This window comes from Micromonospora sp. NPDC047074, from assembly GCF_040643815.1.
Taxonomy (GTDB): domain Bacteria; phylum Actinomycetota; class Actinomycetes; order Mycobacteriales; family Micromonosporaceae; genus Micromonospora.
In genome coordinates this window covers 1-56,227 of sequence record NZ_JBEYVB010000033.1, presented here as the reverse complement: position 1 = coordinate 56,227, position 56,227 = coordinate 1, and the positions used below count along the sequence as shown (strand labels likewise).

The 56,227-nt window shown below is 72.2% G+C and carries 52 protein-coding genes and 1 pseudogene (1 of these 53 cut by a window edge); 28 read left to right on the top strand and 25 right to left on the bottom strand.

The genetic code is table 11. The annotated features are described in order from the left end of the window. Nucleotides 1–532 carry the start of a TIM-barrel domain-containing protein gene (locus ABZ809_RS27095; RefSeq protein WP_357565424.1) on the bottom strand. The gene continues 1,808 nt to the left of window position 1, outside the view, so the window shows 532 of its 2,340 coding nt (coding positions 1–532); the start codon lies at nt 530–532; the stop codon falls past the left edge of the window. Between the two features lie 160 nt (nt 533–692). Here ABZ809_RS27095 and ABZ809_RS27090 point away from each other — a divergent pair, with 160 nt between their 5' ends. After that, a complete protein-coding gene (locus ABZ809_RS27090; protein ID WP_357565423.1) occupies nt 693–2,714 on the top strand; it encodes a beta-galactosidase in 2,022 nt (673 codons plus the stop codon). Nucleotides 2,715–2,770: 56 nt separating this feature from the next. Here the strand turns inward: ABZ809_RS27090 and ABZ809_RS27085 are convergent, their stop codons facing one another. After that, entirely contained in the window at nt 2,771–3,421 is a 651-nt protein-coding gene (locus ABZ809_RS27085; RefSeq protein ID WP_357565422.1) for a LysE family translocator, read from the bottom strand. Between the two features lie 167 nt (nt 3,422–3,588). On the opposite strand from ABZ809_RS27085, the gene ABZ809_RS27080 reads away from it, so the two are divergent. Beyond that, entirely contained in the window at nt 3,589–4,119 is a 531-nt protein-coding gene (locus tag ABZ809_RS27080; protein WP_357565421.1) for a GNAT family protein, read from the top strand. A 673-nt stretch (nt 4,120–4,792) separates the two neighbouring features. On the opposite strand, the gene ABZ809_RS27075 is transcribed toward ABZ809_RS27080, so the two are convergent. Further along, nucleotides 4,793–6,094: an MFS transporter gene (locus ABZ809_RS27075; protein WP_357565420.1), complete on the bottom strand. Its 1,302-nt coding sequence runs from the start codon at nt 6,092–6,094 to the stop codon at nt 4,793–4,795. A 59-nt stretch (nt 6,095–6,153) separates the two neighbouring features. On the opposite strand from ABZ809_RS27075, the gene ABZ809_RS27070 reads away from it, so the two are divergent. Further along, on the top strand, nt 6,154–7,221 hold the full coding sequence (locus ABZ809_RS27070) for a LacI family DNA-binding transcriptional regulator (RefSeq protein ID WP_357565419.1): 1,068 nt from the start codon (nt 6,154–6,156) through the stop codon (nt 7,219–7,221). A gap of 111 nt (nt 7,222–7,332) precedes the next feature. On the opposite strand, the pseudogene ABZ809_RS27065 reads toward ABZ809_RS27070, so the two are convergent. Then, a pseudogene (locus tag ABZ809_RS27065) lies at nt 7,333–8,022 on the bottom strand (DUF4158 domain-containing protein); the annotation flags it as partial. A 55-nt stretch (nt 8,023–8,077) separates the two neighbouring features. On the opposite strand from ABZ809_RS27065, the gene ABZ809_RS27060 reads away from it, so the two are divergent. Then, complete coding sequence (locus ABZ809_RS27060; RefSeq protein WP_357565418.1) at nt 8,078–8,548, top strand: DUF1992 domain-containing protein; 471 nt, start codon at nt 8,078–8,080, stop codon at nt 8,546–8,548. Between the two features lie 7 nt (nt 8,549–8,555). Here ABZ809_RS27060 and ABZ809_RS27055 read toward each other — a convergent pair whose 3' ends face one another. Next, nucleotides 8,556–9,131: a hypothetical protein gene (locus tag ABZ809_RS27055; RefSeq protein WP_357565417.1), complete on the bottom strand. Its 576-nt coding sequence runs from the start codon at nt 9,129–9,131 to the stop codon at nt 8,556–8,558. Nucleotides 9,132–9,467: 336 nt separating this feature from the next. On the opposite strand from ABZ809_RS27055, the gene ABZ809_RS27050 reads away from it, so the two are divergent. Beyond that, on the top strand, nt 9,468–10,304 hold the full coding sequence (locus ABZ809_RS27050; RefSeq protein WP_357565416.1) for a nitroreductase/quinone reductase family protein: 837 nt from the start codon (nt 9,468–9,470) through the stop codon (nt 10,302–10,304). 188 nt (nt 10,305–10,492) lie between these two features. Continuing rightward, nucleotides 10,493–10,951: a DUF6194 family protein gene (locus tag ABZ809_RS27045; RefSeq protein WP_357565415.1), complete on the top strand. Its 459-nt coding sequence runs from the start codon at nt 10,493–10,495 to the stop codon at nt 10,949–10,951. A gap of 53 nt (nt 10,952–11,004) precedes the next feature. Here the strand turns inward: ABZ809_RS27045 and ABZ809_RS27040 are convergent, their stop codons facing one another. Beyond that, nucleotides 11,005–11,463 carry a hypothetical protein gene (locus ABZ809_RS27040; protein WP_357565414.1) on the bottom strand — a complete coding sequence of 153 codons (459 nt, stop codon included), beginning with the start codon at nt 11,461–11,463 and terminating at the stop codon, nt 11,005–11,007. Nucleotides 11,464–11,551: 88 nt separating this feature from the next. Between ABZ809_RS27040 and ABZ809_RS27035 the strand changes: the two genes are divergently transcribed. After that, nucleotides 11,552–12,223 (top strand): TetR/AcrR family transcriptional regulator C-terminal domain-containing protein, encoded by a 672-nt coding sequence (locus tag ABZ809_RS27035; protein ID WP_357565413.1) that lies wholly within the window; start codon nt 11,552–11,554, stop codon nt 12,221–12,223. 100 nt (nt 12,224–12,323) lie between these two features. After that, nucleotides 12,324–12,689 (top strand): nuclear transport factor 2 family protein, encoded by a 366-nt coding sequence (locus ABZ809_RS27030; protein WP_357565412.1) that lies wholly within the window; start codon nt 12,324–12,326, stop codon nt 12,687–12,689. Between the two features lie 12 nt (nt 12,690–12,701). Here ABZ809_RS27030 and ABZ809_RS27025 read toward each other — a convergent pair whose 3' ends face one another. The 5 genes from ABZ809_RS27025 to ABZ809_RS27005 all read right to left on the bottom strand — a co-directional run bounded on the left by ABZ809_RS27025 (nt 12,702) and on the right by ABZ809_RS27005 (nt 17,661). Continuing rightward, nucleotides 12,702–13,541, bottom strand: a complete 840-nt coding sequence (locus tag ABZ809_RS27025; protein ID WP_357565411.1) for a M55 family metallopeptidase — start codon at nt 13,539–13,541, stop codon at nt 12,702–12,704. A gap of 92 nt (nt 13,542–13,633) precedes the next feature. Continuing rightward, entirely contained in the window at nt 13,634–14,584 is a 951-nt protein-coding gene (locus tag ABZ809_RS27020; protein ID WP_357565410.1) for a hypothetical protein, read from the bottom strand. A 126-nt stretch (nt 14,585–14,710) separates the two neighbouring features. Beyond that, nucleotides 14,711–15,040 carry a nucleoside triphosphate pyrophosphohydrolase family protein gene (locus ABZ809_RS27015; RefSeq protein WP_121398302.1) on the bottom strand — a complete coding sequence of 110 codons (330 nt, stop codon included), beginning with the start codon at nt 15,038–15,040 and terminating at the stop codon, nt 14,711–14,713. Between the two features lie 378 nt (nt 15,041–15,418). Then, nucleotides 15,419–17,104 carry a cellulose binding domain-containing protein gene (locus ABZ809_RS27010; protein WP_357565409.1) on the bottom strand — a complete coding sequence of 562 codons (1,686 nt, stop codon included), beginning with the start codon at nt 17,102–17,104 and terminating at the stop codon, nt 15,419–15,421. Nucleotides 17,105–17,415: 311 nt separating this feature from the next. Further along, nucleotides 17,416–17,661, bottom strand: a complete 246-nt coding sequence (locus tag ABZ809_RS27005; protein WP_357565408.1) for a hypothetical protein — start codon at nt 17,659–17,661, stop codon at nt 17,416–17,418. Between the two features lie 299 nt (nt 17,662–17,960). On the opposite strand from ABZ809_RS27005, the gene ABZ809_RS27000 reads away from it, so the two are divergent. Then, a complete protein-coding gene (locus ABZ809_RS27000) occupies nt 17,961–18,719 on the top strand; it encodes a TIGR03089 family protein (protein ID WP_357565407.1) in 759 nt (252 codons plus the stop codon). A gap of 17 nt (nt 18,720–18,736) precedes the next feature. Further along, a complete protein-coding gene (locus tag ABZ809_RS26995) occupies nt 18,737–19,462 on the top strand; it encodes a class I SAM-dependent methyltransferase (protein ID WP_357565406.1) in 726 nt (241 codons plus the stop codon). A 76-nt stretch (nt 19,463–19,538) separates the two neighbouring features. Here the strand turns inward: ABZ809_RS26995 and ABZ809_RS26990 are convergent, their stop codons facing one another. Continuing rightward, on the bottom strand, nt 19,539–22,745 hold the full coding sequence (locus ABZ809_RS26990) for a BTAD domain-containing putative transcriptional regulator (protein ID WP_357565405.1): 3,207 nt from the start codon (nt 22,743–22,745) through the stop codon (nt 19,539–19,541). A gap of 600 nt (nt 22,746–23,345) precedes the next feature. Here ABZ809_RS26990 and ABZ809_RS26985 point away from each other — a divergent pair. Next, nucleotides 23,346–24,935, top strand: coding sequence for an MFS transporter (locus ABZ809_RS26985; protein ID WP_357565404.1), 1,590 nt, complete (start codon nt 23,346–23,348; stop codon nt 24,933–24,935). A 92-nt stretch (nt 24,936–25,027) separates the two neighbouring features. On the opposite strand, the gene ABZ809_RS26980 is transcribed toward ABZ809_RS26985, so the two are convergent. Beyond that, entirely contained in the window at nt 25,028–26,284 is a 1,257-nt protein-coding gene (locus tag ABZ809_RS26980; RefSeq protein ID WP_357565403.1) for a class I SAM-dependent methyltransferase, read from the bottom strand. Nucleotides 26,285–26,492: 208 nt separating this feature from the next. On the opposite strand from ABZ809_RS26980, the gene ABZ809_RS26975 reads away from it, so the two are divergent. The 5 genes from ABZ809_RS26975 to ABZ809_RS26955 are packed head-to-tail and all read left to right on the top strand — an operon-like array spanning nt 26,493 to nt 32,231. Beyond that, nucleotides 26,493–28,559, top strand: coding sequence for a hypothetical protein (locus ABZ809_RS26975; protein WP_357565402.1), 2,067 nt, complete (start codon nt 26,493–26,495; stop codon nt 28,557–28,559). A 27-nt stretch (nt 28,560–28,586) separates the two neighbouring features. Next, a complete protein-coding gene (locus tag ABZ809_RS26970; protein WP_357565401.1) occupies nt 28,587–28,952 on the top strand; it encodes a hypothetical protein in 366 nt (121 codons plus the stop codon). A gap of 23 nt (nt 28,953–28,975) precedes the next feature. Next, the gene (locus tag ABZ809_RS26965; protein ID WP_357565400.1) at nt 28,976–30,316 is read left to right on the top strand and encodes a nucleotide disphospho-sugar-binding domain-containing protein; all 1,341 of its coding nucleotides are present in this window, start codon (nt 28,976–28,978) and stop codon (nt 30,314–30,316) included. Nucleotides 30,317–30,322: 6 nt separating this feature from the next. Beyond that, complete coding sequence (locus ABZ809_RS26960; protein ID WP_357565399.1) at nt 30,323–31,474, top strand: DegT/DnrJ/EryC1/StrS family aminotransferase; 1,152 nt, start codon at nt 30,323–30,325, stop codon at nt 31,472–31,474. A gap of 46 nt (nt 31,475–31,520) precedes the next feature. Next, nucleotides 31,521–32,231 carry a class I SAM-dependent methyltransferase gene (locus ABZ809_RS26955; RefSeq protein WP_357565398.1) on the top strand — a complete coding sequence of 237 codons (711 nt, stop codon included), beginning with the start codon at nt 31,521–31,523 and terminating at the stop codon, nt 32,229–32,231. Between the two features lie 45 nt (nt 32,232–32,276). Here the strand turns inward: ABZ809_RS26955 and ABZ809_RS26950 are convergent, their stop codons facing one another. Next, entirely contained in the window at nt 32,277–33,431 is a 1,155-nt protein-coding gene (locus tag ABZ809_RS26950; protein ID WP_357565397.1) for an epoxide hydrolase family protein, read from the bottom strand. A gap of 188 nt (nt 33,432–33,619) precedes the next feature. On the opposite strand from ABZ809_RS26950, the gene ABZ809_RS26945 reads away from it, so the two are divergent. Further along, the gene (locus ABZ809_RS26945; protein WP_357565396.1) at nt 33,620–34,069 is read left to right on the top strand and encodes a hypothetical protein; all 450 of its coding nucleotides are present in this window, start codon (nt 33,620–33,622) and stop codon (nt 34,067–34,069) included. Between the two features lie 45 nt (nt 34,070–34,114). Here the strand turns inward: ABZ809_RS26945 and ABZ809_RS26940 are convergent, their stop codons facing one another. After that, nucleotides 34,115–35,488: an FAD-binding monooxygenase gene (locus ABZ809_RS26940; RefSeq protein ID WP_357565395.1), complete on the bottom strand. Its 1,374-nt coding sequence runs from the start codon at nt 35,486–35,488 to the stop codon at nt 34,115–34,117. Nucleotides 35,489–36,234: 746 nt separating this feature from the next. On the opposite strand from ABZ809_RS26940, the gene rfbA reads away from it, so the two are divergent. Continuing rightward, on the top strand, nt 36,235–37,095 hold the full coding sequence (gene rfbA / locus ABZ809_RS26935; RefSeq protein WP_357565394.1) for a glucose-1-phosphate thymidylyltransferase RfbA: 861 nt from the start codon (nt 36,235–36,237) through the stop codon (nt 37,093–37,095). 245 nt (nt 37,096–37,340) lie between these two features. Here rfbA and ABZ809_RS26930 read toward each other — a convergent pair whose 3' ends face one another. The 4 genes from ABZ809_RS26930 to ABZ809_RS26915 form a co-directional block, all read right to left on the bottom strand. Next, on the bottom strand, nt 37,341–37,766 hold the full coding sequence (locus ABZ809_RS26930; RefSeq protein WP_357565393.1) for an SgcJ/EcaC family oxidoreductase: 426 nt from the start codon (nt 37,764–37,766) through the stop codon (nt 37,341–37,343). 49 nt (nt 37,767–37,815) lie between these two features. Next, nucleotides 37,816–38,994, bottom strand: a complete 1,179-nt coding sequence (locus ABZ809_RS26925) for an acyl-CoA dehydrogenase family protein (RefSeq protein WP_357565440.1) — start codon at nt 38,992–38,994, stop codon at nt 37,816–37,818. 218 nt (nt 38,995–39,212) lie between these two features. After that, a complete protein-coding gene (locus ABZ809_RS26920; RefSeq protein ID WP_357565392.1) occupies nt 39,213–40,016 on the bottom strand; it encodes a TIGR03084 family metal-binding protein in 804 nt (267 codons plus the stop codon). A 241-nt stretch (nt 40,017–40,257) separates the two neighbouring features. After that, nucleotides 40,258–41,481 carry an MFS transporter gene (locus tag ABZ809_RS26915; protein WP_357565391.1) on the bottom strand — a complete coding sequence of 408 codons (1,224 nt, stop codon included), beginning with the start codon at nt 41,479–41,481 and terminating at the stop codon, nt 40,258–40,260. 68 nt (nt 41,482–41,549) lie between these two features. Here ABZ809_RS26915 and ABZ809_RS26910 point away from each other — a divergent pair, with 68 nt between their 5' ends. From ABZ809_RS26910 to ABZ809_RS26895, 4 genes are all read left to right on the top strand, one after another. After that, nucleotides 41,550–42,047, top strand: a complete 498-nt coding sequence (locus tag ABZ809_RS26910; RefSeq protein ID WP_357565390.1) for a MarR family transcriptional regulator — start codon at nt 41,550–41,552, stop codon at nt 42,045–42,047. Nucleotides 42,048–42,163: 116 nt separating this feature from the next. Continuing rightward, entirely contained in the window at nt 42,164–42,685 is a 522-nt protein-coding gene (locus ABZ809_RS26905; RefSeq protein ID WP_357565389.1) for a DUF2087 domain-containing protein, read from the top strand. 46 nt (nt 42,686–42,731) lie between these two features. Further along, nucleotides 42,732–43,217: a GNAT family N-acetyltransferase gene (locus ABZ809_RS26900; RefSeq protein ID WP_357565388.1), complete on the top strand. Its 486-nt coding sequence runs from the start codon at nt 42,732–42,734 to the stop codon at nt 43,215–43,217. Between the two features lie 57 nt (nt 43,218–43,274). Next, on the top strand, nt 43,275–44,273 hold the full coding sequence (locus ABZ809_RS26895) for a tyrosine-type recombinase/integrase (RefSeq protein ID WP_357565387.1): 999 nt from the start codon (nt 43,275–43,277) through the stop codon (nt 44,271–44,273). Nucleotides 44,274–44,304: 31 nt separating this feature from the next. Here the strand turns inward: ABZ809_RS26895 and ABZ809_RS26890 are convergent, their stop codons facing one another. Beyond that, complete coding sequence (locus tag ABZ809_RS26890) at nt 44,305–44,790, bottom strand: TrkA C-terminal domain-containing protein (RefSeq protein WP_357565386.1); 486 nt, start codon at nt 44,788–44,790, stop codon at nt 44,305–44,307. Nucleotides 44,791–45,017: 227 nt separating this feature from the next. Here ABZ809_RS26890 and ABZ809_RS26885 point away from each other — a divergent pair, with 227 nt between their 5' ends. Together ABZ809_RS26885 and ABZ809_RS26880 are read left to right on the top strand one after the other, a co-directional pair. Beyond that, on the top strand, nt 45,018–45,974 hold the full coding sequence (locus tag ABZ809_RS26885) for a HAMP domain-containing sensor histidine kinase (RefSeq protein ID WP_357565385.1): 957 nt from the start codon (nt 45,018–45,020) through the stop codon (nt 45,972–45,974). Beyond that, nucleotides 45,971–46,618 carry a response regulator transcription factor gene (locus ABZ809_RS26880; protein WP_357565384.1) on the top strand — a complete coding sequence of 216 codons (648 nt, stop codon included), beginning with the start codon at nt 45,971–45,973 and terminating at the stop codon, nt 46,616–46,618. Before ABZ809_RS26885 ends, ABZ809_RS26880 begins: the two co-directional genes overlap by 4 nt. 25 nt (nt 46,619–46,643) lie before the next feature. Here the strand turns inward: ABZ809_RS26880 and ABZ809_RS26875 are convergent, their stop codons facing one another. Further along, nucleotides 46,644–48,347 (bottom strand): acyl-CoA dehydrogenase family protein, encoded by a 1,704-nt coding sequence (locus ABZ809_RS26875; RefSeq protein ID WP_357565383.1) that lies wholly within the window; start codon nt 48,345–48,347, stop codon nt 46,644–46,646. A 114-nt stretch (nt 48,348–48,461) separates the two neighbouring features. Here ABZ809_RS26875 and ABZ809_RS26870 point away from each other — a divergent pair, with 114 nt between their 5' ends. Continuing rightward, the gene (locus ABZ809_RS26870) at nt 48,462–48,920 is read left to right on the top strand and encodes a hypothetical protein (protein WP_357565382.1); all 459 of its coding nucleotides are present in this window, start codon (nt 48,462–48,464) and stop codon (nt 48,918–48,920) included. A gap of 1 nt (nt 48,921) precedes the next feature. Here the strand turns inward: ABZ809_RS26870 and ABZ809_RS26865 are convergent, their stop codons facing one another. The 3 genes from ABZ809_RS26865 to ABZ809_RS26855 form a co-directional block, all read right to left on the bottom strand. Further along, nucleotides 48,922–49,590, bottom strand: a complete 669-nt coding sequence (locus ABZ809_RS26865) for a thymidine kinase (protein ID WP_357565439.1) — start codon at nt 49,588–49,590, stop codon at nt 48,922–48,924. Between the two features lie 107 nt (nt 49,591–49,697). Beyond that, nucleotides 49,698–51,086, bottom strand: a complete 1,389-nt coding sequence (locus ABZ809_RS26860) for an MFS transporter (protein WP_357565381.1) — start codon at nt 51,084–51,086, stop codon at nt 49,698–49,700. Between the two features lie 18 nt (nt 51,087–51,104). Continuing rightward, on the bottom strand, nt 51,105–51,878 hold the full coding sequence (locus tag ABZ809_RS26855; RefSeq protein ID WP_357565438.1) for a glycerophosphodiester phosphodiesterase: 774 nt from the start codon (nt 51,876–51,878) through the stop codon (nt 51,105–51,107). A gap of 75 nt (nt 51,879–51,953) precedes the next feature. Between ABZ809_RS26855 and ABZ809_RS26850 the strand changes: the two genes are divergently transcribed. Continuing rightward, on the top strand, nt 51,954–52,403 hold the full coding sequence (locus ABZ809_RS26850; RefSeq protein ID WP_357565380.1) for a hypothetical protein: 450 nt from the start codon (nt 51,954–51,956) through the stop codon (nt 52,401–52,403). A 16-nt stretch (nt 52,404–52,419) separates the two neighbouring features. Here the strand turns inward: ABZ809_RS26850 and ABZ809_RS26845 are convergent, their stop codons facing one another. Then, nucleotides 52,420–53,199, bottom strand: coding sequence for a lysophospholipid acyltransferase family protein (locus ABZ809_RS26845; protein WP_357565379.1), 780 nt, complete (start codon nt 53,197–53,199; stop codon nt 52,420–52,422). Nucleotides 53,200–53,385: 186 nt separating this feature from the next. Between ABZ809_RS26845 and ABZ809_RS26840 the strand changes: the two genes are divergently transcribed. Both ABZ809_RS26840 and cydB read left to right on the top strand, forming a co-directional pair. Continuing rightward, entirely contained in the window at nt 53,386–54,801 is a 1,416-nt protein-coding gene (locus ABZ809_RS26840) for a cytochrome ubiquinol oxidase subunit I (protein ID WP_357565378.1), read from the top strand. 15 nt (nt 54,802–54,816) lie between these two features. Further along, nucleotides 54,817–55,815 carry a cytochrome d ubiquinol oxidase subunit II gene (cydB, locus tag ABZ809_RS26835; protein ID WP_357565377.1) on the top strand — a complete coding sequence of 333 codons (999 nt, stop codon included), beginning with the start codon at nt 54,817–54,819 and terminating at the stop codon, nt 55,813–55,815. The last annotated feature ends 412 nt before the right edge of the window (nt 55,816–56,227 follow it).

Below are 56,227 nucleotides of genomic sequence, written 5' to 3'. Positions count from 1 at the left end.
AGCGTTCGTCGCCGGGCGCCACGAAGCTCTCGTGCCAGGCGACGGCCGCACCGTCGACGGTGGACCGACCGAACGGCAGGGTGCGCCGTCGGCCGCTGATGTCCCGGGTGCCGGGATCCTGTTCGAGCAGCAGCCGGCCGTCGGGGCCGAGGAAGCGCAGGTGCCACGGGTCCAGCCGGATCTCGGCGACCACGGCGCCGGCGTCGATCCGGACGCGGGTGTCGTCGACGGTGACGGTGGCGGGGTGCGTGCCGGGGTGCACCAGCGATATGGCCCGGGCGGAGCGGCTGCGGGCCTGCGGGTCGTCGGTCAGGCGGACCCGGATCACCCCGTCACCGGCGGCCTCGACGCGCACCACCATGCTCGCGCCGTCGGACAGGGCGGCCTTCAACGTCGCCCCCTGCGGGTCGGTCGCCACGACCTCGGCCCGGCCGACGACGGCGGCCCCGTCCTCGCCGGGAGCCCGCACCGGCAGGTCGGGCGGGTCGGCCACGAAGGTCTCGAAGGGGACCAGCGGCGGTCGGTAGGGCATCGGCGTCTCCTCCAGGTGGTTCCAGCGGTCCCGCAAGTTTCTTTGGCTTCTCAACTAACTGTCAACGATGACCTTCGTTGGATCGGCGATGGAGTGGCGTTGACAGGCGGAAATCCGCTGAAATATTTTGGATGCTTAGTCAACAAACTGGTGGTGGACGATGTGGGGCCAGGGCACTCTCCGCTACGGCGGCGACTACAACCCGGAGCAGTGGCCGGCGCGGGTGTGGCGGGAGGACGTCGCCCTCATGCGTCGCGCCCGGGTCGACCTGGTCACCGTCGGCGTGTTCGCCTGGTCGCGGCTCGAACCGGAGCCCGGCCGGTACACCTTCGACTGGCTCGACCAGGTGCTGGACCTGCTGCACGACAACGGCATCTCCGTCGCCCTCGCCACCCCGACGGCGTCACCCCCGCCCTGGTTCTCGCTGGCCCACCCCGACGCCCTGCCGGTGACCGCCGACGGCGTGCGCCTGCACCACGGCAGCCGGGACACCTACTGCGCCGCCGCGCCCGCCTACCGGGCCGCCGCCGGGCGCATCGCCGCCGCGCTCGCCGACCGGTACGCCCACCACCCGGCCCTCGCGCTGTGGCACGTGCACAACGAGTACGGCACCACCTGCCACTGCGCGCACGCCGGGCGGGAGTTCCGGCGCTGGCTGGCCGACCGGCACGGCGACCTCGACACGCTCAACGCCGCGTGGGCCACCAGCTTCTGGAGCCAGCACTACACCGACTGGGCGCAGGTCGACACCCCGCGCGCCACCCAGTACCTGGCCAACCCGGGGCACCTGCTGGACTTCCGGCGGTTCTGGTCGGACACCCTGCTCGCCGCGTACGCCGAGCAGCGCGATCTGCTGCGCGCGGCCAACCCGGCGGTGCCGGTCACCACCAACTACGTCCTCGGCGACTGGGTGCCGGTCGACCACGCCCGTTGGGCCGCCGAGGTGGACCTGGTGGCGATCGACCACTACCCGGACGCCCCCGACGGCGGCGCGGAGGAACAGACCGCCCTCGCCGCCGACCTGGCCCGGGGCTGGGCCCGGCACGGCGCCCGGCAGCGCACCGGCGGCGCCGACCGGTCGGCGCCGTGGCTACTGATGGAGAGCGCCCCCAACCAGATCCACACCGGTGGGCGGATGCACGCCAAGGAGCCCGGCCGGATGCTGCGGCACAGCCTGGCCCACGTCGCGCGCGGCTCGCGGGGGGTGTTGTTCTTCCAGTGGCGGGCCCCCGCCGGCGGGGCGGAACGCTTCCACTCCGCCCTGGTGCCGCACGCCGGCCCCGACACGAGGGTGTTCCGGGAAGCCGTCCACCTGGGCGAGACGCTGGAACGCATCGCCGAGGTGGACGGGAGCACTGTCGACGCCGACGTCGCGATCGGCTGGGACGCCGCCAGCGGGTGGGCGCTGGGCCACCCGGGGATGCCGTCGCCGCGGCTGAACCACCGCGACGAGGTCTCGGCGGCGCACCGCGCGCTGTGGCGGGCCGGGTTCGGCTCGGACGTGGTGCTGCCCGGTGACCCCCTCGACGGGTACCGGCTGCTGGTGCTGCCCGCCCTCTACCTGGCCTCCGACGCCACCGCCGACTGGGTGCGCGCGTACGTCGACGGCGGCGGCCACCTCCTGGTGACCTGGCTCAGCGGGGTCGCCGACTCCCACGCCCGCGTCCGGCTCGGCGGTCACCCGGGGGCGTTCCGCGACGTGCTGGGCATCCGGGTGGAGGAGTTCCACCCGCTCGCCGACGGCGAGACCGTGCCGCTGTCCGACGGCGGGACCGGTCGCCGCTGGGCCGAGACGGTGCGGCTGGCCGGCGCGCAGGCGGTGACCGCGTACGCCGGTGGCGTGCTCGACGGGCTGCCGGCGGTGACCCGCCACGCGGTCGGTGCCGGCACCGCCTGGTACCTGTCCACCCGCCCCGACGACGCCACCTACGGCCGGCTGATGACGCAGGCGGCACGCGCGGCCGGCGCGGCGCCGGTCTGCCCGGCCGCCCCGACCGGGGTCGAGGCGGTGCGCCGCCGCGGCGCCGGGGCGAGCTGGTTGTTCCTGCTCAACCACACCGACCGGCCGCAGCGGGTGCCGGCGGCCGGGGTGGACCTGATCACCGGTGCGACGATCACCACGGAGGTGCACCTGCCCGCCGGGGGCGTCGCCGTGCTCCGCGAGACCGACGGCGACCGCTGACTCCGCCCTGACGGGCCGGCGGCGCGCCGCCGTCGTTCGGTCAGGACAAGGCGCGGTCAGGGCATCGCGACGGCGGCGCGGGACCGGTCGGCGGCGATGCGCACCGCGAGCGCCGCCAGGACCGTGCCCATCACCAGTCGCTGCACGCGTAGCCAGAGCGGCCGGCGGGCGAAGAATCCGGCGAGCGTGCCGGCGGTGAGCACGATCACCGCGTTCACCGTCAGCGCCACCGCGATCTGGGTCAGCCCCAGCAGCAGGCTCTGCGCCGCGACATGGCCGCGGGACGGTTCGATGAACTGCGGCAGCAGCGACACGTAGAGGATCGCGATCTTCGGATTCAGCAGGTTGGTGACCAGCCCCATGGTGAACAGCCGCCGGGCCGGGTCCGGCGGCAGCGGCGCCGGGGTGAACGGCGACTGCCCGCCCGGTCGCAGCGTCTGCCAGGCCAGCCAGAGCAGGTACGCCGCGCCGGCCAGCTTCACCGCCGTGTAGAGGGCGGGCACCAGCACGAACACCGTGGCGATGCCGGCCACCGCGGCGGCCAGGTAGACACCGAATCCGGCGGCGACGCCGAGCAGGGACACCAGCCCGGCCCGCCGGCCCTGCGTCACCGACCGCGACACCAGGTAGACCATGTTCGGGCCGGGGGTCAGCACCAGCCCCAACGCCACCAGCGCGATACCCACCAGCGCACCCGCGTCGACCATGTCGCCCCCCGTTCCGCCCGCCTGGGGCCGACCCTACGCCCGTACGCCGCCGGGCCGCCGCCCCCTTTTTCCGCCCGGGGCGCGACGAGGCGTTCGGCTTCCTCGGCGAACAGGGCTGCGCCGGCTCCCGCCCCCACCATGGAGCCCCGGGCGGGCACACTGTGCCGATGCTGCGCGCCCCAGCCACGTCGACGCTGCCGGAACTCCTGCTCCGCCCCTGGCGCGACGACGACGCCGACGCCCTCGTCGCCGCGTACCGGGATCCGGTGCTGCTCCGGTGGACCCGGGCGCCGGTCACCACGACCGCCGACGCGCGCCGGTTCGTGGCCGCGGCACGCCGGGACTGGGACGACGGCCACCGGTTCGCCTTCGCCGTCGTCGAGCCGCGGCCGGCGGGCGAGACCCTGGTGGCGCAGCTCGTGCTCAAGAACGTCACCGAGGGCGCCGAGCACGCGGAGGTCGGCTACTGGACCGCGGCGCCCGCCCGCGGCCGGGGCGTCGCCCCGCACGCCCTGGGCGCGGTCACCGACTGGGCGTTCGCCCGGTTCGCCGGCCTGCGACGGTTGGACCTGCTGCACCAGATCGACAACCCGGCTTCCTGCCGGGTCGCGGAGAAGGCCGGCTACCGCTTCCAGGAGGTCCTGCCGGCCCGGCCGCCCTTTCCCCGCGACGGCCACCGGCACGCCCGCTGGGCCTGACCACCCGGGCAGGGCCGCCCATAGCATTCGCCAGAGCACCCGTCGCGCAGCGGGTGGCGGTCGTCGGTGAACAGCCGGTCGAGGCGGGCGGGACGGCCTTGTCCCGGGTCCGGGTGACCTTGCGGCGTTCCAGGCGCCGGCCGGGGTCGGTGGTCAGCCAGTCCTGGCGGTGGCAGCAGGCGGTGAACGAGGTCAGCGCGGACAGGTGCTTGTTCCAGGTGTTCGCGGCGCCGGAGTCCCAGCGGGCCATCGTCTGCTCGTAGATCTCCGGGGTGAGCGCGGCGACCGGCACCTGATCCCCGGCGGTCTCGCGGAGCCGGCGCAGGGTCTGGGTGTAGGCGGCGCGGGTGCCGGGGTCGTCGCGGAAGCGGTCGAGGAACGCGTCGACGGCGACCACGAGCGCCACCGTGCGCCGGGTGGTCGGCAGCGGGATCACGGACATCTCGGCGGGCCTCCTGGCGGTGATGTGACACAGAATGTGGCCGAGTGGCGTCCGCTGCGGGGACTTTGTGCCGCAGGTGGCGATGGGTGGCTGATCGGCTCTGTGAGTCCTCCTGGCCCACTGATCTGAAGATCAATCGCCTTTCACGGGACAGATCCCAGCAACGCTCACAGCCAGCCACAGTGTCGCGATAAGCGGTCGCTGACCGGACACTGCACGAGGTCATTGACATCACCTTGCGGTGTGCCCTCTTCTCGCAGCCCAGGCGCTGATCGGCGCTGCTGCCAGGGTGAAGACCAAGGCGAGTGCGGCCACGCCGACCAGCGCGCCGCGAAGGTCGGTGCTTTCGGCCAGCAGGCCCACGTAGGCCGGGCCGAGTAGGAAGCCCAGGTAGGCGGTGGCGGCGACCGCGGAGGTGGCCCGGCCGTGCTGGGCGGGGTCGGTGTCGCGCAGGCTACGGCTGAGCAGGGTGGGGAAGAGCGTTGCGGTGCCCAGGGCGGCGAGCACCAGCCCGGTCAGGGCCACAGCGATCGAGGGGGCAGTGGCCAGTATCGCGCTGCCTGCGGTGGCCAGCGCGCCTCCACCGAGCAGCATCGCGGTGGGGTGGCTGCGGGAGAACGGCGCCAGGCTCAGGCGGGCCAGCGCGGCGGTGGCGGCGAAGGTCGCCGGGGCCGCGGCCGCCAGCTGGGGTGAGGCGCTGAAGACGTCGGTGAGCATCACCGCTCCCCAGCTCTGGTGGGCGTTCTCGATGGCGTAGGCCAGGGCAGCGACCAGCCCGACGGCCAGCAGCGGTGAGGTTGGGCTGATTCGGCGCAGCAGGCCCGTCAAGACCCGTGCGCCACGGGGCGCGACCGCCCCGGAGCCTGCCGGTGCCCCGCGCTCCTCACGGGCGGCTTCGCGAGCACCCACCCCGGCACCGGCGTCCCCCTGGTGAGCTGAAATCCGTAGCGACGTGCTGGTCAGGTGAGCGGCCGCCGCCAGGGCGAGCATTACCGCCGCGACCACGGCGAAGGCCGCCAGCAGTGACAGCCCTGCGCCCAGCAGCGCTCCGGTGGACAGGCTAGCGATGACCACGCCCACGGAGAACAGCCCGTGGGAACGGGTGAGCAGAGGCTTGGCGGTGGCGTGCTCTGCGCGCCCGGCCAGGGTATTGATGGCTACGTCCGCGGCACCAGAGGTGGCGCCAACCACGAGCATCCCGATGACCAGCAGCACCATCCCGTCGGCGCTGGCGGTGATGAGCAGACCAGCACCCGCCAGTGTCGCCAGCAGCCATGCCACCACGCGGAGCCCGAAGCGGTCCACCGCACGTCCGGTGAAGGCCATCGACGGCAGCGCCCCCAGACCGATGAAGAGCAGGGCGGTTCCCAGCTGGCCCTCGCTGACCCCGGCCTGGGTGCGCAACGCGGGCAGGGCTGCTCCCCAGGCGCCCCAGAAGATCCCGAACGCGGCGAAAGCCGCGTAGGGCGCGCAGAGGGCACGGACACCGAGGACGGGTGGACGGGGCGAGGAGACGGCCGTGTCTTGAATCATGGATCGTAACGTTACACAAACACTTTTTGTAACGTTACACAGCACGATAGGATGTTGTCGTGCCCACACCTGCGCGACGACGTCCCACGGTCAAAGACGTCGCCGAGCAGGCGGGGGTCGCGCCGATGACGGTCTCCTACGCCTTCAACCACCCCGCGCGGGTCGCCGAGGCCACCCGCACTCGGGTGCTGGAGGCCGCGGCCCGACTGGGCTACCGACCCGACAGCACCGCCCGGGCCCTGCGCTCAGGGCGCGCCAAGCAGCTGGGGGTGGTGGTCGGGGAGCACCTGTCCTACCTCTTCGATAACCCGCAGGCGGCGCAGTTCCTGGCCGGGATCACCGACGTCTGCGTTGGCGAGGACCTGGGAGTGGTGCTGATTCCCACCCGCGGGGATGCCTCCGACGTCGACCGGGTGCTGACAGCGGCGGTGGACGGCTACGTGCTGTGGACCACCGTCGCCGATGACCCGGTACTGGCCGCCGTCGCGACCAGCGGGCGACCCGCCGCCATCCAAGGCGGCCCTGCCCACCCGGGGCTGGTGTGTATCGGGCCCGATGACCGCGCGGCGGCAGCAGCAGTCGCGGCGGCCACGCCGCTGGCTGAAGCGGCCCCCGTCATCATCAGCTTCCCCCTGGACCGGCGCCGCACCAGCGGCATCCTGCGCGGCCACGACCTGCCCGTCGACCTGATGGACCTGCAGGCGATCCCCTTTCCCGTCACCGGGGCCCGTCTGGCCGGCTACCGCGATGCGCTGACCGAGGCCGGTCACGACTGGGCCGCCGTGCGGATCGCCGTAGTGGAGCGTAACCAGCGCGAACTCGGTGCTGACGCCGCCGCAGCGCTGCTCGAGCCGCAGGAGGGCTCTGGCCCCGTGGTGGTGCTCGCTATGAGCGATGAACTGGCGCTGGGGGCCCGCTCAACGGTGGGCCGCAGGCAGCGGGAGGTGACGCTGACCGGGTGGGACGGCTCGCGAGAGGCCACCACCTCCGGAGTTTGGTCGGTGGCGGCCTCGTTGCGCGAGCAGGGCCGTGCGTGTGCACGAGCGGCCCTGTCGGGCGAACTCGATCGGCACCAGGTGCCATGGACCGTGGTCGCGCCCGAAGAACGGCCAGACACCGACCGGTAGATGCCGTAAAGACGTCTCGCATACGGACCGGTCAGCGGGACACCCCCAGCGCCCGCAAGAGAGATGGCTGCCGCGCTGTCCCACAGCGGCGCACCGTCACCGAGCTCTGATGCTGGGAATAATGGCCCGAAGATCAATCATGGTGTGCGCGTCGAGGCGGCGCAGGTAGGCCAGCTTCTCCAGCTCAGCCTTCACCGCGGCCGGGCTCGACGACGTCGGCCCCACCCCCAGCCAGGCCAGCGGCGTGCGACCGAGGTAGGCGTCCGGGACCAGCAGCAGGTCCAGTTCGGCGAATCGCCGGTCGGTGAGCAGGGTGCTTCACCCGAGTCCACGTCTCCGTACGGGCGCGGGCCCGGGCCGCGGCCACCCGGCGCAGCAAGCAGGATCACGCCGGGCCGGATCACCCGGGACGACAGCAGGTACTCGCAGGCCAGCCGGAACAGCAGCTTCGGCGAGTCGTGCTCCATAGCCCGGGCGAACAGGAACTCGTCGAGGTCCTTCCACTCGGCGGTGTCCATCGACCGCCAGTCGGCGTAGCCGGCCACCTCCCGCAGATGATCCGTCCGGGTCTGCTCCCGCTCGCCGTACCCGCGCAGCTCGCCCATCGCGATCCCAAGCTGCTGCGACAACCGGCCCACCGCAGCGTCCGGAACAAGCGCCACCTCATCGGGCACGAACCCGAGCCACGGCAGCGTACACAGCTGGACCGCCACGCCCAGCACGTTGCCGCCGGTCCGGAACTGACGCACGAACGCCTCGTCCGCACCGGGGCAACGTGAAGTACCGGATCAGCTCCGCCACGCGGCGGCCGAGACCCGGGTGGCCGCGTTACCGTGGGCGGGGGAGGTGCCGGCGGATGGACAACTGGGAAGCGACGGTCGAGGCACGGATCCGCACGGCCCAGGAACAGGGCGAGTTCGACAACCTGCCCGGGACGGGCAAGCCGATTCCGGGCCGCGGCCAGCCGTACGACGAGTCGTGGTGGATCAGGAGCTTCCTGGAGCGGGAGAAGATCCCCACCGACCTGCTGCTGCCCACGCCCCTGCGACTGCGCCGGCGGATCGAGCAGGTGCCCGACGAGGTGCGGGACCTGCCCACCGAGGAATCGGTGCGCGCGTTCGTCGCCGCCCTCAACGCCGAGATCGTCTCCTGGCTGCGGACGCCCACCGGCCCCCGGGTCGCGGTGCGCCCGGTCAACGCCGACGAGGTCGTACGCCGCTGGCGGGCCGAGCGGGCGGAAGCCGTTGCCGGCGCGTCGGCAGCGGCGCCTCCGCCGGCCCCGCCCCGACGGGGCTGGCGACCGCCCTGGCGCCGCCGGGCGGGCTAGCCCCTGCTCACCCCACCGCCGCCTGCCACGACCAGGACGTGCGCCGGGCGTGGCCGGGCAGCTCACCGCGGCCCGTCAGCCACCGCAGCACCTGCGGCGCGGGCCCGGCGGGCGCGTCCGGGAAGAGCCGGCCCACCACGGCGGCGCTGAGCCGCTCCGGTGGCTGCCAGGGCACACCGAGACCACGGGCGATGTCGTCGGTGTGCAGCAGCACCTCCGCCACCCCCATCGTCGCGAAGCCCGCCGGATCGCAGGGGCCGTAGTGCCACGCCCGGGTGGCCGGCGCGGCGGCGTCGACCGCCGCCCGCAGCAGACCGCCACAGGCGACGACGACCCGCAGCACCTCGACCGGGCCGGCGGCGGGCGCGACGACCAGGTCGAAGGGCAGGTAGCCGTCGTCGGGCCGCCCGCTGACCTGGCCCGCGTACGCCAGCAGGTCGTGTGCCACGTGCGCGGCGGTGGTCCAGCAGCTCCACTCCAGCCCGCCGGCGGGCACCGTCCAGTCCCGTCCGGTGTGCGGGCCGAGCACCGTCGTCATCTCGGTCACCGCCCGGTCCACGTCGACGCCGGTCAGCTCAGGCATCCCCCGACCGTGCCACCGCGCCATGGCCCCCGGCAAGCCGGTTACCGGTTGCCCGTCGGCGTCGCCCGGCACTACGGTGGGGCCGTGACTGCCGGGTCGGCCATGGGCCACGAGCGGACAGGGCACCCGGCCATCAGGTGAGCCGCGGGCGGGCCCGTAGCCCGCCGACGCCCCGCACCCGCCGGTGTCGACACACGTTCACCGGATCACGCGCGAGCACCCGTTCACCGCCCACGCCGGCCCTACATCGGCGTACCCACACTCTCGCCGCCACCCGATCGCCGGGCGGGCGATCCACCGTGGCCGCACCCTCCTGCCCGACAGAGAGCAGAAACGTTGCCGAACGACTTCAACCAGCAGATCATCGACGAGTTCCGCGCCAACGCCGGCCGGGTCGGCGGGCCGTTCGAGGGGGCCCGGCTGATCCTGCTCACCACCACCGGGGCCCGCACCGGTGCCCCGCACACCACCCCCGTCGGCTACCTGCCCGACACCGAACGCATCCTCGTCATCGCTTCGGCCGGTGGCGGCCCGAGGCACCCGGACTGGTACCGCAACCTCCTCGCCGACCCGCTCGTCACCGTGGAGGACGGGGTCTTCACGTACCAGGCGCGGGCGGTCGTGCTGTCCGGCGCCGAGCGCGAAAGGATCTTCGCCCGGGCGGTGGAGGCGGATCCGGGCTGGGCCGCGTACCAGGCGAAGACCTCGCGGGTGATTCCCGTGGTGGCCCTGCACCAGGTGGCGGGCGGGCCGCCGGAGGCAGCGTCGTGGGGCGCGGCGCTCAAGCTGATCCATGACGCGTTCCGCCGGGAGCTGGCGCTGATCCGCGACGAGGTGGCCCGTTCCGGCCCGGGCCTGGGCGCACAGCTACGGGTTAACTGCCTGACCGTCTGCCAGGGCCTGCACCATCACCACCGCAACGAGGACGCCGGCATGTTCGCCGCGCTGGACGGGCAGCGCCCCGACCTCGCCCCGACCCTGGACCGGCTGCGGGAGGAACACCGCCGGGTCGCGGCGCTCGTCGAGCGCCTTCAGCGGGTGATCGGCGACCCGGCCGCCGACCCGGCTGGGGTCCGCCGGGAGGTCGAGGATCTCATCACCGAACTGGAGGCCCACCTGACGTACGAGGAGGAGCAGCTCATTCCCGTCCTCGACGGGACGGACCAGGCGTAGCCGGGCGGGGTGGCACCGGCGTCGGCGCGGGTGCCGCCCCGCACCGTCCGGCCCGTACCGTGCGCCGGCGCCGCCCGACCCCCGGCAGCGATCGGCGCGGATTGCACCCGGATTTGAGGGTCATGGCCTCAGCAGGCAACAAAATCGGGCGTAAGTCTCAACTAGCACTTCAATGAAAAAATTGAGGCATGGACGCTGGGGAGATGACTCGGTACATCTGCGAGACCTTCGACGGGGTGAACCTTCTGGAGGCGAACGGGGACAGCTTCTTCGTCTACGACCCCGACCGTGACCTGCCCGCCGAGCGGCAGTTGCCGTTCGCGACGATCGTGACGGGCGACCACTACGACAACGCGTCCGCGCTGGGCAGGCCGGGCGCGTGGCGGCTCAACATCGGGTTGACCCGTTCGGCGTACGACGCGCTGTTCCCGCGACGGGCCGACCCGGGCACCGACGTCGACCACACGGCACCGGACGTCCTGTTGCCGCATCCGGTCTACGCGTCACAGCACTGGGTGTGCGTGGTGAATCCCGACGCGGCGACCGGGGAAGCGGTGCGGCGACTGCTGGCCGGGGCGTACGACTTCGCAGCCCGCAAGCACGCCAAGCATCGGGCCCGCCATCGTGGTTCTGCCGCTCCTCGCTGACGAGTGGCGGTTCGACCCGGGCCTGCTGCTGCGCGCCGACCTCGGTGGCCCGGTCAGGACCTCCGCCACAGCATCGCGACGGCCACCAGCCCTGCCAGGCAGGGTGCCACTGTGAGCCATCCCAGCAGCGGCGCCAGGCCGGTATCGCCGGACGTGTCCTTGACGAGCAGTCCCGTCAGCGCGACCGAGGTCCCGAGCGCGAACGCTGCGGTGGCCGCCCAGCGGGCCCACCGCCTGCCGGACCTGACCGCCCACATGGTCCAGGCCCAGCTGCCGACGCCGAGCACGCCGACGACGGTGAGGATGATCAGGTACGTCGTGACGGCCGAGTCGACGCGCTCCGGGGAGTACGTCGGGTAGCCGGTCCGGATGTGGTCGGCCAGCACGTGTGCCGTGGCACGGTCGACGTACGGCGCGATCGTCGCGACGACGGTGAGCGCCAACCCGACGTACATCACGGCGAGGTGTCTGGCGGGTCCCGATGGTGGACGGTGGGCGTTCCTGGGGGACATGACCGCTCCCTTCCAAAACCTACGTCGTAGGTTTCTGCTGCGCAGCGTATGTTCTACGGTGTAGGTTTGGCAAGCGGAGGGAGCGGACGTGGCCAGACGCACGCAGGGCGTGTCGGCGGGGCTCGACCGCGAGCGCATCGCGGCCGTCGCCGTCGCACTCGTCGACCGCGACGGCTTGGAGCGATTCGGGGTGCGGCGGCTCGCGGAGGAACTCGGAGTCGACCCCATGTCGATCTACCACCATCTCAAGGGCAAGGCGGCACTGCTGGACGCGATATCCGAGGCCGTCCTCGCCGAGGTGGCCGGTGGTGAGGACGACACGTCAGGCAGCTGGGAGGAGATCACCCGCGCGACGGCACGCAGGTACCGGGAGATGGCCTACCGGCACCCCAGGGTGTTCCCGCTGCTGGCCACGCGCGCCCAGACCTCACCGGTGGCTCTCACCGGCCTGGAACGAATGGTCAGCGCGATGCGTGCGGCCGGTCTGCCCGACCAGGTGGTCGCGGACGCGCCGCTGATGCTGTTCGGCTTCCTCAACGGGTATCTGCTGGCGGTTCTCAGCGGCGAACCCGACGGGATCGGTGCCGTGCCCGCGATCGACGCCGCCGCCTACCCGACGATGGCCACCCTCATGCCCCTGCAGGCCGGCTTCGGGTCCCCGGCGGAGTTCGACCGGATGCTCGACACCGTGCTCGACGGGATCCGGAACCGGGCTGCGCGACCGGATGGACCGGGGCCGGCCCAACGGGTCTCGTCCTGAGGCAGGTCGGCGCGTTGCGCGGCCGGTCTGTCACACCTCGCAGTTAACGTCGGCGGGTCTGTCGTGAGGCAGGCCCGCCGAGGACGAGGGGACGCCGCTCATGTCGCGCAACACGCAGACCGTCGAGACCTACCTGGACGGTTTCCGCAAGAACGACCACGCGCAGATCCTGTCCTGCCTGACCGACGACATCGAGTGGACGGTCTACGGCGCCTTCCACCTCAAGGGCAAGGAGGCCTACGACGCCGCGATCGAGGGCCCCGGTTTCGTGCCGCCACCGCGGTTGGAGGTCGTACGCATGGTGGAGCAGGGCGACACGGTCATGGCGGAGCTGGTCGGCTCGGTGCGGCGCGACACCGGCGAGGAGATGCGCATGTCGATGGCCGAGGTGTTCGTCATGCGCGACGGCAGGATCGCCGAGCGCCGTGCGTGGGTGATCGAGCTGAAGGAGAACGACCACCGCTGACGGGTGAAGGGGTCAGCCGGGTTTGATCTGGCCGAGCTGCACGAGCAGCTGCACCCCTCGGTACACCTCGACCATGTCCCGGCCGGTGAACGTCACCGTACGCGCGCCAGGGGCGCGGGTGAAACCAGGAACCAGTGTTGCCTGGTCCACGGTCGTCGGGCTGTACAGGTCGACCTCGACTTCGACGGGCCCGGTGAGGGTCAGCGGCGCCACCTCGGCGCGTCGGCTCACCGCCGTGGCGGCTGCCCGCCGAAGGCGCTCCTGGGCCTCAGCGGGGTGCAGCGTAACCGCCGCCGCCTGGCCCAGCGCACGCTTGACCTCGACCGTCACCGCGTCGGGCACCACGTCGCTCAGCTCTGCGCACGCGACGTCGTCACCGCTGATCAGCACCACCGGCACACCGAAGTGACCCGCCACGGCGGCGTTCATGCCGATCTCGCCTGTCGGCCGCCCGTCGAGCCGTACGTCGAGCACCGCGTCGCTCATCGTGTGGGCGAGCACCGCCGGCCCCGCACCGGCGCGCGCGTGGTACCCGACCAGCAGCAGCGCGTCGACGCCCACCTCGAGCCCGGCCACCATGCTCAGCGGCCGGGGTCTGCCGCGGACGAGCCGTGCCCGCCGGTCGAGCTCCTCGGGCAGGAGGTTGCGGAAGGGCCCGTGTGCGTCTGCCACCAGCACGTCCGCGTCAGGCTCCGCGTCGAGCACTCCAAGGATCGCCGCGTTCACCTCGGCCGTCATCAGCCTGCGTGAGCGCTCGTAGTCGTAGCCACCCGGATTCGTCTCCGTCGGGTGGACGATTCCCGATATTCCCTCCATGTCGGCCGAGATCAGCACCGTGGGTTCCGTCGTCATCACCTCACCGTACTGATCCGGGTGCCTGCCCGCGTCCCGCGCAGGCCCTTCGATGCGTGGGAGCGGGTCGACGGTACTGACGCTGCCAGCGGTCAGCTCTGCTGGTAGTTGACCGCCGCGAAGCCGCAGGGCGCGTGCAGGTGCAGGTAGTAGGCGCCCTCACCGAAGTCCACGTCGGCCCCGCCGACGAGGCCGAGGTAGTCCATCGGCTGCTGGCAGGCGGGGCAGTCGACGTGCTCGGCGTCCTGGATCCAGTCGGGATGGCCGCCCAGGGTCGAGCCGCCTTCGTCCCACGCGCTGGCTTGGAACGGCGAGGCCCGGCGTGGGCCGACGGCCGCACGCACGGCTGGCGGGTCTTCCGGCTCGGTGGTGACCGGCGCGTAGTCCGGGCGGCTGTTGCCCGTCCACCAGACGGCGTCGCCGTCGGGCGTGACCTGGCAGTACAGCGTCGTATAGCAGGCGCAGAGGTGGCAGGTCACGATCCTCAGCCGGCCGGCCCAGCCGGTGTGGGCCAGGACCTCGCCCGCCTCGGAGGTGTCGGTGTCGAGGTCGGCGACGGTCCACAGCGGGGAGGCGCACCACGGGCAGGCAGGGCCGCCGACGGGCCTTGGCACCTCACTCATGGTGATGCGGTACGCCGAAGGGGCGCACAGCTCCCGGCGGCTGCCGTCGGGAGCGACCGTCCAACCGGCCTGGCGGGCGTAGGCCAGCGCCCCGACGTGCAGTTTGTCCGCGCCGGCCGGCGGCTGCTCCTGCCAGCGCCGCAGGGCCTGCTCAGCGCGCGGATCGGCGGCGTGCGCGAGGATGAGCAACAGATGGTTGAGCAGGTGCGGTGCCCGGCCGGCGTCGACGTCGTCGATGATCCGGCGGACCACGTCTCCGGTCGCGCCGCGATACAAGCTCGGTGGCCACAGTACGCCCGCGTCGAGCAACGGACCCAACTGCCCAGTGAGTCGTGTCGGCTCGGCGGCGGCGATCTCGATCAGTTCCTCGAGCGCGGCGTCGTCGCCGGCTCCGGCCGCCCGGACCAGTTCCTCGATCATGGCAGCATGCTAGCCAGGCGGTACGTCAACCAGGCTTGTCGGCGTGGCGTCCATCGGGCCGCCGCAGGTGCGTGTTGGTGGTGAGGTCCTCCAGCCGAGCCCCTGCCCACGCTAGGGGTCCCCGGCTCAGCGGTTGTCGCCGCTGCCGCCCAGCACGCCACGGCCCTGGCGGCTGGCCAGCTTGGCCAGGTTGGCGGTCGCGATGTCGTCCAGCGTGAGATCGAGGTAGTCGGCGAGCACCGCCACGTACCAGAGGACGTCACCGAGTTCCTTGGCGATGTCGGCCCGGTCGATGCGCGACTCGTCGCTGTCGAGGTCGCGGACCCACTTCTTGAACTTCTCGGCGATCTCACCGGACTCGCCGACCAGCCCGAGCACCAGGTGGAGCAGTTCGTTCTTCTTGTCGCGCGGGGCGGCCGTACGGAGGGCGCCCCGCTGGTACTCGTCCAGGTCCATGGCGGACCAGTATGGACGAGCCTCCCCTGAGAAGCGACAACCCCCGCCTCAGCTCAGCCCCGACGGGGGAGGCCCGCCCTCCTAGGCGGATTAATGGATTACCGGTAATGACAATCCAATAATGAGCTGGGACAAAGGGGGTGAATCGGCCAGACATCATAATGACAGTTATGGTGGCATCGACGGATGGCCCTGCACCGTCGACGCCACCGTGGTGCGACCGGAGGAGGCGCGAGCCCGGTGTTCGTTCTCAGTGACTGGTGGCTATCGGCCCGGGCATGCCCCGGCACGCCCCCGAAAAGCTGCGGCCCCTCCGTCGCCGGAGGGGCCGCAGCCGGTTTTGGTCAATCTCTAGGGTGGGGCCCTGCGTCGTGACGGTCAGACCACCGTGCAGGCGACGCCGTTGAGGGTGAAGGCAGTCGGCTCGGCGGTGTTGCCGCTGGTGTTGGCCTGGAAGCCGATGTTGATGGTGGCCCCGGGGGCGATCGCGGCGTTGTAGTCGACGTTACGGGCGTTCACCTGACCGCTGGACGGGGAGTAGGTGGCACCCCAGCCCGAGGTGATCGACTGGCCCGAGGGCAGGTTGAAGGCCAACGTCCAGCCGTTGATCGCCGAGGTGCCGGTGTTGGTGATGTCGATGCTGGCCGTGAAGCCGGAGCCCCAGGAGTTCATCGTGTAGGCGACCCGGGGACCCGTGCCCCCGCCCGGGGGCGGGGTGACGGTGGGCGTGGGGGTCGGGCTGGGCGGCGGGGTGCCGTTCACGCTGGTCACGAAGGTCATGATGCTTCGGGCGGGCAGCGTGACGGTGAGGGAGCCGTTCGACATGGTGAGCGCGCTCTGGGGCGCGACGGTCCGGCTCGCGTCGGTCAGCCAGTTCGAGACGCTGCCGGAAGCGGTGGTGCCCGACAGGGTGAACTGCTGGCTCACCGACGAGGTGTTCTTGTTGACGGCGACGATGACGACGGTGTCGCCGCCCCGGTACGCCGAGACGTAGACGTTCGATGCCGGGTTCGCCGTCGCGTCGATCCGGATGTAGCCGGGCCGGACGAACCGGGCGAAGTGCGCCATCATGGCACCCCGCTTGCTGACCTGGCCGTCCTCCCGCATGGGGCCGTAGCTGCGCCGCAGATACCACCAGACGTACGCCTGGAACTCGGCGTCCACCATGGCGCGGTGGATGTGCTCGCCCACGTCGAGCGCCTCGGGCCAGGCGTCGCCCGAGTTGGTGTTGCTGTTGGGGTAGTAGACCTCGGTCATCCAGAGCTCTTTGCCCGCGCCCCTCTGCTTGAAGAGGGGGTACGGGAAGTTCGAGTACGACGTCCCGTAGAGGTGGGCCCCGATGATGTCGACGTTGGCCAGCGCCGTCGGGTCGTTGAGAATCGGGTCCGACACGGACTTGATGTACTGGAACGACTCGGGTGCCATGACCCGGGTGCTGATCGAGCCGGCGTTCTCCCGCAGGAACTTGACCATCTCGGCGGAGGTCCACCACGTCCAGTCGTGCGCGTAGTCGGGCTCGTTCTGCACCGAGATGCTGTACAGGGGCACCCCGTTGTTGCGCATGTACGTGGTGAAGTCGTTGAGGTGCTGCGCATAGGCGGCGTACGAGCTGTAGCGGAGCCGCTTCGCATCGGTCTGGCTGCCGCGGGTGAAGGTCTCGATCATGCTGGCGGGCGGGTTCCACGGCGAGGCGAAGACGGTCACCCCGAGCTCGGCCGCGCGCTTCGCCGTCGCGAGGTCACGGCCGAAGTCAGCCGAGCTCTCGCCGACGGGAATCCGCAGGATGGAGAAGCCCAGCCGACCCTCGCCGGTGCCGAACGCCGTCTCCCGCTGCGCGGCCGTCAGGTCGCCGATCCAGGCCGCGTGGGCCATGGCACCATAGCCCTTGATCGTCTGCCGCTGCGCCGACAGGTTGATGGTCGCCGCCGCGGCCGAGGCTCCCGTGGCTCCCAGCAGGGTGGTCGCCGCTGCCGCGACCGGCACGGCCCCCATCGTCGTCAGGACGGCTCTCCGGCTCAGCAATCGCCGCTCGCCGCTGACCGGCCCCTTCTGATCGTGCGTCATTCTGCGTCCTCCTGGCTGGTGGTGGTGATACGCGCGTGCCCCGGTCCGGTCCGGACCGGTCAGCGCCGCCCTGGGGACCGCCCTTGACCCCGGCGTCAATGACCCGTCGGCTCTCATCGACTGACGCCGCTGTTAGCGTTAACAGGTCGTGAGTTTAGGTTCCGGCGCAGGGCGGGTCAAGCACGGGGAGGGCCACTGAGCAGGCGAACCGGCCCAGGCGACGACCCGCAACGGCTGACCACCAGCAGAACGATCACAGGACGCGCCACACCCCCGCACTGCGCGTCGATCTTGCAGTTGGTACTCCAACGTCAGTTGGCCTGTCTGCGCTGGTAGTGGGCTCGTCGGGCTCGGGCTCGGGCTGTTCGTCGCCAGATCGACCAGTGCAGGATTTGCTCTGGTGAAAGCGTCACGGCGAGGACGAGGGCGTAGAGGAGTCGGCGGATGTCGGCGACGGTCAGCGCGACGATCTCCGAGTCGGTGTTGGGTTGCTGCGTGGTGGCGGCGAGGATGGTCAGGACGGCGAGGGTGAGCATGGCCAATCTGACGAGCCGCACGCTCAGGCATACCAACTGTTCGGGACCGGTGAGCTGATAAACCAGGGTCGTTCCGGAGGTACGGCCTACCGCAACAGCCCACGCTCGTCGACGTGGCGAGTCGGGTCGGTTCGGTGCCTTCGCTGGTGGTGCGCTTGTTTGGCGCGGAACTGGTGTTCGACTGGGTATCGGCGAACGGGTGTAGTCACCGGACCGCTAGTACCCCGACCTCGACGCTCCGACCGCAGGGTGTCCTTCGACGCCGCGGCGCGGCCGTTCGCTATGGTGGAGAGCGCCGCGCACCTGTCAGGAAGAGCCCGATGGACATCACCGCTGCCGCGATGCTGCCTGCGCAGCTCGCCAGCCGCGTCACCGACACCGCGCTATTCACCTACTACGACGACCAGAGTGGTGAGCGCACCGAGCTGTCCGTCGCGCAGTTGGGCGGCTGGGCCGCACGAACGATGAGGCTGCTCCAGCAGGGTTGCGGATTGGGCACCGGCAGCAGAGTCGCCATACTCCTGCCTCCGCACTGGCAGACCGCCGCCGTCTTTCTTGGCGCGTGGGCGGCAGGCATGGCCACCACTTTCCATCCGGTCCCCGGATTGCCGGCGACGAGTTCAGGCGGTCGAGAGACCTTCGACGCCACATTCGTGTCGGCGAAGAGGGTCGGCGACTGGCTCGAAGACAAACCAGAGGCTCGGCATCAATTCGTTCTCGGACTCACAGCGGACGCTTTCGCAGGGTCAGGCGATCCCACCGGTTACCGTGATTACCTCACCGAAGCGGGCAGATATCCCGACAGCATGCCATCGCCTTCGGACCTTGCCGCCAATGGCCCGGCGTTGGTCGATGACTCCCCGTACGAGGAGTGGGACAGGCTGACGCAGAGCATTGTCGAGTCCCTCGGGCTTCGGCCTGGCGACCGCCTTCTGATCGACGCGGCCAAGCACGAGCATCCGGTGTGGTGGCTACTGGCACCGTTGGCCGTCGGTGCCTCGGTGGTGCTGTGTGCCAACCTTGATCCGGCCCTGATCGCCGAGCGGTCCTCGGCCGAACGCGTCACTCGTATCCTCTGAGGACGTCAGCTCCCCGGATGCCCGATGCGATCTTTGCCCATCCTCTCCTCGCACGTGTCTACGACGTTTTCGATGGGGACCGCGACGATCTGGTGACCTACCTCGCGATCGCCGACAGGTTGACCGCGAGCCTCGTCCTTGACGTCGGTTGCGGGACAGGATCCCTGGCGGTCCTGTTCGCTGGCTCCGGCTACCACGTCGTGGGCGTCGACCCGGCCGAAGCATCACTGAAGATCGCGAAGTCCAAAGATCCGGCGGGGAGGATCCGCTGGATCCACGGCGACGCCACGGCACTGCCGGCGCTCGATGCCGACCTGGCGACGATGACCGGGAACGTGGCCCAGGTCTTCCTCACCGACGACGACTGGGCGCAGACCCTCCGGGGCATCCACGCCGCCCTTCGTCCGAACGGCCACCTCGTCTTCGAAACCAGACGCCCCGAACATCGGGCATGGGAGAAGTGGACGATGGACGTCGATCCGGTCACCCTCGATGTCCCCGGCATCGGACCGGTGGAACGACGTTTTGAGGTCACCGGCGTCAGCCTTCCGTTCGTCTCCTTCCGACACGCCTACCGGTTCCTGACCGGCGGCATGGTCGTCACGTCGGACTCGACCCTCCGGTTTCGCAGCCGCGACGAGGTCGAATCGAGCCTGGCAGCCAACGGTTACCGGGTCCTCGACGTGCGGGAGGCACCCGACCGCCCGGGTCGGGAGTACGTGTTCATCTGCCAGGCGACCTGACGATGCCGCCTATCAGCCGGCAACGGTGTCGAACGGCCGAGCAGGTAGGACCGGAGAGTCTCATCGAAACGACCTCTCAGCGGACGTCGGTCGGCTCCGCCCGATCGCCGGCGGCTTGCCGTACCAGATCGACACAGGCATCCGCGCTCATCGACCGGCCACGCTCGAAGTCGACCGCGAACTCCTCGGCGCCGATCGCGGCCATCACCTTCGTCGCGATGCGGTCCACGTCGGCCTGTTCGGCGGGCGGGAGCGGGGCCCGCGCGGTCTGCCGCACGGCGGCCGCGGCGCCGAGCAGCCGGGCGGCGGGCCGGTTGTTGCCGACGAGCGCCTGCACTCCGGCCAGCCCTTCGAGGGTCAGCACCACCCCGCGTGGGTCGCCCTCCAGTTGCCGCGCGACGTGCAGGCCCTCCAGGTGCAGGCGTTGCGCCGCCACGGCGTCGCCGCGCTGCTCGGCGATGAAGCCGAGTTCCGGCAGGATCAGCGCCAGCGGAAGGGTGTCGCCCCGCTGGTAGTTCTCGCGGGGCAACCACTTCAGCACGGTACGCAGGTGTTCCTCGGCCGCATCGAGCCGGCCCTCGCGCCGGGCCGCGATCCCCAGGCCCATCTCGGCGAAGATTTCGCCCGGCTTGTAGCCGTGTTCGACGGCCAGCCGACGGGCCCGTTGGTGCAGCTGTCTGGACTCCTCGAAGTCGCCGCGCAGCATGGCGATCCGACCGAGCCACGACAGCCGGCTCGACGCCTCCGGCCACAGGCCCAGCCGCTCGGCGGTACGCAACCCGTCCCGATGTATGCGTGCGGCCCGGTCATGGTCGCCCCGTACCTCGGCCAGAGTCGCCAGCGAGTCGGTGACCTGCAACTGCCCCCAGCTGTCACCGAGTTCCGCGAAGATGAGCGCGCTCTGCTCGCCGTGTCGCTGCAACGCGGCCAGGTCCCCGCGCACCATGCCGTGCTTGGCCAGGGTGCTCAGCGCCGCCGCCTCGCCCCAGCGGTCGCCGCACCGCCGGAAGTCCTCCAGGGCCCGGCGCACCAACTCGGTGCTCGTGGTCAGGTCGCCGAAGTCGGACTGGACGAACCCGAGGAACCACTGCGCCCGCGGGTAGCCGACCGGGTCGTCCAGCCCTTCGTACAGCTCCAGGGCCTTGAGGCCGGCCTCGATCGCGTTGGACTGGTCCCCGGCCACCGAGGCCAGCCCGGCCCGCCAGACAGCGGCGCGGGCCCGCGCCGCCGTCATCATCGGTCCCGGGATCTCCAGTGCCGCGGTCAACTGGCGCAGGCCCTCGCGTAACCGGCCGCGCAGGAACCAGTACCAGGTCAGCGCGTTGGTCAGGCGCAGGGCCTCGTCGACCAGGCCATCGCGTACGACGCTCTCGTGGGTGGCGCGCAGGTTGGCGCTCTCCTCGTCGAGGCGAGCCAGCCAGAGCTGTTGGGCCGGGCCGTGCAGGTGCTGCGCGGCCTGTTCCGCCAGGTCGAGGTAGTACGTCCGGCAGCGGCGGCGGACCTGCTCGGCCTCGCCCGCCTCCGCCAGCCGGGCGAGGCAGTAGTCCGCGATGGACTGCATCAGGCGGTAGCGACGTTCACCGGCCGCCTCGGTGGTGACGACGAGGCAGCGGTCCACCAACCGGGTCAGCAGGTCGAGGACGTCCACGCCGGCCACGGCACCGCCGGCGCAGACGACCTCGGCGGCGTCCAGGGTGCACCCGTCGGCGTGCGGCGCGAGCCGGCGCAGGACGACGCGTTCCGGCTCCGACAGCAGCTCCCAGCTCCAGTCGATCATGCCGCGGAGCGTCTGCTGGCGCGGCGGTGCCGCCCGGTGGCCGGTGGCCAGCAGCCGGAAGCGGTCGTCGAGCCGGGAGACCATGGTGTGCACACCCAGCGCCCGGACCTTGGTGGCGGCCAACTCCAGGGCGAGAGGAATGCCGTCGAGCCGACGGCAGAGCACCGCGACGGCCGCCGCGTTGAGGTGGTCGAGCCGGAAGCCGGGTGCCGCGGCCACGGCCCGGGCCACGAACAGCCGGACGGCACCGTAGCGCAGCAGCGCGTCGGGCTGTGCGATGACGGCCGGCGGGGGCAGCTCGAGCGGCGGCACCGACCAGAGTGTCTCGCCGGGCACGCCCAGCGGCTCCCGGCTGGTGGCCAGTACGCGCAGACCCGGCACGGCCCGCAACAGGTCCTGCGTCACCTCGGCGACCGCGTCGACCAGATGCTCACAGTTGTCCAGGAGAAGCAGCATCCGTTTGCCGTCGAGCGCCGCCCGCAGGTGTTCCACCGGCGGCAGCGGCGAGGTCTCCCGGATGCCCAGCACTGTCGTGATCGCGCTGACGACGGAACTGATCCCGTCGGCCGAGCCGGCGCGGCCGAGCGGGGCGAGCTCGACCATCCACACACCGTCCGGGCAGGCGGCCAACTGCTCGCCGGCGGCGTGGATCGCCAGCCGGGTCTTGCCCACACCTCCCGGCCCGACGAGGGTCAGCAGTCGCTCGGCGCCGAGCAGTGCCGCCACCTCGACCGTGGCGTCGTCGCGGCCGACCAGCTCGGTGATCGGGGCGGTCAGGTTGGTCAGCCGCCGCACCGGTGCCACGACCGGCGCGACCCTCGGCGCGGCGAGCGCCTGGTCCTGCCGCAGCATGCAGCGGTGGAGCTCGACCAGGTCCGGGCCGGGTTCGACGCCCAGCTCGTCGGCCAGGCGGACGTGCAACTCCCGGTAGCTGGCGAGCGCCTCGCTCTGGCGGCCGGACCGGTACAGGGCCCGCATGTGCAGGCCCCGAAGCCCTTCCCGGTACGGATGTCGGCTCACCAGGTCGCCCAGCTCGGCGATCAGCGGATCGCTGTCGTCCAACTCCAGCCGCGCCTGCGTGTGCTCCTCGATGGCGGTCAGCCGCTCCTCCTCCAGGCGGGCGGCCACCGGCTGGGCGAAGGACCAGTCGGCGAAGTCGACCAGGGCCGGCCCGCGCCAGAGCCGGAGCGCGTCGGCCAGCCACTCGGCCCGGGATCGGGGATCCCGGGTCGTACGGGCACGGCGGGTCAGCATCGCGAACTCGCTGGCGTCGGTGACGCCGGGACCCGTCCGCAGCAGGTACCCGGGCGGTTGGGAGATCAGCATCGTCCGGGCACCGGGCTCGGCCTGCTCCAGGACGCGCCGTAACCGGGAGACCTTCACCTGCAGCGCGCCGGCGGGGTCGCGTGGGACGTCGTCGCCCCACAGATCGGCGATCAGGCGGTCGGTCGTCAGCAGTTGGCCTTCGTGCGCCAGGAGGTCGGCCAGCAGAGCCCGGACTTTCATCTCGGGAATCTGGACCTGCTCACCACCAGTGGCCCACACGTCGAGTGAGCCCAATATCCGAAAACGCACGTTGTAACGGTAGCGTGACTTCGTCGCCAGAGGCTTTCACCACGTTCGACAATTCCGTGGCGGCCGACCGACAGCTCACCGACAGCAGGCCGACAGTCCCCACGATCACGCTGACGACGCAGTGCGGTGTCGGCGGAGGCACATCGATCGTGTGAAGGCGGGCTTACTCATGGGCGACGACGACCGGCCACGGATGGTCGTGGCCGGCAGCCCCCGCGCCCGACGACGGCAGACCGGCCGCGAGGAGCGCCGGGCCCGGTCCGTGACAGGGGTCGTCGACGGCCGATCCTTTGGCCTTCCCAGGACTGGCCCGGTGGCTCCGGAGGGACTCCACCCGGCCGCACGTCGTGGCACCGTCGGCAACCACTCACAGGGAGCACGTCGACACGGACAGTATGCGGCGAGAGCGGCGTGTCGCTCGACTCGCACCATGTCCGGCGCCCATGCTCGACCAATTCACGGCGCCCGTGGACTACCCCCGCCCCTGGTCCGCACTGTTTGGCGCGATTCAAGTTGTCAGAAAGGATTTCGATGAACGCGAACGTCTCTGCCGGCGAAGCCCCGCCGCAGGCCGGCCGCCGGGAATGGATCGGGCTGGCGGTGCTGGCACTGCCGACGCTGCTGTTGTCCCTGGACATCAGCGTGTTGAACCTGGCATTGCCGCACCTGAGCGCCGCGTTGGGCGCGACCAGCACCCAACAGTTGTGGATCGTGGACATCTACGGCTTCATGATCGCCGGTTTCCTGATCACCTGGGGGACGCTGGGCGACCGCATCGGCCGGCGCAAGCTCCTGCTGATCGGGGCGGCCCTGTTCGGCGCGGCCTCGGTGCTCGCCGCGTACGCCGACAGCGCCACGACGCTCATCGTGGCGCGTGCCCTGCTCGGCATCTCCGGTGCCACCCTGATGCCGTCGCTCCTGGCGCTGATCACCAACATGTTCAAGAACCCGAAGCAGCAGGGGCTGGCCATCGGAGTATGGATGAGCTGCTTCATGGGGGGCATGGCCATCGGCCCGGTGGTCGGTGGGGCGATGCTGGGAACCTTCTGGTGGGGTTCGGTGTTCCTCATCGGCCTGCCGGTCATGCTGCTGTTGCTGATCCTCGGCCCGATCCTGCTGCCGGAGTACAAGGCTCCCGAGGCCGGTCGGCTGGACCTGCTCAGCGCGGTGCTGTCGCTGGCCACCCTGCTGCCGGTCATCTACGGCGTGAAACAGTTGGCTGCGCACGGCTTCGGGGTGCCGCAACTGCTGTCGTTGCTGGTCGGCCTGGCCGTCGGTGTGGTGTTCGTGCTGCGCCAGCGCCGGCTCGAACACCCGCTGCTCGACCTGCGCCTGTTCGGTAACCGCACGCTGCGGGCCGCCCTCGGGGTCGCGCTGCTGTGCTCGGCGACCATGGGCGGCGTCACGCTGCTGGTGGCGATGTACCTTCAGCAGGTCGCCGGGCTGTCGCCGCTGGTCGCAGGCCTGTGGCTGGTGCCCTCGTTCGTCCTGGCCATCGTGGGCAACATGGCGGCCCCGGCCCTGGCGAGCAAGTTCAACCCCGCCTACACCATCGCCGGCGGCCTGCTGGTCACGGCCGTCGGGCTCGTCCTGTTGACCCAGGTCAGCAGCACCGGCGGCATTGCCCTGGTGGTGGCTGGTTACGCCATCGCCTTCGCCGGCACCAGCCCGATGGGTGTGCTGAGCACCCAGCTGGTCGTGGGATCGGCCCCACCGGAGAAGGCCGGGGGGGCGTCGGCGTTGTCCGAGACCAACGGGGAGTTCGGTATCGCGTTCGGCGTGGCGATCCTCGGCAGCCTGAGCGCCGCCGTCTACCAGGGACGCATGACCGACGCCGTGCCGGCCGGCGTGACGGCGGACGCCGCAGCGGAGGCACGCGACAGCCTGCCCGCCGCGACGAATGTCTCCGCCGACCTGCCCTCCCAGCTCGGCGGACAGCTGCTGGACGCGGCGCGGGACGCGTTCACCAGCAGCCTGCACACGGTCGCCCTGGTGTCGGCGGGTGCCATGGTCCTGTTCGCGATCCTGGCGGTGACGCTGCTGCGCAGGGCGGCGCCGGTCGCGGGTGGCGAGGGGCAGCCGGAGGAGACCGGCCGGCCCGCCGAATCCGTGGCGGGGTAGGACGTCAAGCTGCCGGCCGGCGGGAAACGGCTGGTGATGGTCCCCATGGCGGTCGGGCGGCATCCGCTGCCGCGACCGCCATGGGGACCGCTTCAGACGACGTGCACGGTGGGCACGTACAGGATCCACCGCCCGCCCCGCTCGCTGAACTCCCGCTCCTTGGCCATGATCTCCTCGGCGTGGTTCCACGCGAACAGCAGGGCGTAGTCGGGATAGGGGCGGCTGAACTCGTCCTGCGACCGGACCGGAATGCCCGAGCCCGGCGACAACCGGCCCTGCTTCTCCGGGGTGGAGTCGCAGACGTACGGGACGAGGTCCGGCCCGATCCCGCAGTAGTTCGTCACCGTGGCGCTCTTGGAGGTGGCCCCGTACCCGACCACCTGCTTGCCCTCGGCACGAAGTTCCCGCAGCAGCGTCACCAGGTCCTCCCGGATGGCGACGATGCGGTCGGCGAATCGCTCGTACGTCGCCATCTCCGCCAGGCCCTGCCGGCTCTCCCGCGCCAGCAGGTCCCGCACGGCCGGGGACGGGGTACGCACACCGGCCCGGGCGACCGTGTACCGGACCGAACCGCCGTGCACGTCGAGGTGCGCGACGTCGACCAGTTCCAGCCCGAACTGCGCCACCATCGCCTGGACCGATCGGGCCGCGAACAAATAGAAGTGCTCGTCGTAGAGCTGGTCGAAGGACGAGTGCGCGACGATGTCGCCGAGGTAGCGGTCCTCGAACATGAACACACCGGTCGGGCTGAGCAGTTCCGCCACACCGCGCAGAATCGTGTCGACGTACGGAATGTGGCTGATCACGTTGGCCGAGTAGATGACGTCCGCCGGCCCCTCGGCCGCCCGGATCGACGCGGCCGTGGACTCCTCGAAGAAGTCGACGCGGACCCGCACTCCCTCGGCGGCGGCCACCTCGGCGGCATCCCGTGACGGGTCCACCCCGAGGTGCCGTACGCCGGCCCCCCGGATGGTCCTCAGCATCACCCCGTCGTTGCTTCCGATCTCGACGATGAACGGATCCGGGCCGGCCAGCTCGGTCGCCAGGAGCCACTCGGCCACCTGCTCGAAGTGCTTGCGCATCAGCGCGGACCCGGACGCGCGGTACGGGTAGTCCGGTCGGAACATGCTCTCCCGGGGGCACTCGTCGCGCTGCTGCACCATCGTGCAGGATCGACAGATCCCCACCACCAGGTCGTACCGGATGCCGGCGACCGCGTCCCCGTCGCGGTAGAAGGCGTTGGAAATGGGCTGTGGACCGAAGTCAAACCATTGCCGCACCAATCCGCCGCATACCCTGCACGGGAACGTCTCCGCCGATGAGTTTTCGTCAGTCACGTCAGCCACCATTCGAGAAAAATCGGCCAGTGTGTCCGCGCGGCATGGTTCAGCGTGCCGCGCGGATGCTGCGCGGGCACCTTTCAAGGTGCCGCGCTGAGGCCGGGATCAGCGCGGTGAGCGTCCTGCCGGTGAACCGCAATCTCGAAGATGCAGAGGGGTTCGCGCGACGACCACGATCTATCTCTGTCCGTGCGCGCAGCCAGGAGATTCCATGCGAATGAGCCCTTCACAGGTCAAGACGACGAGCGCGGCCCGCAGTTACGGCAGATCCGTCGGGATCGGCGCCGTCCTACTCGGCCTGGTGCTCGCCATGGCGCCGCCGGCCGGGGCGGCCGTGACCCCGGCCGGCGGACTGTCGACGCCACCTGTCGCCCGCGACCAGCAGATCACGCTGATCACCGGCGACCGGGTCACCGTGTCCGCGGAGACCGGACGGGCCGCGATCAGCAGCGGGCCGGGCCGGGAAGGGCTGCGCTTCGTCACCCAGCGGGTGGACGGGAAGCTGACCGTGGTGCCGGAGGACGCCCGCCGGCTGATCGCCACGGGGCGGCTCGACCGGCGGCTGTTCGACGTGACCACCCTGATCACGGCCGGCTACGACGACCGGCGGCGTGCCGACCTGCCGGTGCGTCTGTCGACCGGAGCCCGGTCGGTCGTGGCGAAGGCGACCGCCGGGCGCACCTGGCGGGCGCTGGCGGACACCCTCGCCGCCGCCGACGCGCCCGGACTGCTGCTCGACGGGGTGGCGGCGCCGGCCGCCGCGCCGGTCACCGCCGCCGCCGTCCACACGCTGACGGTCCGGCACGTCGGCGGCGACGGCCGACCGGCCACGGACGCCGAGTCGCAGGTGCTGGGGCTGGACACCAAGGTCCGGGAGTACCTGAGCCCGACCGGCGGCGTCGCGACGATCGAGTTGCCGGAGGGCCGCTACACGCTGGTCGGTGACATCGTCGATGCCGAGTCGAACTGGCACCGCGTCGTACAGCCGACCCTCACCCTGGACCGGGACGTCACCGTCACGGTGGACGCGCGCACGACCCGGCCGGTGACCACCCGGGTGGAACGCCGCGACGCGCGACCGGCGCTTGTCGACGTCGGGTTCGACCGCAGGTACGGCGACGGGCAGGTGCACTCCCTGTCGCTCATCGCCGGCACGTTCGGCAAGGTGTTCACCGCGCACCTCGGTCCGTCGGCGACGGGGGAGGAGATGACCTCGGGGATCTCCTCGACCTGGGGTGTCCCCGGGCCGAGGGGCGACTTCCGTAACACCCCGTACACCTACAACCTGCTGAACACCCTGTCCGGGCGGTTCTTCACCGGGTTCCGACGGACGGTCGTCGACCGGGAGCTCGCCGCGCTGACCTCCTGGCACTACACGCAGGGGCCGGCACGTCAGGGCACCAAGGGCTGGTACGGGATGGCGCCGGGCTACTACGCCGTCTCCGGCACCCTCCTGCCGTACGACCTGCCGGCCCGGGTGACCCACCTGCTGGACACCCGCGACACGCAGTGGTCGGGGTCGTTCGGCGAGCAGATGCTGCTGGAGGGCGTACCCGTCTACGCCACGGCGATGGGCTCCGACTACAAGCCCTACCTGGCGGGCCAGCGGTACTCCGACCGGTGGAACGCCGCGGTCTTCGGCCCGTACTGGTTCCGGCCCGACCACGCCGCGGTGCGGGGCGACCGGATGTGGTTCGGGGCGCCGCTCTTCACCGACCAGGACAACCACCGGGCCGGATCACGGTCCGACCACGCGTCGATCCGGCTGTACCGCGACGGCGTCCTGCTGGGCACGTCCGCGGGTGGCCAGCTCAACGCGACCGTGCCCACGGGCCGGGCGGACTTCCGCATCCACAACGTCTCCGAGCGCGGGTCGATGTTCCTCATGTCCACCCGGGTCGACGCCACGTGGACCTTCACCGCCGACATCGACGCCACGGACACCGACCCGGTGCCCCTGCCGCTGTGGGTGGTGCGGTTCTTCCCCGAGGTGGACGAGACGAACCGGCTCGACGCCGGTCGGGTGGTCCGGATCCCGGTCTCGGTGGAGTCCCAGCCGCAGGCCGCGGTGGGCAGGCCGGGGCGGCTCGTGATCAGTGTCTCCGGTGACGGCGGCGCCAGCTGGCACCCGGCCCGCGTCGTGCCCGCCGGCCCGCGCGGTCACACCGCCGTGATCGTCCGTCCGGACGGGGCACGCAGCCTGTCCCTGCGCGCCCAGTTCACCGACAGTGACGGCAACTCGGTGGACCAGACCATCGACGACGCCCTGCACTTCCACCGCTGACCGGACCGGCCGAGAGGACCCCGATCCATGACTCCGTTCGCCATCACCCTGATGTCGCTCGGCCTGCTGGCCGCCGGTGGTGCGGCCGAACCCGCCCCGGGCACCACCGACACCACCTGCATCACCATGCCGACGACGCCCGCCCGGGACGGCTTCCGCGTCTTCTCGCAGGGCCACAACGGCTGCTCGGCGCCCACCACGCTCTGGCTCGTCCGGCACGGGGCCGACGGCTCACCGTGGCACTCCGCCACCGAGGTGGTCCTGATGCCCGGGGCCACCGGCCGGCTCGACCTGCCGTGCCGTGGCACCGGCACGCAGACGTACAGCGCGATCCAGTTCGACCCGAACATGGCCTTCAACCTGAGCACGCCGCGCGTCCTGATCACGTGCTGACCGACCATCGTTAGGAGATTTCCATGCGGGTCATGTTTCCGATCTGGCCGAATCCGTCTCACCTCTACCCGATCGTGCCGCTGGCGTGGGCGCTGCAGAGCGCCGGCCACGAGGTGTGCGTGCCGGCGCACCCGGACATCGCGGAGGCCGCGACCGCCGTCGGGCTGACCGCCGTGCCGCTGGGCGACCGGGCGAAGATGCCGGTGCCGATGGGACCCGGCCGTCCGTACGTGTCCGAACGGGCGCAGGTCGCCAGGACCACCGAGGCGCTGGGCGTCGCCGCCGACGAGCAGGAGGCGTGGGACTCGTTCAGCCAGTTCATGCTCCCGGCGATGTGGGACTTCCACCCGTACGGAGCCTCGCCGTCGCAGCCGCAGCAGGTGATGGACGCGCTGGTGGCGTACGCCCGCTCCTGGAAGCCCGACCTCGTGCTGTGGGACCCGTGCTTCCCCGGCGCAGCCGTGGCCGCGCGGGCGTGCGGCGCGGCCCAGGCCCGGTTCATCACCGCGCCCGACTACTGGGTCTACTCGCTCGACCTGTTGGCCGCCCGGGCCGGCAAGCTGGCCGCGAACGGATGTCAGGATCCGATGGTCGAGACGATGGGCCCGGTCGCCGAGCGCTACGGGGTCGAGTTCGACGCGGAACTGCTGCGCGGGCAGTGGACGGTCACGCCGCTGCCGGAGGCGATGCGTCTGCCGGTCGACACGCCCACCGACTCGGTGCGCTGGATCCCCTACTCCCAGCAGACCCCGGTGCCGAACTGGCTGTATCCGGTGCCGGAGCGTCCCCGGGTCGCCATCTCGCTCGGCCTGTCGTGGCGCAAGTACCTGGAGGGCGGTTGGAGCCACATCCCGACCCTGTTGTCCGCCGTGTCCGAGCTGGACATCGAGGCGGTGGCGACGCTGAACGCCAAGCAACTGGCCGAGGTGAGCAGCGTGCCGGCCAACGTACGCACGGTCGACTACCTGCCGCTCAACCAGCTGATGCCGACCTGCCAGGCGCTGATCCACCACGGCGGGTTCGCCAGCTACGCGGCGGCGGCCGCGGTGGGCGTTCCCCAACTGGTCACCGACTCGCCGGAGGCGGCGGTGAACGCCGTCGCCGAGGGCGAGGCGATGAGCGCGACCAAGCACGCCGCTTCGCCGGTCACCGTCCGGCACGTGACCGCCCGGCAGGCGGGAATGGTGCTCGACATCGGCCGGCCGTCGGTCGACGCGATCCGGGATCAGATCACCCGTGTGCTCACCGACCAGACGTTCCAGGACGGCGCGGCCAGCGTGCACGCCGACTACCTGGCGGCGCCGAGTCCGAGCGAGGCGGTCGCGCTGCTCGAGGACCGGGTGACCCGTGGCATCGGCCGGTGACCTGCCATGATCAATGTCTTCCAGCCCGCGCTAGGCGCAGCGGAACTCGACGCCGTCGCCGAGACGTTCGCCAGTAACTGGCTCGGCTACGGGCCCCGGGCCGAGCGGTTCGAGGCGGAGTTCGCCAGCCACGTCGGCGTACCCCCCGAAAACATGATCTTCATCAACTCCGCCACGTCGGGCCTGTTCCTGGCCGTGGAGCTGCTCGGCCTGAGCCCGGGGGACGAGGTGGTCGTGCCCTCGGAGGGTTTCGTCGCCAACGCGAACGTCATCCTGACCGCCGGCGCCCGGCCGGTGTTCTGCGACGTCGACCCGCGCACGCTGAATCCGAGCGCGGCGGACGTGGAACGCGCCATGAGCCCCCGGACCAGGGCGGTGATGGTGCTGCACTACGGGGGTTACCCGGGGCAGATCGCGGAGATCGCCGAGTTGTGCCAACGGCGCGGTGTCACGCTGATCGAGGACGCGGCGTGCGCGCCGGCCTCCTCCGTGGACGGCCGCGCCTGCGGTTCCTTCGGCGACCTGGCCGTGTGGAGCTTCGACTCCCGTAAGATCATCACGACCGGTGACGGTGGGATGCTCTACGTCCGGGACCCGGCCCTGGCCCGGCGGGCGAACCGGCTGGCCTACCACGGGTTGGAGGACCGCACCGCCTTCACCACCGCGGCCAAGGTGTCCAGCCGCTGGTGGGACCTGCACGTCGACGAACCCGGTCGCCGGCTCATCGGCAACGACATGACCGCGGCGATCGGCAGCACCCAACTGCGCCGCATGCCCGAGTTCCTCCGCCGCCGACGCGAGATCGTGGAGACCTACGACGCGCTGCTGCGCGACGTCGACGGCGTCCGGCTACCGCCGCCGCTGCCCGCCGGGCACGTCACCTCGTACTACTTCTACTGGGTGCAGATGCCTGCGGCGATCCGCGACGACGTGGCCGAGGACATGTACAAGGCCGGCATCTACACCACGTTCCGCTACGCGCCGCTGCACCACGTTCCCCTCTTCGGGGGCGCCGACCTGCCCGGTACCGAGGAGGCGACCCGGACGACCCTGCTGCTTCCCCTGCACCAGGGACTCACCGACGCCGACGTACGGCTGGTGGCCGAGCAGCTGCGCAAGGCTGTCGAGTCCCGGTCGGTCGCGGGTCGGGGAGACTGACGCCGGCGCTGCCCGGTGGCAACCACCGTCGAGCGAAGGGAAAGCCGTGTTCGGTGCCGACCTCTCCGAGGTGTACGACCTGGTGTACGCCTCCCGTGGGCAGGACTTCGCGGCCGAGGCGACGCTGGTGGCCGAGCTGATCCGGGCACGCCGGCCGGACGCCGGGTCGCTGCTCGACGTCGGCTGCGGCACCGGTGAGCACCTGCGCTGGCTGCGCGGCCTGTTCGACCGGGTGGAGGGGGTCGACCTGTCGGCCGCGATGGTGGCGGTCGCCCGCGCCAAGCTGCCCGGGGTGCAGGTGCACGTCGCCGACATGTGCCGGCTGGACCTCGGGCGGCGCTTCGATGCGGTGATCTCACTGTCCACCGCCGTGGCGTACCTGCCGTCGGTCGAGGCGATGGGGCGTGCCGTCGCCCGGATGGCCGGACATCTGCACCCGGGCGGCGTGCTGCTCGTCGAACCCTGGTACTTCCCGGAGACCTTCCTCGACGGGCACATCGCCGCCGACATCATCCGGGGAGCGGACCGCACGATCTCCCGGGTGTCCCGTACCGAGCGGCTCGACAGCGCCGCCCGCATCGAGAGCCACTACGTGGTGGCGCACGCGGACGGTATCCGGCACTTCCGCGAGGACCAGGTCTTCGGGGTGTGGGCACGCGAGGATTACCTGGCGGCCTTCCACCAGGCTGGCTGCACCGCCGAGTACCTGCCGGACGTGCAGTCCGGGCGCGGGCTGTTCGTGGGCCGGGCACGGTGATCGCGCCCCGCCGGCAGCGGCGGGGCGCGATCCGGAGCCGGTGGTTCAGCGCAGGGACCGGGCGAAGGTCCGGAGGTCCTCGACCATCACCGCCGGCTGCTCCAGGGTGGCGAAGTGACCGCCCCGGGAGAACTCGCTCCAGTGGCTGATGGTCGGGTAGTCGCGCTCGGCGAGGGTCCGCACCGGCACGAAGTCCGGCTCGAACACCGCGACCCCGATCGGCACGGTGACCGGCGCGGGGGCGACCCCCGGTGTGAAGACGTCGCGCATGTAGCCGCGTGCCTCGTAGAACAGGTGCGCGGAGGAGGCCGCGGTGCCGGTGAGCCAGTAGAGCATCACGTTGGTGAGCATGAGGTCGCGGTCCACGGCGTCCTCGGGAGCGTCCGTCGAGTCGCTGAACTCGTAGAACTTCTCCACGATCCAGGCCAGCTGGCCGACCGGGGAGTCGGTGAGCGCGTAGCCGATGGTCTGCGGGCGGGTCGACTGCACCTTCATGTAGCCCGACACCTCGGCGTCGAAGTACGCCAGCTTGGCCAGCCGGGCCAGGTCACCCTCGGTCAGGCCGGCCATCTCCTCGGGGTCGCCGCTGGGCACGGTGAGGAGCATGTTGACGTGGACGCCGTGGACCCGATCCGGGACCTGCCGGCCGAGTTCGAGGGAGATGTACGACCCGTGGTCGCCCCCGTGGGCCAGGTAGGAGTCGTAGCCCAGCCGCTGCATCAGCTCCGCCCACGCGCGGGCGATACGGGGGTAGTCCCAGCCGGTCGCTGCCACCGGCCCGGAGAAGCCGTGCCCGGGCAGCGACGGGATGACCAGGTGGAACGCGTCGCGCGCCTGCCCGCCGTGCGCGACGGGGTCGTGCAGCGGGCCGATCACGTCGAGGAACTCCGCGATCGAACCCGGCCAGCCGTGGCTGAGCAGCAGCGGACGGGCGTCCGGCTCGGGCGAGCGGATGTGCAGGAAGTGCACCTGGGCGCCGTCGATCTCGGTGACGAACTGCGGGTACTGGTTGAACCGGGCCTCCGCGGCACGCCAGTCGTACTTCGTCTGCCAGTAGGTGACGAGGTCCCGCAGATATGCCTGCGGCACCCCGCGTTCCCAGCCGGTGCCGGGCATCTCCTGTGGCCACCTGGTCGCGGCCAGACGGGTTCTCAGGTCGTCCAGAGCGGCTTCCGGGATGTCGATACGGAATGGCCTCACTTCTAACCCCTGTCTGCTTCGTGACGATCGCGGCGAACGACCAGCACATCGTCGGTCAGGGCATCGCCCCCGGGCCACTTCCTGCGTGCGGTAATCCCGCCCGGCCGGTTGGGCCGAAATCCGGTAGGCACGCCTCACGCTGGGTAGTCTGACGAATGTCCGACCACCCGGAAAAAGGATGGTTCGCAATGGCGGAAAGCAGTGCGCTCAAAGCGCTGGAACCACTCGTCGGCAGGTGGCAGACGTCCGGAGAAACAGTTGCGGATTCATCGGAGCAAAGCATCACCGTTTCCGGTACTGATGTTTACGAGTGGTTCGATGGTGGTTTCCTGCTCCACCACGCCGACGTCCAGATGGGCCCGCAGCGGATGCGGGTCCTCGAGGTGATCGGCGAGCACGACGCGTCCGACGACAGCTACGCCATGCGCTCGTTCCACAGCGACGGCGTCTTCGCCACGATGCGGGCCAGCGTCGACGAGAACGGCGTGTGGACCTTCGCCGGCGAGGGGATCAAGGCGACGTTGTCCATCGACGAGGACGGCCGCGCGATGGCCGCCCGCTGGGAACGCCGCGACGACGGCGCGGGCTGGCGCCACTGGATGGACATGCGGTTCACCCGGCTGCCGGACGCCGAGTGAGCTGGTGGGGGCGCGCCAGCGCCCCCACCAGGCAACCGTCGCGGCTCAGGGCTGCGGCACCGGGGACGCCGCGGTGGTGGCGAGCCAGGACGGCCCCGGCCGCGGCCGGCGCGGTGAGTGCCACAGCACCCGGGCCAGCATGCCCGGCCGCATCAGCGACGTGGGTGGATCCATCAGGCCGGCCACCCGCATGTACTGGTCCGTGATGGCGGCGTCCTTCGTCGCCGCGTACTGCACCCGCGCGATGTACGCGTTGCCGATCCGGACTTTCGCGGTGCGCTCGCCCTCCACCTCGGGAAAGTCCAGGTCCCCTCCGGCCGAGATCTCCCACGGCACGTCGATGACCCGGGAGATGTCGTTCAGGAAGCGCAGCGGAGCCGGCGGCCCCGCGCGCAGGTGCTCCCGCAGCGCCATCGCCTCGATCGACGCGACGCTCATCCCCTGCCCGTACACGGGGTTGAAGCTGCACACCGCGTCGCCCATGACCAGCAGCCCGTCGGGGAACCGCCGCAGGCGCTCGTAACGCCGCCGCATGCTGGCCGGGAAACGGAACGACGTGGGGGCGTCGAGCGGCTGCGCGTCCCGCACCGCCTCGTACACGTCCGGCACCGGCAGCGTACGGGCGAACTCGAGGAACCCCTCCGGCTCGGTGGGCGGGTAGTCGCCGAGGATCCCGGTGAGCGACAGGATGCACAGGTCCCGCCCGACCTGCCCGAAGAACGCGCCCCGCGGATGCGCCGGCGACGCCACCGGGTTTATCGACTGGACGCCACCGAACCACTCCGGCCGGATCCGGTAGTGGCAGGTCGTGTAGGCGATGCCCACCTTCACCCGGTCCACGGCCGGCCGCTCGTAGCCGAGTTCCTCCAGCCAGACCGGGGTGCGCGAACCACGACCGGTCGCGTCCACGACGAGGTCGCTGTCCAGGATCTCCTCGACCGCGCCGTCGGCCTGGGGGAGCACCCGGACCCCGATCACCCTGCCCCGGTCGGGCGTGGTGACCAGGTTCAGCACATCGTGCCGTTGCAGGAAGCGGACGTTCGGCAGGGCCGCGACCCGGGCGCGTACGTGGTGCTCCAGCACCGGCCGGGGCGCGGTGACGGAGATCAGCCCGGTCCGGGCGGGCTTGAGCCGCCGGCCGTTGAAGTACCAGCGCATCTCGCCCAGGTCACCGGTCGGCACCCCGGCGGCGGTCAGTTCGGCCGTGAAGCCCGGGAAGAGCTCCTCGATGTTGAGGTGCCCCCGGGCGTGCAGGCCGTGCGCATGGCGGGTGTGCGGTGCCCCGGATCGGCTCTCGCGTACGCCCAGCACCTCGTCGCGGTCGATCACCAGCACGGTGTCGTAGGTCTCGGAGAGCACCCGGGCGGCAAGGATCCCGGTCATGCTCCCGCCGAGCACCACTGCGGTCTTGGTGGCCATGGTCATTACTGCGGAACGCGCTGGTCGGCCGGCGCCACCCGCCCGGGCGCGGTGGCGGACGACGTGCTGATGGGGAACATGTCCGTTCCTTTCTGGCTGCGCGGCGCGGTGCGGGCTCACCCTCACCGCGTACAGGTCGAAGCGGATGTCTTCCGGCGTGCGTCAGCGTGTGCGGGGCCACCGCCGGCGGACGCGGCAGAATCCGGGGCGGAACGTCATCGCCGGTGACCAATAGCCGCCCCCGACGAGAAGCGCACCCCTGCACGGTCACATCCGACCGGGTCCGCGCGCATCTTCCACCGTGCGTGGTTCGCTCCGCCCGCCATGCCACAGCGCGGTCCACCGCTGTCGCGGCGCGCGGTACGCCGGCTCGCCCGCCAGGCCGCGCGTCGAGCTGAGCAGCCTGCGAGATGACCGGCCCGGTCGGCCCCCGCCATGCTCGGAGGCAGGGCGCCGGCGGGGGCGGCCAGGCGCACCGGCGCTGTCCCGGCAGCGCCGATCGTGCGGTGTCCGCCGGCTCCGCCGGGGATCGGACCACCACCTCCGCACGGGCAACAACAAGCTCCACGCGTTCGACCTGCGCCGACCGGTAGGCCCGGCGGAACGACCGCGCCACCGAAACCCATCCACCAACGTCAGAGTGTTGAGCGATCATGATCGAATCTGATCCGCGAACTGACCGACGTGAACCGCACGTCGGCGCGCCGATCCGGAGCACGGCGACGGCCCTGCGGCCCGATCCGCCGATGCGCGGGATCCTGCTCGCCGGCGGCACCGGTTCCCGCCTCTGGCCGGTGACCAAGGCCATCTCGAAACAGCTGGTCCCGGTCTTCGACAAGCCGATGATCTTCTACCCGCTGTCCACCCTGATCTCGATCGGCGTCCGCGAGATCCTGATCATCACCACGCCGGAGGACCGCGAGGCGTTCCGCCGGCTGCTCGGGGACGGCACGCAGTGGGGGCTGCGACTGGAGTACGCGGTCCAGCTCCGCCCGGAGGGAATCGCCCAGGCGTTCCTCATCGGCGAGGAGTTCCTCGACGGCCGCAACTCCGCGCTGATCCTGGGCGACAACCTGTTCCACGGTACGGACTTCGGGCGGTGGTCCCGACCAGGCACCGAGGTGGTCGGCGGGCACATCTTCGCCTGGCCCGTGCCGAACCCGTCGGCCTACGGGGTGGTGGAGTTCGACGCCACGGGTCGGGTGCTGTCCATCGAGGAGAAGCCCGCCCAGCCACGGTCGCGGTACGCCGTACCGGGGCTCTACTTCTATGACGCCGAGGTGGTGAAGATCGCCCGCGGGCTGCAACCCAGCGCCCGCGGCGAGCTGGAGATCACCGCGGTCAATGCCCATTACCTGCGGGAGCGCATGCTGCGGGCCACGGTGCTCGACCGGGGCTCGGTCTGGCTCGACACCGGCACGGTCGCCGACATGGCGCGAGCCGGCGAGTACGTGCGTGTGGTGGAGGAGCGGCAGGGCTGCAAGATCGGATGTGTCGAGGAGGCCGCGTGGCGGGCCGGCCTGATCGGCGACGCGCAACTACGCGAGCTGGCCCGGCCGCTGCTCAACAGCGGGTACGGCGAGTACCTGCTGCGGCTGCTGGACTGAACGTCGACCGCGCGTCCGACCCGGCTCGTCGACGCCACCCGCCCGTGCCGGCGGGTGGCGTCGACGTGTCCGCGGCGCGCTTCTCGTCCCTCTTCGCCACCGCGCTGCTCCGACGCCGCCGAGGTGCCTCGTCCCGCCGCACCACGCGGGGGCGCACGGCGGGCTCGCCGGCGCAGACGGATCCGGGAGCGTCGCGATCGCGACGCTCCCGGATCGTGCTGGGCGGCCGTCTGACGGCCGCCCGGTCAGCTCGGCTGGGCCGGGCTGTTCTGGTATGCGGTGAGCAGCCACCGTCCGTCCCGGCGGCTCAGCAGCCAGGACGCCCGGATGGCCCGCTCCGGTGCCACCGTGGACTCGCCCGGGGCGAGGACGCCGCCCTCGGTCAGCAGCAGCGCCGTGTCGGAGGAGAGGAAGCGCAGCTCGAACGGCGTCCCGGTGACCTGGGTGCCGCGGTACGGCCCGGCGAAGCCGGCGGCCATGAACTCCCGGATCTCCGCCCGTCCCTTGCGGTACAGGCCGGGCAGGATCATGGTGCCGTCCTCGGTGAACTGGTCGGCGAAGGCGTCGGCGTCGTGCTTCGCCCAGGCCTCGATGATGCGCTGGGGCACGGCGGCGACGGCCGCCTGTTCTTCACTCGACGGCGGGGCCGTCGTGGTCTCGGTGGAGGTCATCTGGCTGCTTCCTTCCGGCGTTCGGTCGCGACGGGCGGGCGGACCGTCGTCACAGGTAGAGCGTGTTGGGTTCGAGGCCGCACAGCACCCGCCCGTACAGCTCGGCGTTGGTGTGCGGGTTCATCAGGGCGTGCAGGTTGACCGACTGCACGTCGCGCAGGATCCGCTGCATCGGCACCGAGTCGTAGATGGAGGATCCGCCGCTGGCATCGGCCAGGATCCGGACCACCTCGCGGGCCCGCCCGGAGGCCGCGCCCAGCTTGGCCCGGGCCCGCGCCCGCTCCTCCAGGTCCCAGGCGGCACCGTCGGCGGCCTTGGTGTCCACGAGTTCGGCGAGCTGGTGGGCGTGGTGGCGTGCCTCGTCGAGGCGCGCCACCGCGTCGGCGACCTGGAGGTGGGTGACCGGCGCCTCCGCCTGGGACTCGTACCCGGTGTAGGTGATCTTCCGGCCCGGCAGCCGCTCGGCGAAGACGTCCCAGGCGGCCTGGGCCAGCCCGACCATCGTCCCCACCGACGAGGCGGAGGCCACCGGCAGCAGCGGCGGCCGGTAGATCGCCGCGTCGGCGTTGCGCCGGCTCGCGGACTGCTGCTGCAGCACCGCGCCCAGCGGCAGCACCCGGGCGGCCGGCACGAACAGGTTCTCGGCGACTGTGCTCACGCTGCCCGTGCCGCACAGGCCCGCGGTGTGCCAGTCGTCGACGATCGTCAGGTCCGAGATGGGCACCAGCGCCATCACCGGCATCGGTCCGCCCTCGGCGTCCACCTGGACCGCGATGATCTCCTGCCACTGGCTGTGCAGGGCCCCGCTGACGAACCCCCACCGGCCGTTGACGACGATGCCGCCGTCGGCGCGGGTGGCCGTGGCGGAAGGGCTGAGCGTGCCACAGATCCGGACGTCCGGCGTGGCGAAGACCTCGTCCTGCACCTCGTCCGGGAACAGGCAGGTCATCCAGGTGGGGATCCAGTAGACCGAGGCCACCCAGGCGGTGGCCCCGTCGCCGCGGGCCAACTCGGTCGCGACGTCGACAAGCGTGCGGGTGTCCGCCTCGTAACCGCCGTAGCGGACCGGGACCCGCAGCTTGAACACGCCGGCCTCGGCCAGCGCCTCGATGGTCTCCTCCGGCAACCGCCGGTTCTGCTCGGTCCACTCCGCCCGCTCGCGGAGCGCCGGCGCCACGGCGGCGGCCCGCCGGACGAGTTCCTCTCTGGTGGGAACACCGGTTGCCAACACCACATGCCTCCTAGGTCTGCGCGGTAGCTGTCACAGGTGTGGGCCCGGCCAAGGATGGGCCGGCCACGTGGTCGCGCCGGCGGTGCCGGTGCGCGGATCCGCCCGTCGCCCACCGACGGTCGCATCCGGGGCTCGCCGTCTGCATCTTCCCGATTGCGACTCACGGCGAGATCTGTGCGGCCGGCCCGTCATCGGGCCCCCGCCGGTGCGGTCGGTCAGGCGGCGGGGACGGCGAACTGGCCCGGGGTGCGTCCGGTACCGGCCGGCCCCCGGTACGCCTGGGCGATGTCCAACCAGTGGTCGGCCTCCGGGCCGGTGGCCGACAGCCCCAGGTCGTCGCGGTGGCGCCTGCGGGTGACCAGCAGGCACAGGTCCTCCGCGGGACCCGAGACCCGGTTCGTCGCGTCCTGCGGCCCGAACTGCCAGTGCGCGCCGGACGGGGCCACGATGTCGAAGCTGAGCTCCGTGTCCGGTGGGGTCAGCTTCCGGGCCTGGTATCCGAAGTCCCAGGTCCGGACGGCGAACTCCACCAGGTACCGCAGCCGGTCGGTGCGGGTGGGGCGTACTCCGAGGGTGTCCGCGATGTCCTGGCCGTGGCCGAAGAGTTCCATCATGCCGGCGGCGGCCAGCACCGGCGCCGGCAGTGGACGGACCAGCCACGGCACCAACTGCCCGGCGGGCACCGCCGCGAGCGCCCGTTCCGTCTCGGCCCGCTGGCGGCGCCACTTGGCCAGCAGCGTCGACGGGGAGTCGCCCAGGTGCGGGGCCATCGCCGCGACGACGTTGGCGTTGAAGTCGGGGCCGAGCCCGCTGGCCATGGCCATGAACCCGTCCGGGTCGGCCGCGGCGAGTCCGGCCAGCTGGAAGGTGGCTGTCAGGTGCGCCATCTGGTGGGTGATCGTCCACCCGACCGCCGGTGTCGGCAGCTGCCACTGCGCGTCGGAGAGGTCCGCCACCAGGCGGTCGACCTCGTCGCCGTCGGCCGCCAGGGCCGTGATCACATCCTGCTGCTCAGCCACCTGTCTGTTCCTCTCGGTAGGGGACACGCGACAGGGCACGGACCGACCGCCACGGGCAGTCGCGGGCGGCGGGTCGGTGTCGGCCCTCTGGTGTGGACCCGACGGTCCTCGCGGGCCGGCCGCGGTCAGTCCCAGGATGGCGAGGGAGGCACGGGCGTGTCTTCTCCCGACGTGCTCGACGGAGAGGGACTGCCCGCGCAGGACCACGTGGACGCCATCACCGGTCACCCGCTCCGGGTGCTCACCGCGCGGTGGCGGCAAGGGCGCCGGGCGCTTCCGGCGACGAGGTGAGCCGTCGTACGCCGGGGACGGCGGCGGTGCCGGCGCAGGCGACGAGGACCAGCGCGCTCGCGGTGAGCAGTGGCGCGGCCTCGCCCCAGGCGTGCGTCGCGACCGGCGCGAGGGCGTAACCCAGCGGCGTCGCGCCGAGGGAGACCAGCCAGTCGTACGAGCTGACCCGGGCGAGGACGTGGGGTGGGAACTGCGCCTGCACGACGGTCTGCCACACCGGGTTGAGGTAGCCGAGTGCGGTGAGCGCGACGCCGTAGGCGGCGATGACCAGCGGGGCGGGCGCGGCGACGGCCAGCAGCGCCAGTGGCACGGCGTAGCTGGCGAGCCCGAGGTTGGCCACCAGCACCGGGCGGCGGGAGCGGATCCGGGCGGCGAGCAGCGAGCCGGTGAGCATGCCGACCGCGCCGGCCTGGAGCATCAGCACCCAGACGCCCTCCCCGCCGAGGCGGCGCACGGCGACGGCCGGGCCGAGGGTCAGCAGGACGGCGGCGGCGCCGTTCCAGACGCCGTGGCCGAGCAGGCTGGTCCAGAACCAGTCGCGGCTGCGGACCTCGCGCCAGCCGAGAGCCAGGTCGGCGAGGACGCCACGGCGGGGCATCGGTACGTGCCGGACGCGGACGACCGCGAGCAGCAGCGCGCTGAGTGCGAACGTCGCGGCGTCGAGCAGGAAGGCCCAGCCCGGCCCGGCGGCCCAGATCAGCGCGCCGGCGAGGGCAGGGCCGGCCAGCCGGCTGGTGTTGGCGGTGACCCCCATCAGGGCGTTGGCCTGCTGCCGCTGTGCCGGGTCGACGGTGCCCGCGACCAGGGGCGCGGAAGTGGGCAGGGCGAAGGCGCCGGCGGCTCCGCCGATCGCGGCGGCCACCGCGATCACGCCGAGCGACGGGTGGCCGAGGAGTTCGAGGCCGACGGCGAGCTGCGCGAGGCAGCGTACGAGGTCGGCGAGGATCGCGACGCGGCGGGCGTCGAACCGGTCGGCGAGCACGCCGCCGAGGGGCAGCAGGAGCAGGCGGGGCAGCATCGCGCAGGACAGCACGAGGGCGAGGGCGGCGGTGGAGCCGGTCGCGCGCAGCACGGCCAGGGCGAGGGCGGCGGGCACGACGGCGTCGCCGACGGCGGAGACGGTGCGGCCGAGAAAGAGCAGCCGGAACGGGCGTACGCGGAGGGGATGGGTCACTCCGACAAGATACTTCGACGTCGAATCTTTCGACAACGAATATTTCGGAGTCGCATAGAGTGGGTCGCATGACCGACCGCGACCACGTCGACCGGCACGTCGAGCGATGGCTGCCGATCCTGCCGACCATCGACCCCGAGCTCGAAGGGGCGGTGACCCGGATGCAGTTCCTCGTCCGGCACCTGCGCGAGGTCAAGGAACACACCCTGGCCCGCCTGGAGCTACAGGGCCACGAGTACGACACCCTGCACGTCCTCGCCGGGCGCGGGGGCCGGGCCGCACCGTCGGACCTGGCCCGTGACCTGGTGATGGCACCCGCCTCCGTCACCGCCCGCGTCGATGCCCTGGTCCGGCGCGGCTTCGTGCACCGGATCCCGTCCACCACCGACCGGCGGCGGGTCGAGGTGGAGCTGACCGAGGCCGGCTGGACCGCCTGGCGGGGAGCGATGGACATCCGGGGCGCCGAGGAACACCGGCTGATGACGGCCCTGGCCCCGGACGAGCGGCGGCAACTGTCCGACCTGCTGCGCCGGGTCGTGCTGCGCGCCGAACGACCGCACGACTGACCGGCCGTGGCGCCCCGCCCCGCCCGCAAAGGTTGCCGCACACGGTGACCAGGTACGTGCGGCCCACGCCGGAAATGACGTGCGGGCCGCGTACGCCGGCTGGCAGGGTGGCCGGCATGACGGCACAGGCTCTGGCGGGTGCGCTCGCCGACGACGTACGGCGACGGGTCTTCGCGGCGATCGTGCTGGGCGACGCCGACTCTCCGGCGGTGGCCGACCGGACGGGCCTGCCCGCCCGGCAGGTGGTCACCGCGACCCGTCGGCTCGTCGACGCGGGCCTGGTGACCGACGGCGACGGGGGCCTTCGGGTGGACGCCGAGCGGCTGCGCGAGGCGGCCCGCACACCGTCGCCGGATCGCCCCGCCGGTGAGCCCACCGCCGACCGGGTGCTGCGCACCTTCGTGCGCGGTGACCAGCTGGTCGGCCTGCCGGCGCAGCGCGGCCGGCGGCGGGTGGTGCTGGCGCACGTGGCGCGGTCCTTCGAGCCGGGCGCACGCTACCCGGAGCGGGCGGTGGACGAGGTGTTGCGGCGCTGGTGCGAGCGCGGCGGCTCCGACCACGTGACGCTGCGACGGTACCTGGTCGACGAGCAGTTGCTGGCCCGCGAGCAGGGCGTGTACTGGCGCATCGGCGGCTGACGGTCCGTCACGGATATCCCGTTGACCCTCCCGCGAGAATCGGCGGGTGGCAGCGACCGACTGGACGACGACCCCGATCCACCCCGACCGGCCCGAGGCGACAGCCCTGCTGGAGGCCTACTTCGAGGAGATTGTCCGCCGATACCACGGCCGACCGGTCAGGCCGGGCGAGGTGGCCGCGGCGATGGCCGACGAGCCGAGCGCCGACCTGACCGGGCCGACCGGGTTCCTTCTCGTCGCGCGTCACGACGGCCGTCCGGCCGCCTGCGCCGGGCTGCGGTACCGGCCGGACTGGGCGGAGCTGACCCGGCTGTACGTGCAGCCCGCGTACCGTGGTCGCGGCGGCGGGGCGGCCCTGCTCGCCGCGGTGGAGCAGCGGGCCCTCGCCGCCGGGGTCGACCGGATCCGGCTGGACACCCGCAGCGACCTGGTCGAGGCCCGCGCCCTGTACGCCCGGCACGGCTACCGCGAGATCCCGGCGTACCACGGCGGCGCCTACGCCGAGCACTGGTTCGAGAAGGCCCTGGGTTGACGACGCGTCGGGCGCGCCTCCTCCCGATTTCCATCCGGTTCTGAGAACCTTTTTCACATGCTGTCGTCGAACGTGCCGGCGCGTCCCCGCTCGTCGTCCCCGCCCGCCCTGCCCGGAGGGCCCATCGACTTCACCGAGGCGTGGCTGCGCAACCGGCGGCTGTCCGAGCACACCCGCGACGCGTACCGGCGGGACGTCGCCGGGTGGCTCGCCTGGTGCGCCGACCGCGAGCTGGACCCGCTGCGGGCCAACTTCCTGCACGTCAACGAGTACGGCCGGGCGCTGGAGGCGACGCTGGGCGCGCGCAGCGGCAAGCCGCTCACGCCGGCCACCGTCGCCCGCCGGCTCTCCGCCCTGTCCAGCTGGTACGACTTCCTGGTCAAGCTGCGCGCGGTCGACGCCAACCCGGTCGCCGGCGCCGACCGGCCCCGGATCGACCGGGACCACTCCGCCACCGTGGGGCTCACCCCCGAGGAGGTCGACGCGCTGCTCGCCGCCGCCGACGCCGACACCGGGTCCACCGCCGTGCGTAACCGGGCCGCGATCGCCCTGCTGGCCGACCTCGGGCTGCGCGTGGGCGAACTGGTCTCGCTCGACCTGGCCGACCTCGGCGCCGAGCGGGGCCACCGCAGCGTGCGGTTCGTCGGCAAGGGCGGCAAGTTCCGCCGCCGCGCCCTCACTCCCGGCACCGCGTACGTGCTCGACGCCTACCTGGCCCAGCGGGCCGCCGCGCAGGGCGTGACGGTGCCCGAGCTGACCGGCCCGCTGCTGGTCACCGCCACCGGGTCCCGGCTGGACCGGCACGCCGTGTTCCGGCTGGTGCGCAGGCTGGCCCGGACGGCCGGCATCCCGGCCTGGGCGAGGCTGTCACCGCACTCCCTGCGGCACGCGTTCGCCACCACCGCCCGCGCCGAGGGCGTCCCGCTGGAGGACGTGCAGGACGCCATGGGCCACGCCGACCCGCGTACCACCCGCCGCTACGACCGGGACCGGCACAACCTCGACCGGGACCCCGCGTACGTCATCTGGGCCGCCCGGGCCCGCCGCCGCGGCTGACGGCGGCCCCGACCGTTTCGGCACCCGTGCCCTACGAGTCGGCGAGGACGAGCACGCGGCTGAACGCGCCGATGCTCTCCTGGTCACCGGCGACGATCACGACGTCCCCGTGGGTCAGGACGTGCCCGGGCCCGGGCGCCGTGACCGTCCGCCCGTCGCGGACGACGGCGATGACGGTCACGCCACGGGTGTGCGCCACGACGTCGGCGAGCGGCCGGCCGTCGTACGGCGACGCCGCGGTGACCGGGACCTCGGCGACGCTGATCGCCTCGCGGTGCCGTTCCAGGTGCGTGACGTGGTCGATGGTGGCGATGCTGTGCAGCAGTTCGGCCACCTCCTGCGCCTCGGCCGGGGTGAGGGTCAGGGACCGTTCGACCGTGTCCGGGTCGCCGGGGGCGTAGACGACGAGGTCACGTCGGCCATTGCGGTGGCAGACGACCCCGAGCATCTGCCCGTCGCCGGTGTGCAGGGTGTAGCCGACGCCGACCCCCGGCAGCGGAACGCGTTCGATCTGCATTGTTGCCTCCTGTCGTCGGTGCGGGGTGCGACCTCACGTTTCATGGTCATCCGCGCGACGCGGACCGGCATCGGTGCTGACACCCATTTGCCGCGGTCGCCCAGGCCAGGAGGCGTCGGCGCGGCGCGTACGCGGCGGACAATGGGTGCGGGCACGCATTTACAGGACGCGCCCCGGCCGACAGGCTGATCATGATGAGGGCGAGAAGCGCGAGGGGAGGTGACGTCGTGCCGCTGTTCTGGCGGATCTTCCTGCTCAACGCCGCCGTGCTCGTCAGCGCCACGCTACTGCTGCTCGGGCCGGTCACCGTGTCCACCCCGGTGCTGCTCACCGAGGCGCTCGTGCTGACCGTGGGCCTCGCCGCGATGCTGGTCGCCAACGCCGCGCTGCTGCGGGTCGGCCTGGCCCCGCTGCACCGGCTGACCCGGGCCATGACCACCATCGACCTGCTCCAGCCCGAGCCGCGCCCGGTTCCGGCCGGTCAGGCCGGCATCGCGGACCTGATCCGCGCCTTCAACGCCATGATCGACCGGCTGGAGGCGGAACGGGCCGCCAGCGCCGCCAGCGCCCTGTCCGCCCAGGAGGCCGAGCGCCGCCGCGTCGCCCAGGAACTGCACGACGAGGTCGGCCAGACGCTGACCGCCGTCCTGCTCGAACTCAAGCAGGTGGCCCGGCACGCGCCCGAACCGGTCCGCGCCCAGCTCGCCCAGGTGCAGGAGACCACCCGCGACAGCCTCGACGAGATCCGCCGCATCGCGCGCCGGCTACGCCCCGGCGTGCTGGAGGAACTCGGCCTGACCAGCGCCCTCAAGGCGCTCACCACGGAGGTCACCGGGCACACCGACCTGACCGTGCGCCAGCACCTCGACCCCGACCTGCCCGCCCTCGGCGGCGAAGCCGAACTGGTGATCTACCGGGTCGCCCAGGAGGCCCTCACCAACACCGTCCGGCACGCCCGGGCTGCCACCGTCGAGTTGTCCCTGGTCCGCGAGCCGGGCCACGTGCGGTTGCGGATCCGCGACGACGGCCGGGGCATCGGCAACGCCGCCGAGGGTGCCGGCGTCCGGGGCATGCGCGAACGGGCCCTGCTCATCGGCGCCCAGCTCACCGTGACATCCGGCGCGGCCGGCGGCACCGAGGTGCGGCTGCGGGTGCCGGTCGGCGACCGGGAGGACGTGCCGTGACCACCCGCATCCTGCTCGCCGACGACCACGCCCTGGTGCGCCGGGGCGTGCGCCTCATCCTCGACAGCGAACCGGACCTGACCGTGGTGGCCGAGGCCGGCGACGGCGCGGAGGCCGTCGCCCTGGCCCGCACCGAACGCCCCGACCTGGCCATCCTCGACATCGCCATGCCGAGGATGACCGGCCTGCAGGCGGCCCGGGAGCTGTCCCGGCAACAGCCGGGCCTGCGCATCATCATCCTGACGATGTACGACAACGAGCAGTACTTCTTCGAGGCCCTCAAGGTCGGTGCCAGCGGCTACGTGCTCAAGTCCGTCGCCGACCGCGACCTGGTGGAGGCCTGCCGGGCCGCCGTCCGCGACGAGCCGTTCCTCTACCCCGGCGCCATCAACGCCCTGATCCGCACCTACCTGGAACGCCGTGCGCGCGGCGAGAGCCTGCCGGCCCGGGCCATCACCGAACGCGAGGAGGAGATCCTCAAGCTCGTCGCCGAGGGCCACTCGTCCAAGGAGATCGCCGGCCTGCTGTTCATCAGCGTCAAGACCGTCGAGCGGCACCGGGCCAACCTGTTGCAGAAGCTCGGCCTCAAGGACCGGCTCGAACTGACCCGCTACGCCATCCGGGCCGGCCTCATCGAGCCGTGACCGCACACCCGGGTCGGCGCGCCGTTCAGCAGAGCAGCTCCAGGTGGTGGTGGGCGTCGCCGGCGATCTCCTCGTGCCGCAGCCACCGCCGTGCCCACAGTCGGGCGACCAGCTCCGCCTGCTCGTCGCCCCAGGCGGCGTGTTCCACGAGCAGCGCGGCGGTCAACGCGTACGCCATCCGCAGGGCCAGCCCGCGCGCGCCCGCGACGACCGTGGCGGCGCCCGGGTCGGCGGCGACCTCGGTCAGGGCGCCGCGCAGCTCACCGGTCACGGCCGCGAGCGTGTCGGCCAGCGCGGGCGACAGCGGCCGGGCCAGGTCGGCGGCGGCGGCGAGGCGGCGCAGCAGCGGCAAGCCCGCGTCCTCCCGGGTCACGGCACGCAGCACGTCGAGGGCGAGCACGTTGGTGGTGCCCTCCCAGATGGGCAGCACCTGCGCGTCGCGCAGCAGCCGGGGCACGCCCGTGTCCTCCACGTAGCCGGCACCGCCGAAGCTCTCCACGTACTCGCTGGCGGAGCTGACCGCGAGCCGGCCGGTGGCGAGCTTGGCCAGCGGCGCGACCACCCGCAGCTCGGCGGCGGCGGCCGGATCGGCGCCGACCTCGACCCGGCCGAGCAGCGCGAAGGTGTGCCCGGCCAGGGCGAACGCGCCGGCCGCGTCGACGGCCAGGGTGCCGAGGGTGGCCCGGTGCAGCGGGTTGCCCGCCAACGCTCCGCCGGCGACGTGCCGGGCGTCGGCGTACGCGCGGGCGTAGGCCAGACCGCGCCGCATCCCCCCGGCGGCCGCCGCTGCGTTGTGCACCCGGGTCACCACGACCAGGGTCATCGCCCGGGCCAGGCCGGGCACGGCCGGGTCGCCCAGCGGCAGCGCGTACGCGTCGCGCAGCCCGATCTCGGCGGTGGGCAGCGCGCGGGTGCCGAGCTTGTCCTTGAGCCGGTGCACGGTCACGCCGGGCGCGGGCGCGTCGGGTGCGGCCGGACCGGGCAGGGGCGAGTCGACGGCGTAGCGGGGCACGAGGAACGGGGCGAGCACGCGGCTGCCCCGCCCGGCGCCCTCGGGCCGGGCCAGGGCGACCGCCATCGCCGCGTCGGCGGCGGAACAGAACCACTTCTCGCCGGTCAGCCGCCACGAGCCGTCGGCGGCGGGCCGGCCGGTGGTGGTGGAGCGGCCCAGGTCGGAGCCGCCCTGCGACTCGGTCATCCACTGCCCGCTGGTGATCGCGGTGTCGGGGTCGGTGGAGGTCAGCCGGGGCAGCCAGGCGTCGCGGACGGCCGGGTCGACGTCGGGGAGGCTGAGCAGGGCCGCCGCCCCGTCGGCCATCGCCACGGGGCAGGAGAAGGTGGCCGACTCCGGCCCGTACAGGTGCAGCAGGGCGTGCTGCACGACCCGCGTGCCCGCCCCCCACGTGGCGCGGGCGGCGTCGAGGTAGGGCAAGGCGACCACGGCGTGCCGGGCGGCGGCGGCCCGCTGGGCCTGCCAGCCGGCGGAGGTGTCGACCCGGTCGACCCGGGCGCCCCACGGGTCGTAGCGGACCAGGGTGGGTGGGTGCGCCTCCGCGTCGGCGTGCGCGGCGCGCAGCGGCCCGGTGACGTCCGCGGCCAGGTCGGCCAGCCGGCCCTTCGCGGCGGCGTGCCCGTCCGCGCCGAGCTGCCGTTCCAGCCAGGACCGCAGCAGCCGGTCGCCGGTGTACGGGTCGTCGAGGGCCGGCGCGGGCTGCACGAAGCGGGTCATCATCGGGCTCCTGGCGGGTGACGGAGGGTCTGCGCCGACGGTAGACGATGCGGCGGCGGGCCCGACAGGGCTACTTTCCTGCGGAGCGGCCCACCGGTTCTCTACGGTCGACAGGTGGGCGCTGAGCAGCCGTGGAGCCGGCCGGCCCGACGGGGCCGCCCGATGCGTACCGGGCTGGTATTCGCGGGCGTGACGGTGCTGCTGTGCTGCATCGGGGTGGCCGGGCTGGGCGCCTGGAACGTGCAGGTCGTCACGCAGGCCAGCGGCCCGGTCCGGGAGACCAGCGAGGCGTTCCTGCGGTCCGTCGCGGCGGGGGACACCGACGGCGCGTACGACCGGCTCTGCGCCGACGCGCGCAGCCGGTGGAGCCCGATCGGGTTCACCAGCTGGGTACGCACCCCGCCGGTGGTCAGCGAGTACGAGATCGTCGACGTGTCGGTGGCGACGCGGGGTGGCCGCCCGCACGGCACGGTGACGGTGCGGCTGACCCGCGACAGCGGCCACACGGAGGAACGGGAGTTGTCGGTGGTGCGCGAGGACGGGGACTGGCGGGTGTGCGGCGACCCGTACTGACTCAGCGGCGGGGGCCGAGTTCGCCGGCGCGGTAGTGCCTGCGGCAGAGCACCTGGTAGCGCACCTCGGCGCTGTCCACGGTGTCTCCGATCACGACCTGCTGGCCCTCGCGGACCACCCGACCGTCGACCACGCGGGCGTTGAGCAGCCCTTCCCGGCCGCACCAGCAGAGCACCTCGACCTGGATGCGGGCCACCTCGTCGGCCAGCTCGAACAGCCGTTGCGCGGCGGGGAACAGGCAGGACCGGAAGTCGGTGGCCAGCCCGAACGCGTAGACGTCGACGTCGTAGCTGTCGACCAGCTCGGCCATCTGCTCGATGTGCTCCAGGTTGTAGAACGACGCCTCGTCGCAGATCAGGTAGTCGACGCGGACGCCCTCGGCCCAGGTGTCGTGCACGAGGGCCCGCAGGTCCAGGTCGTCGGTCACCTCGACGGCCTCGTGGGCCAGGCCGATGCGGGTGGTGACCTGCGGGCCGAGCGAACGGTCGATGCGGGTGGTGACCAGGCCCCGGCGGCCCTGCCGGGCGTGGTTGTGGTTCATCTGCAACGCCATCGTGGACTTGCCGCAGTCCATGGGTCCCCAGAAGAACTTGAACGCCGCCGCGTGCAGCGGACGCCCGTCCACGCCCCGCGCCGCGGCGCACCCGGCGGGGGAGTCGTCGGGGCGCAGCGGTGGGCGGGCCAGGCAGATCGGGGCGGCGGCGTGGTGGGTCACGGTCGGGCAGCCTAGTCGATCGACGCTGCCTGATCCGGCTGACGCGGGGGAACGCCCCCCGCTCAGAGCACCCGTGGCGGGGTGTTGCCGGCGGCGACGATGGCCCGGCGGATCGGTACGGCCAGCAGCAGCAGGAACCCGACGACGAAGAAGACCAGCAGGGAGACCAGGCCCACCCGGTAGGAGTTGGTGAGCTGGAACACCAGGCCGAAGGCCAGCGGGCCGAGCCAGCTGGTGCCCTTGTCGCTGATCTCGTAGAAGCCGTAGTACTCGCCTTCCTTGCCGGCGGGGATGAGCTGGCTGAACAGCGACCGGCTCAGGGCCTGGCTGCCGCCGAGCACCAGGCCGATGGCCGCGCCGAGGATCATGAACGGCAGCGGGGCCTCGGCGGGCAGCCGGAACGCGCCGAGGATCACCCCGGTCCACAGCACCAGGCTGATCAGCACGGTCTTCCAGGCGCCGATGCGCTTGGCGAGGGCGCCGAGCAGCAGCGCGCCGCCGAAGGCGAGGAACTGCACCAGCAGGATGGTGACGATCAGCGTGGTCTGCCCGAGCCGCAGCTCCTCGGTGCCGTACTGGCTGGCCAGGGCGATGACCGTCTGGATGCCGTCGTTGTAGACCAGGAAGGCGAGCAGGAAGAACAGCGTCAGCGGGTACGCCTTGATCTCCCGCAGGGTGCGGCCGAGCTGCCGGAAGCCGTCGGTGACCGGGTTGCCGCCGGCCAGTGCGGCGGCGGTGGGGTGCTCGCGCAGCCAGCGCAGCGGGACGAGGGTGAAGACCGCCCACCACACGCCTGCGGACACGATCGACCAGCGGGCCAGGTCGAGGGTGCGCTGGTGGTTGCCCTCCTCGCCGAGCATGCTGACCGCGACCAGGTTGAGCGCCAGCAGCAGGCCGCCGCCCAGGTAGCCCAGCGCCCAGCCTCGGCTGGAGATGCCGTCGCGGTCGTCGGGGCCGCCGAGCTGCGGCAGGAACGAGTTGTAGACCACGACACCGGCGCCGAAGGCGATGTTGGCGACCATGAACAGCGCCCCGCCGAGCAGGTACCGGTCGCCGGTGACGAAGAGCATGCCGACGGTGGCGCCGGCACCGACGAACGCCGCGGTGGCGAGCAGCCGCTTCTTGTGCGCGGACCGGTCGGCGATCGCGCCGACGACCGGCAGCGCGAACACGGTCAGGAACACCGACAGCGACACCAGGTACGGGAAGTACGAGCCGGCGGCGACCTTGATGCCGAGCGGGTAGACGTACCCGGAGCAGGTGTCGGCGCCGAGTTCGCAGCCGGCGGCGAGTTCGGTGACGGTGGTCAGGAACGGCCCGAGGAACACGGTGATGACCGTGGTGGAGAAGGCGGACATCGCCCAGTCGTAGAAGTACCAGCCGCTGCGTTCGCGGCGGGTGCTCGCCGGGGCGGGGGTGTCGCCCACCGTGGGGGTGGTGGTCTCGGCCATCGGGGTCCTTCGAACGGTTCAGGCGGCCCAGTGGCCGCGGCTGCGGTAGACGTCGCGCAGCACGCCGACGTGATCGGTCATGATGCCATCCACTCCAAGATCAAGTAACTCGTGCATCTCGGCAGGTTCGTCGATCGTCCAGACGTGCACGTGCAGGCCGAGTCGGTGGGCGTGACGCAGGAACCGGCGGTCCACCACGGGCACCCGCCCGTAACGGACCGGCACCTGCGCGGCGACCACCGACGGGGGCAGCCGCAACGGCCGGCCGGTCAGCGACGCCACGCGCAGCCGGGCCACCCCGCGCATGCCGAGGCTGGTGGCGACCCGGCCCTGGGTGAGGGCGCGCAGCCGGGCCAGCCGGGCGTCGCTGAACGAGGCCAGCAGCACCCGGCCGCCGGCGTTGGCGCGCCCGATGGTGGCCACGGCCGGGTCGACGCCGCCGTCGGCCTTGACGTCGATGTTGAACCGCACCTGCGGCCAGGCGTCGAGGACCTCGTCGAGGCGGGGCACCACGGCGGCGCCGCCGACGCGTACCGACGCCAGGTCGGCCCAGCGCAGGTCGGCGATGCGCCCCGGCTCGCCGGTGACCCGCGTGAGCGTGGCGTCGTGGAACACCACCGCGACGCCGTCGGCGGTGGCGTGCACGTCGGTCTCGACGTACCGGTAGCCGAGCCCGATCGCACGGGCGAACGCGGCGGCCGTGTTCTCGTCGCCCTCGGCTGCGCCGCCACGGTGGGCGAAGGCCAGCGGCGCGGGGCCGTCGAGGTAGGCGTGGGTCACGCGGGGGAGTATGCCCGGCCCGGGTGGCCGCCGGACGTCCACCCGGTTGCCGGTACCGGCAGTGCCTGACCCGCGCCGGGCTGGCGGATGTCGGACAGTGACGTCGTCACCGCGCTGCGGTGCGGTGACGACGAGGTACGCGAGGTCGCCGCCCGCCCGCAGGGCGCGGCGCGGCACTACCTGTGTGCCATGGTGCCGTCCTGGGGCGGGGAGGTGGTCGCCTCCACGTTCCTGCACTTCTCCACCGATGGCAGCCTGCTCTACCTGGAGTGCGCCCGCACGGTGCTGGAGCCGCCGCGGCAGGGGTACCACGACGTGGACCGGCTACCGGCCCGCGAGGACCTGGGATACGACTACGGCGCCCGCGTCGGCGTGCGGGAACTGGCCTGCGGCGCCAACTGCGCGGAGCTGACCCGCCCGGACGCCGACCCGAACCGGGTCACGGGCCTGCTGCAGCGGCTGGCGACGGTGGCGGCTCCGGTGGCGCCGGTCGCCACGGCGGTCGGCGAGTCGCTGCGGCTGGCGCAGGCCGTCTGACGGCACGCCCGGCGGGTCAGCCGGGCGAGCGGTGCCGGCGGTGTAGCCGGCTGGTGTCGGCCGGGCGGCCGGGGTCGACGTGGCGGGGGCGCTCCGGTTCGTCGGGGCGCAGCGGCACGAGGGCGTCGGTGACGGCGTCGATGATCCGGTCGGTGGCCCGCACGGCGGCGCCGGGCCCGCCGTGGGCGAGGTCGGCCAGGTCGACGGGCGCGCCGAAGTGCACGCGCAGCACGGGGCGGCGCCACACCGCGCGGGCGATGCCGCGCAGCAGCCCCTTCGGGGCGCGGTAGGGCACCACCTCGTGGGAGCCCCACTGGGCGACGGGGATCACCGGGGCGCCGCAGGCGAGGGCGAGGCGGGCGGTGCCGGTCTTGCCGCGTTCGGGCCACATGCCGGGGTCCAGGCCGATGCGGCCCTCCGGGTAGACCAGGATCACCGAGCCGGCGGCGACCGCCGCCGCGGCGTCGTCGAGGGCGCGGCCGACGGCGGCGGTGCCCCGGTCGACGCGCAGGTGCCCGGCGTGGCGCATCAGCGGGCCGATGACGGGGGTGCGGAACAGCCCGCCGGTGGCCATGATCCGGGGGGCGACGCCCCGGGCCCGACAGGCCGCGGCGAGGACGACGGGGTCGAACGGGCTGATGTGGTTGGCGGCCAGGATCAGCGGGCCCCGGCGCAGCGCCGCGGGCACGTCGCCGCTGACCTCCAGCCGGGCCAGGAGCGCGACGAGGACGCGGGCGAGCAGCTGCGCGGCACGCCAGAACAGGGGCGGCTGCCAGGTCGGGCGGGTGGTGTCCATCAGCGCGCATGGTCGCATGCGGGGCTGCGCGCACGCGGCGCGGGGCGGGAGACCGGCGGGCCGTCCGGCAGAGGTGATCAGGGTCATTGGTCCCGGGCCGCTTCGGGCCCCCCGGCCCTGCCGGATTTTCTACGACGAGCGGTAGTATCTACTACGTCTCGTAGTATGCACAGCTGGGGGTTTCTGGTGGACGCGTTGGACGTCGCCCGCTGGCAGTTCGGTGTCACCACCGTCTACCACTTTCTCTTCGTGCCGCTGACCATCGGCCTGTCCGTGCTGGTGGCGATCCTGCAGACGCTGTGGCACCGCACCGGCGACGAGAAGTACCTCAAGCTCACCAAGTTCTACGGCAAGCTCTTCCTGATCAACTTCGCCATGGGCGTGGTCACCGGCATCGTGCAGGAGTTCCAGTTCGGCATGAACTGGAGCGACTACTCCCGCTTCGTCGGCGACATCTTCGGCGCCCCCCTGGCGATCGAGGCGCTTGTCGCGTTCTTCCTGGAGTCGACCTTCATCGGCCTGTGGATCTTCGGCTGGGACCGGCTGCCCAAGCGGCTGCACCTGGCCGCCATCTGGGCCGCCGCGATCGGCAGCAACCTCAGCGCGTACTTCATCCTCGCGGCGAACTCGTTCATGCAGAACCCGGTCGGCTACCGGATCAACCCCGAGACCGGCCGCGCCGAACTCACCGACTTCGTGGCCGTGCTGACCAACAAGGTCGCCATGATCACCTTCCCGCACACCATCGCCGGCGCGTTCCTGGTGGCCGGCTCGCTGCTGGTAGCCGTCGCCGTGTGGCACCTGGTACGCAACCGGGACTCCGCCGACACCCCCGCCTACCGGTTCGCCGCGAAGTTCGGCTCCTGGGTCACCCTGGTCTCCGCCGCCGTCGTGGCCTTCACCGGCGACATCCAGGGCAAGATCATGACCGAGGTGCAGCCGATGAAGATGGCCGCCGCCGAGGGCCTCTACACCACCGAGAGCCCCGCCTCGTTCTCCGTACTCACCATCGGCAGCCTCGACGGCAGCCGCGAGGTCTTCGCCCTCAAGATCCCGCACCTGCTGTCCTGGCTCGGCACCGGCGACCCGAACGGCACCGTGCACGGCATCAACGACCTGCAGGCCCAGTACGCCGCCCAGTACGGCGCCGGCAGCTACACCCCGATCATCCCGGTCACCTACTGGAGCTTCCGCTTCATGATCGCCTTCGGGATGGCCGCCGCCGCGATCGCCCTGCTGGTGCTCTGGAGCCAACGAAAGGGCCGCACCCCCACCAGCAAATGGCTGCTGCGCGCCGGCCTGGTCATGCCCCTGCTGCCCCTCGCCGCGAACTCCTTCGGCTGGATCTTCACCGAGATGGGCCGCCAGCCCTGGATCGTCTTCGGCGAGATGCTCACCCGCGACGGCGTGTCCCGCAGCGTCTCGCTCACCGAGGTGCTCACCTCGTTCACCGCCTTCACCCTCATCTACGCCACCCTCGCCGTGATCGAGGTCAAGCTGCTGCTGCGCTACGCCAGGGCCGGCGTACCCGACCTCACCCCGGCACCGGAGACCGACGACACCGACGACGACGCCGAGCGCCCGCTCGCGTTCGCCTACTGACCCCGGAGCCCCACCGTGGAACTCACCACCATCTGGTTTCTGCTCGTCGCGGTCCTGTTCACCGGGTACTTCATCCTCGAGGGCTTCGACTTCGGCGTCGGCATGCTGCTGCCCGTGCTCGGCCGCGACGACCGGGAACGCCGCGTCCTGATCAACACCATCGGCCCGGTCTGGGACGGCAACGAGGTCTGGCTGATCACCGCCGGCGGCGCCATGTTCGCCGCGTTCCCCGAGTGGTACGCCACCCTGTTCTCCGGCTTCTACCTGCCGCTGCTGCTGATCCTGCTCGCCCTGATCATTCGCGGCGTCGCCTTCGAGTACCGGCACAAGCGCCCCGAGGCATCCTGGAAACGCCGCTGGGACACCGCGATCTTCGTCGGCTCGCTGCTGCCGGCGGTCCTGTGGGGCGTGGCGTTCGCCAACATCCTGCGCGGCGTGCCGCTGGACGCCGACCACGAGTACGTCGGCGGCCTGGTCGACCTGCTGCACCCGTACGCCCTGCTCGGCGGGGCGACCACCGCCGCGCTGTTCCTCACCCACGGCGCCGTGTTCATCGCGCTCAAGACCGTCGGCGACGTCCGCGAGCGTGCCGCCGCTCTCGCGGTGCGCCTGGGCGTGGCCGCCGCCGTGCTCGCGGTGGCGTTCCTGAGCTGGACGTTGACCATCCGCTCCAGCGCGGCCGCCGTCGCGTTCGCCGTCGGCGCGGCCCTGGCGCTGCTCGGTGGTCTCGCCGCCGCCCGCGTACGCCGGGAGGGCTGGGCCTTCACCGGCACCGCCGTGGCGATCGCGCTGGCCGTGGCGACGCTGTTCGCGGCACTGTTCCCGAACGTGCTGCCCTCCACGCTCGACGCGGCCGGGACGCTGACGGCCACCAACGCCGCCTCCACCCCCTACACCCTGAAGATCATGACCTGGGTGGCGGTGGTGTTCACCCCGATCGTGCTGGCCTACCAGGGCTGGACGTACTGGGTGTTCCGCAAGCGCATCGGGGTGGCCCACATCCCGCGCCACTGACCCGCCCCCGCCGGATGGCCGCGGGCCCCGCCGCCGCCATCCGCCCGGGCCACGGGACGGACGCGCACTCCTTCCGCGTCCGCCCCGTGGCCCTCCCACGTCGCCGGCGCCCCGAGCCGAGGACGCCGCGCACGCTTCCCAGGGGTGCAAGATCGCGCTATTTCCTGGAAGGAGTGGCCTCCCGACGCAGGGAGGCCACTCCTTCCAGGTTGAAGCGCGACCTTGAGGCAGGAGAGGCAAGGTCAGAGGCGGTTGAACAGTCGGCTGCGCCATGGGCTCCGGCCGTCCGACCGCTCGCTCGGCTGATCCACCGGGCCGACGACAGCCCGGCCACAACGCCGGCGTCGCCAACCTGCGGGACCGGGGCGTGTCGGAGATGTCCTCGGCCCTCAAGCGCCGGTTCAACTTCGAG

What these genes read in the sequence shown, in the direction of transcription:
- ABZ809_RS27090 (WP_357565423.1), top strand. Translation starts at nt 693, where the DNA reads ATGTGGGGCCAGGGCACTCTCCGCTACGGCGGCGACTACAACCCGGAG.
- ABZ809_RS27085 (WP_357565422.1), bottom strand. Translation starts at nt 3,421, where the DNA reads ATGGTCGACGCGGGTGCGCTGGTGGGTATCGCGCTGGTGGCGTTGGGG.
- ABZ809_RS27080 (WP_357565421.1), top strand. Translation starts at nt 3,589, where the DNA reads ATGCTGCGCGCCCCAGCCACGTCGACGCTGCCGGAACTCCTGCTCCGC.
- ABZ809_RS27075 (WP_357565420.1), bottom strand. Translation starts at nt 6,094, where the DNA reads ATGATTCAAGACACGGCCGTCTCCTCGCCCCGTCCACCCGTCCTCGGT.
- ABZ809_RS27060 (WP_357565418.1), top strand. Translation starts at nt 8,078, where the DNA reads ATGGACAACTGGGAAGCGACGGTCGAGGCACGGATCCGCACGGCCCAG.
- ABZ809_RS27055 (WP_357565417.1), bottom strand. Translation starts at nt 9,131, where the DNA reads ATGCCTGAGCTGACCGGCGTCGACGTGGACCGGGCGGTGACCGAGATG.
- ABZ809_RS27045 (WP_357565415.1), top strand. Translation starts at nt 10,493, where the DNA reads ATGGACGCTGGGGAGATGACTCGGTACATCTGCGAGACCTTCGACGGG.
- ABZ809_RS27040 (WP_357565414.1), bottom strand. Translation starts at nt 11,463, where the DNA reads ATGTCCCCCAGGAACGCCCACCGTCCACCATCGGGACCCGCCAGACAC.
- ABZ809_RS27030 (WP_357565412.1), top strand. Translation starts at nt 12,324, where the DNA reads ATGTCGCGCAACACGCAGACCGTCGAGACCTACCTGGACGGTTTCCGC.
- ABZ809_RS27025 (WP_357565411.1), bottom strand. Translation starts at nt 13,541, where the DNA reads ATGACGACGGAACCCACGGTGCTGATCTCGGCCGACATGGAGGGAATA.
- ABZ809_RS27020 (WP_357565410.1), bottom strand. Translation starts at nt 14,584, where the DNA reads ATGATCGAGGAACTGGTCCGGGCGGCCGGAGCCGGCGACGACGCCGCG.
- ABZ809_RS27015 (WP_121398302.1), bottom strand. Translation starts at nt 15,040, where the DNA reads ATGGACCTGGACGAGTACCAGCGGGGCGCCCTCCGTACGGCCGCCCCG.
- ABZ809_RS27010 (WP_357565409.1), bottom strand. Translation starts at nt 17,104, where the DNA reads ATGACGCACGATCAGAAGGGGCCGGTCAGCGGCGAGCGGCGATTGCTG.
- ABZ809_RS27000 (WP_357565407.1), top strand. Translation starts at nt 17,961, where the DNA reads ATGGACATCACCGCTGCCGCGATGCTGCCTGCGCAGCTCGCCAGCCGC.
- ABZ809_RS26995 (WP_357565406.1), top strand. Translation starts at nt 18,737, where the DNA reads ATGCCCGATGCGATCTTTGCCCATCCTCTCCTCGCACGTGTCTACGAC.
- ABZ809_RS26990 (WP_357565405.1), bottom strand. Translation starts at nt 22,745, where the DNA reads ATGAAAGTCCGGGCTCTGCTGGCCGACCTCCTGGCGCACGAAGGCCAA.
- ABZ809_RS26985 (WP_357565404.1), top strand. Translation starts at nt 23,346, where the DNA reads ATGAACGCGAACGTCTCTGCCGGCGAAGCCCCGCCGCAGGCCGGCCGC.
- ABZ809_RS26980 (WP_357565403.1), bottom strand. Translation starts at nt 26,284, where the DNA reads ATGGTGGCTGACGTGACTGACGAAAACTCATCGGCGGAGACGTTCCCG.
- ABZ809_RS26975 (WP_357565402.1), top strand. Translation starts at nt 26,493, where the DNA reads ATGAGCCCTTCACAGGTCAAGACGACGAGCGCGGCCCGCAGTTACGGC.
- ABZ809_RS26970 (WP_357565401.1), top strand. Translation starts at nt 28,587, where the DNA reads ATGACTCCGTTCGCCATCACCCTGATGTCGCTCGGCCTGCTGGCCGCC.
- ABZ809_RS26965 (WP_357565400.1), top strand. Translation starts at nt 28,976, where the DNA reads ATGCGGGTCATGTTTCCGATCTGGCCGAATCCGTCTCACCTCTACCCG.
- ABZ809_RS26960 (WP_357565399.1), top strand. Translation starts at nt 30,323, where the DNA reads ATGATCAATGTCTTCCAGCCCGCGCTAGGCGCAGCGGAACTCGACGCC.
- ABZ809_RS26945 (WP_357565396.1), top strand. Translation starts at nt 33,620, where the DNA reads ATGGCGGAAAGCAGTGCGCTCAAAGCGCTGGAACCACTCGTCGGCAGG.
- ABZ809_RS26940 (WP_357565395.1), bottom strand. Translation starts at nt 35,488, where the DNA reads ATGGCCACCAAGACCGCAGTGGTGCTCGGCGGGAGCATGACCGGGATC.
- rfbA (WP_357565394.1), top strand. Translation starts at nt 36,235, where the DNA reads ATGCGCGGGATCCTGCTCGCCGGCGGCACCGGTTCCCGCCTCTGGCCG.
- ABZ809_RS26930 (WP_357565393.1), bottom strand. Translation starts at nt 37,766, where the DNA reads ATGACCTCCACCGAGACCACGACGGCCCCGCCGTCGAGTGAAGAACAG.
- ABZ809_RS26910 (WP_357565390.1), top strand. Translation starts at nt 41,550, where the DNA reads ATGACCGACCGCGACCACGTCGACCGGCACGTCGAGCGATGGCTGCCG.
- ABZ809_RS26905 (WP_357565389.1), top strand. Translation starts at nt 42,164, where the DNA reads ATGACGGCACAGGCTCTGGCGGGTGCGCTCGCCGACGACGTACGGCGA.
- ABZ809_RS26895 (WP_357565387.1), top strand. Translation starts at nt 43,275, where the DNA reads ATGCTGTCGTCGAACGTGCCGGCGCGTCCCCGCTCGTCGTCCCCGCCC.
- ABZ809_RS26890 (WP_357565386.1), bottom strand. Translation starts at nt 44,790, where the DNA reads ATGCAGATCGAACGCGTTCCGCTGCCGGGGGTCGGCGTCGGCTACACC.
- ABZ809_RS26875 (WP_357565383.1), bottom strand. Translation starts at nt 48,347, where the DNA reads ATGACCCGCTTCGTGCAGCCCGCGCCGGCCCTCGACGACCCGTACACC.
- ABZ809_RS26860 (WP_357565381.1), bottom strand. Translation starts at nt 51,086, where the DNA reads ATGGCCGAGACCACCACCCCCACGGTGGGCGACACCCCCGCCCCGGCG.
- ABZ809_RS26850 (WP_357565380.1), top strand. Translation starts at nt 51,954, where the DNA reads ATGTCGGACAGTGACGTCGTCACCGCGCTGCGGTGCGGTGACGACGAG.
- ABZ809_RS26845 (WP_357565379.1), bottom strand. Translation starts at nt 53,199, where the DNA reads ATGGACACCACCCGCCCGACCTGGCAGCCGCCCCTGTTCTGGCGTGCC.